The sequence below is a fragment of the Evansella sp. AB-P1 genome (assembly GCF_029688925.1).
In the GTDB taxonomy this organism is placed as follows: domain Bacteria; phylum Bacillota; class Bacilli; order Bacillales; family Salisediminibacteriaceae; genus Evansella.
Window position 1 is genome coordinate 115344 of sequence record NZ_JARUKY010000005.1, and the last position, 57671, is coordinate 173014.

Consider the following 57671-nt stretch of genomic DNA (forward strand, 5'->3'; position numbering starts at 1 on the left):
ATTGAAGTTTTGGTAAGCCTCAAAGTAAATATTAAGAGCTACCGATTCAGAGGATTTATATGGGCCACCACCAGTAAGGGAATAATTTAAATCAAATATTTTATACGTCATATTTATACTCCAAAATAAACATACGGTAATGGCTGGCATGATTAAAGGAAAAATAATTCGCTTTAGCATATACATACCACTAGCTCCATCCACACGAGCTGCTTCTATGTAATCCTTAGGGATATTAATTAAACCTGCTATGTATATAATCATCACATAACCAACCCCTTGCCAAACACTTACAATTACTATGCCCCAAAATGCAGTATTCGGAGTACTTAGCCAATACAATTGAAAGAAAGGAATATTTGTTAATTCACCAATGGCTGCAAACCCTTGCCTAAAAACAAACTGCCAAATAAATCCTAGTATTAGTCCCCCAAGGACATTCGGCAAAAAGAAAATCGTCCGCCATAAATTCCTTAACTTTAATGGTTGTACTAATAAATAAGCAAAAGTAAAACCTAATATATTTGTTAAAACAACGACGATAATGGATAATTTAGTTGAAAACCAAAATGAAGTAGAGAATTGAGGATCATTTGTAAAAATCCTTATAAAGTTTTCAAAACCAACAAAATTAATTTGACGGCTTATTCCATTCCAGTCTGTTAATGAATAATAAAAGCTTAAAAAGAAGGGTATGAGTATAATGCCTATATAAACTAATAGTGCAGGTCCCATAAAGATTACTAGATTCCATTTATCTCCTAGTATTTTTTTCAATGGAACGCCCCCTTCCGCCAATGTTATTTCTCAAGTATTTTTTTATTTGTACATCATATATGATATAAGAAATAACGACAAATTGCTTACAAAAAAACTTGGAATTTCGACACTCTTTTATGACCTTACCATAATTATTCCTATTTAACATGATTAATATTGAAAAAGAAATACAAAAAACTTAACCTTCTTTTTAAATAAACTTTTTCATAAAGAAGGTTAAGTAGAAACTGTATAAGCGTTATTTTTTCAAATAATAAATTATGGATTCATACGGTCTTAACGTCATATGTTGATAATTGGCTGGAGTCGGGATAGTTTGATAATAATATTTCAGAAGAGTATTCATTTATTTGGATATCATTTTGCAGCTGAAATAATACATCTTTTCCTCTAAAATTATTAACGACTAATAGTTTTCACTATCTATATCATCAAGCTATTCATGTATAAGGTCATAATCACCCTAAGTGATAATATTATATTTTTTTCTAAGTTCAATCAATTTCTTATCACCTACATACTCTAACAGCCGTTGTGCTTCATCTGTTAGTTACTCATGTTGAACCTCCTCAAATTGATTCATTACTTCATCTTTAAATAAACATCTTAAGTGACTTATTCTGCAGTTAGTATTTAGTAATTTATCGTTTTTATGAAATTGATTTTCTAACGTTATGATTCAAAGTAAAACAAAAAAGCCTTTATCGACTAACAAGCACGATAAAGACTTTTTCAATTAAGGGTTAAAAAGACGGTTTAAATAGTCATCCCAAAAGTCATCATACCAATTATTAAATGGATTTCTATCCCCTTCATCTACTTCTTCATTTCTTTTTCGCCTTTCCTCTAAATATTGCTCCTCTCTCTTTTGTCGTTCCTCTTTCTCCTTTTGTTTATTTTCTTCTTCCGTTATTTGTTTCTCTAATTCCTGTTGCTTCGACTCATCCACTGCAAGTTGAACCATTTCCATTGTAAAGCCACCACTCAAGGCTTCAGCATGGATAGAATTTGCGGAATTTCTCTGAAGATAATGAACCGCATAGTTATTATCTTCGTGACCTTCGAAAATTGCTGCAGAAAGTTTGTCTATTTCATCAAAGGTCGCATTCATCAATCTTCGCTGAAAAGCGCCATAGGCAAATACTGTTTCTATCGGATCAGTGAAATATAACTTTGAAAAATCCTCTGCCAAACTATCAGCAACACCAGGTGGATATATTCCTTCGAATAATGGCATCGATGCTTGTTCGATTTGACGCTGATAAATCGTATTTACTATAACCTCTTTCCCACCTACTATTTTTTTGTAGTTCCCATAAGAATGATTATTTTTGGAAGCCTTTAAAAAGGACGAAATTCTTTCTGATCCGTTCCGTGCAACTTGCAATTGATAGTATGCAAATAATAATGCATCCCCTTCAGCATCACCAGCTTTTAATGTAGCATTATTTAAAATGGCTTGTCCTGTATCTAATTCTGTTTGGGAGATAATTCTCTTTTCTATTAACATTTCTAATATTTCATTTTGCTTTCCTTCAATCTCGTGATGTGTTTCTTCAATTGACTTAATAGTTTCAGTCAGCTGATCGGTAAATTTTTTATCATATTCATCAGATCCACTGAAAAAGTTAATAATACGGTGAAAAAATCCACTTTCTTTTTCTTCATTCTGTCCCTTTTCAGCTTCCGAATAACGTATGACTTCCTCCAGATCAGTATCCAAATGAAGAATTAAATCTACTAAATCATTTGTATTCATTTGAACACCATTAATGATCAATTGATGTTCCAACATCGTGTTGTTCTTTGAATCATTGTCGTGTGAAAGATCATGAGAATTTTGTTGTGTAAATATTTCACCGTTACTCTTATCCACATTTTCAATTGAAAAATCACTAATCATATGCTTATCATTTTGTGCACCTGTACTTGCTGAGAAACCAATAGCTGAATAAGTCGTGTCTAATTCTCCAGCATAGTGAAGTGTTTGTTCACCATTTACAATGACATCAACGGAAACACTTGTAACTCTAATCTCTACGTCATGCCATTGATTGTCCCTTATAAAAGGAGTCTCTACGTATGTTAAATGATTTTCAACGGTATCCTTTATTAAAGCAATATGCTCTTTACCTGGATCATGACTGTTTCGATACGTATCAAATTCAATAGCATACCCCTGTCCATTTCCAAACCCTAATCCACCACCTCGTTCAGAGCTCGATTCTCTTTGCTTTAAAAACATAAAGGTAAAGCCGTCTGCACCTGTTCCTTCACCAATTTTAAAACGAAAGTTTACTTTAAAGGGAGGCTTTGTTTGCTGAGAATACCAAGCTCTTCCCCATTGCCAATTCTCGGAATCTGTTAAAATCAATGTTCCATCATCCAAAAGCTGAGGCATGTTATCCCCTTCTAAGTACCATGTAGGGGCTACTGTTGAAGTCTTAGAAGCCTGAACTTCTGGAAAAGGAGGTTCCTCAACTGTCAATTCGTTATTTGAAATAGGTTCTTCTAAGCTTGTATTGTTTTCAGAACATCCAACAACAATAAAAAGTAAAATGATAATGACAAAATATTTTATTATGTTCAACACGGAAATTACCTCTTTCTATTATTCTAATAAAAGATGAAAAAAATTCGCCTGCCCTATCGTATACGTATGTGAATGAAGGGCAGGTAAAACAATACGCTATATTTCTACAGCTTTTCTTCAAGATGTTTATCTTGGATCATGTTCATAAATCTTGGAAATATTTTTTCTTTATAAAAAAGCAAATTAAAAATATTATCTACTTCTCTTTTTGATAAAAAACATTTATGAGCTGCTGCATTCCTTTTTGTACTTATTCTCTCTATAGATTCTTTTAATTTTTTACGATCAATTTCATTGTCTATTGTATTTGGTTTAAAAATCATCTTCGTCAAGTGGATAAATGGTTTAGTTTCAACATTATTTAAAATAATTGGTATTGCACCTAGAGTCATTTTGTTTTTATTTGTATCTATTGATCGTTTATTGTACTTAGGATTTCTTTCCTTTTCCGTAATTTCCACTTTCCTTATATATCGATTTTCTTTTGTATAAAAGTCCACTATTGGACTGTATAACCAATGACTTAATTCCACTTCTAATGCTTTCACTGCACAAAGAAGCGCTGGGGAAAAGTCTACTTTTTCAATTGTATTAGCATCAACTTTATTTATATCATTGAACCTCTCATACACAAGAAGAGCTGTAACAAGAAATTTCTTTGATTCTTCTTTTAACAATAACCAATGAAAGCCAAACAATTGATTTAACTCTGCTGTAAATCTGTTTAAATCATTACCTTCCAAATCTAAGAGTTCAGATAGCTGAACAGTTTTTTCTACCATTTTATTTGTAGCTTTAGAAATTATCTTTTCAATTTTCTCAAAGTTTTCTTCATTATTCTCGTTCATTTGAATCTGAAACTGTTCTAACTCTTCTTTTAAAACTTCACGGGATTCTTTTATAGTTAATTCAATTTTTGGCAATATAAAATCACTTATTTGCTTAACAGTATCCACTACTTCTTCTACCTGATTGTTTAATTCACTGACTGTATCTTGCGTTTTTCTAGACTCTCCTTTTAATTCTTTTACACCTTGTTGAATATCACTAAATCCCATTGTAAGTGTTGTTATTTGCTCCTTAACTTCTTCTAACATCGACGAATCATCTTTTATATCCTCAATGGTATGATTAAGTATACTCACTTTAGCTATCTCATTGTTCAAGTCGTCAAATTTTTTGTTTAGTGGCTGTAAAAATAGAGAACGATCAATATAATTTTTAGCCATTGCATACTGTTGGTTATGAAAATATACAAAACTCATAGCATAGTAAACATCACTTAACGTCTTCATTTCAATAGTTTGGTTTTCTTCTACAGTTTCTCCTTGACGATGTTGAATTACTTTTGACTTATACTCATCCCAATTGGAATAAAATTTATCCAAATAGTTATGGGCCACATTTAATAAATTACCTAACGAACCTGTTTGCAAATAGCAAGTAATTAATTTTATTGCGGATTCTTGTTCTGTATAAAACACCTCTAAAGGATCTATGTCTTCATCAACGACTGCAAGGGATTGTTCATATTGTTCTACAGCAAAAGTGAGTAATTCTTTTCCTCTAGTACTATCCATTTGAGCATATATTGCTTGTACAAAGTAAATATCTCCTAGTTGACGAAATACAGATGATCTCGTGTTATCAAGTTTTAATGCACGACCAAAGTATTTCCCTGCAGCTGTATATTCCCCAAGAAGCTTATAGCATTCACCAAGATTTATATATAGATCTACTAAAAAGTCTTGTTTATCACTTTCTATTAAATACTTTTCCACATCCACGGGATCCAGAGAATAGTCTTCATAATTTTCACTTAGTTGCTTCATCATTTTTTCATTATCCCGTTCTTCAACCTCTAAGTTTTTAAATTGTGCATGTAGTTTAATATTTTTCCTTCTTAAATTTATATACTCTTCAGAAGAAGAAGTTCTAGCAACCTCCATATCTTGTTGACATTCACTTATGTTAGATTCTAAATCCACTCGCTTATAAAACAAGGATTTCTTTTTTTCTTTCAATACCTTTTCAACTTCTAACTCCATTTTTTTGAGTTCCAAATGCCTGTCAATTCTCTCCTGCTCTATGGTAGGTACATACGTTGAATCATATCGTTCTACTGCATTCTTAAAAGCTTCAATCCCCTTCTCTAATTCATGAATAGATTTATAAAGAACTCCTAATTTTAAGTATTCTTCAGAAGTATTCACTCCAAAAGAGAGGATATATTCAATTTCACCTACTGCAGCTTCATGTGGGGAAAACTCCGAAGCACTTATATATTTCCTATTCCCTCGATAATCATAGACATACTTTGGGCTATCAAACACGTACTCATAGCCTTCCTTTACTAATGCACCTTCACAATGAAGGCAATGATTATTAAAATCCTCCTCTGTAAATCCCTCACCCCACTTCACATTGTTATTGCAACAATATTGACAAATATCCCCTTTAAATATAGTGCAATACAATTCTTTTTCTCTATCATCACAAATCATACATGTGGCCATTCACACACACCTGCTTTCTAGTTAGTACGGCAGTGGATCATCTTCTTCATCATCTCGTAGGGTATATCTATTTTCCGATTTCTTTCTCTCTTGTGGTTCTTTCAGATAATTTAATACTTGACGAAAGCTTCCATACTTTGAAAACGTCAAGAGGTCCTCTATTGACAAATAAGCCTTTAAAATGACGTATGTTTCATCAAGAGGAAAACTAGGGTTAGGAAAGGTTTCTTCTATGGAATCATAGAACTTTTTTAAACCCTTTCCCTTTACAATAGTCACAACAGTGTTTTGCTCCCCATGAATATAACGAACGCCGTCTACAAGATCGCTATTCTCCAATAATACTATAAGTTCTGTTCGTAAGTCAGTATCCATTGTGCCCTCAATTTCAAAACCATCATAAAACCCATCTTCATTTTCATATGGTAATATATTGAAATTTTTCTCTTTTGAACCATTAATCTCTTCTATAATTTCTCCAGTTGATTTCTCCTTATTTTCCTTCAAAGGAAAAGGTGTTGTTGAAGCTTTTAAAAACTCTTTCAAACTACTAAAAGACTTCAAACGATGAACCCACGTCCATTCCACTTCTGATAATGGAAATACCTGTATAATCATATGTCCCATCTGTAACATGAAATCTGGTAATGTACCTAACATATTGAAATCTGTTACTTCTAGCTTTACTTCCTTTATTTCAAGCTCAAAATTATCTTCTTTAAACAATGTGAATGTCATCTTTTTTTGGTGATCTTCAAAATAGACAGAATGAATACGTTCACTATTTATTAAGTGCAAAGCTTCTTCATAAGGATTTTCTCCCTCACCAATGAATTGATACCCTTCAAAATATAATGGATCTAGCATTACTTTGAAAACACCAAAATCACGGCTAGTATCTTTATTTATTTCATCTATGATTTTTTCAATATCCATTTCATACGTCACTCCTATTGCAACAACAACTTCACTAGGCTAGTTGTTGTTGCAGTTCATTTTGTTCTTCTTGTTTTCGCTTTTCTTTAGGATAATTGTAAATAATGTCAAAATCCTTGGTCGTTAATGTTTCTTTTCGAAGTAAGCATTTCGTTGTAAGAACGACTTGCTCCCTAAGCTCCTTCTTAAGAAGTAAACAGACCTCCTTATAATAAGTGGCAAGGACTTCATTAATTGCATGGTAATCTCCTTCCCCTTCAATTGTACAAAGCTGATTTAACATACCGTACTTCGTCAGCATATTGTTCACAATCGTTGTGGCTACCTTTAAATCCTGCTCTGCACCGTTCGTAACAGAACCGTAAAATACTTCCTCAGCAGCTCTACCTGCGAGTAAAATTTTCACTTCACTTTCAAACTCTTCCTTTGTCATAAGAGAAGGCTCATGGTTATAGGATTTTACAACCTTTCCAAGAGAGTTTCCCTCTGGGAGAATCGTAATTTTTTGAATAATATCATGTGGCTTTAAATACTTCGTTACGACAGCATGTCCTGCTTCATGAACCGCTACAATCTTCCGTTCTTTTTCTGTAATTATTTTCTTATCTGTAATACCGTTTGAAATTTTATCTAAGGCTCTGATTAAATATTTTTGGGTTGCTTCTCTCTTATTATCTCTGGCAGCTAACAAAACAGCTTCATTTACAAGCTGTTCTAGTTGGGCAGGGGAAAATTGGTACGTTAGCTTACTAATAGCTGAAAGTTTGATATTGTTGGAAAAACGACGATTACCTTGTGTCGTTAAAAATTGAAGTATGTGAAGTCTTGTTTTTTCATTCGGTAAATCTACTTTTATTTTTTTCTCTAATCTTCCAGCACGAATCAAAGCAGGATCAAGATGGTCCATTTGATTCGTTGCTCCAAAAACAAAAATTTCTTCGTCGTTACGAAATCCTTGGAGTTCAACGAGTAGAGCATTGACCGTATTATCATATTCTCTGCTTTGGAAGGATCCAGATCTCGTATTTCCAATCGCATCAATTTCGTCAATAAAAATAATGCATGGTTGATTCTCTCTCGCAAGATTGAATAGCTCTCTTGCTCGATTTGCTCCTTGTCCTACAAACTGGTCAACAAAATCACTGCCACTCGTTGAAATGAAAGACATACCACATTCACCTGCTACTGCCTTTGCAAATAACGTTTTCCCTGTTCCAGGGGGACCATATAGTATCCCACCCTTTATCATATTTGCCCCAATAGCTTCATATTTCCTAGGATTACTTAATTGGTCAATTATTTCTACTAGCTCTTCCTTTACGTAGTCATATCCAGCTATATCCTGGAATGTCGTAGTCGATTGAGTTAATTCAAAAGAAGGGTTTACCTCATCTTCTCCCTTATTCTCATTCCTCTTTTCATTTTTAACTTTTCTATTTGCTTTCTTTTCTACTAAATAGGCTAAACCATATAAGGATAGAGTGATGGCGAGCAAAGATAAAAATAGCACGACTAAAAATTCAATGTTAAAAACCCTTATTGCAATGTCTTGTAATTTATTTAAAAAAGCTTCATTGTTTATCATCATAAAAAACACTCCTTTTTACGTTTAATTTTTGGCAAAGATAATATTTGCATTCACTCTTTCATTCAATGAGGGAATCTCTCTTTCTCTTATGTTTCTTTTCGATGTGTCCTTTAGTACATCAAAAAACTCTTCCTCTAATTTGAACGTGTACGTAATGGCAATAATTCCAAAGAGAAACTTTCTTTTTACAATTAATGTATTAGAACAAAATAGTACACTACTTTTCCATTCACTGATGATTAAATTCACTAATAGAACAATAAAAGCTACTAACAAACTGTACGGTAAAGAGGAATTAACAATTTCATATTCCTCCATAGCAGTGTGCAAAAGAAAATATGCAATAAACCCTCCATATACTAGAGCTATCTTTTGATTTGTTAATTTTAATTTCCCTTTATAAGTGGATTCTGTCAGCATTCAAAACCCTCCTCTTATATGTTCATTTGGAATATTTACTCTCTTTTTCAAAAATGGTGTGACTGATATACTAATACTATAATGTGAATGTTTAGCTTGAAATAGGGTAAAAGTATTCCGACTTTGAGGAGATTGGTCCATGGGAAAAGAAAATTTTAAAAAGCAGCAGGAAATTATAAGAATGCTTTTTGTAGATAGTGGAGTATATAGTCGTGAAAAATTTTCAAATATGCTAGGAATTTCCATTGATAGTTATGATAAAGCGAAGCTAGAACTTATAAAGATGATGGAACAGGAAGAGGAATTCGAGGACTGGTTTACTTTTAGAAATAAACATGGAAATCCGCAGTTAAAATACGACTACTATAAAATAACCGATAACTATTTAACACTTTTATACCGAACAAAATCTATAACTACAAATGAGTTACAACGATTTATTTTTCTATTAAAAATTCTTCATCAACAGATTCGGAATCAAGATAAAGATTACTTAGAAAGAAAAGAAATAAAAGAATTGTTTTTTACAAATTTACGAGATTCTAAAGGAAATCCTCTCGACATTGATAATAAAATATTAAAAAGTTACTTGGATTACCTAGTAGAAGTTGGTTATATTCAAGCTGTGAAGGTAGGACGATCCTTCAAATACTCTATAAATAACTCTTTATATGAGGCGTTAACTAAAGATGAATTAATTGATTTATATTATTTCGTTGATTATGTATCGAGTACAGAAGTACCTTCAGCACAAGGTTATTTACTACGTGACACGTTAAGAAACCATCTTATTCATTCTTGTAAAATTGAGGAACAAGCATTGGATGCATATATCTATAAATACAATTACTTTGGTAGAATCTTAGATGAATATATTGTGCTTAAGTTAATGAATGCCATCCAACATAAACAAATGGTTAAAATTAGTTATTATCCTGTTAAAATGAAACGGAAATATGCCAGCATACAGAATGAGGAAATATCATCTAAACAAGAAATAATTACTCCAATTAGGATTGTTTATGATTACCATTATTCAAGATGGTATTTAATTGCATACAAAGATGGTTCCGAAGATTTGATGAGATATCGAATAGACTTTCTTTTAGATGTTGAAGAAAAGAGGGCTGTGTCTTTAAATCAATTTGAAATGTTACAAGAACAGTGTGAAGAGGAATTAGACCATAGCTGGCTAGTAGAGCATAGAAACTTAGTTAAAGTAAAGGTGAGATTTTACTTTGATGCATTGAAAAACAACAATAACTTTATCAAGAAACGTGTTTTACAGCAAGGACAATGGGGTGTAATTTCTGAGGAAGATAAAGACTCTTTTGTTTTTGAAATTGAAGTTAACGGCACGAAGGAAATTAAACCTTGGATTCGAAGTTTCGGATCTAGTGCAGAAGTAATTGAACCAATTTATTTTCGAGAGGAATTTAAAAAAGAGTGGGAGGTTATTCAAAGCTATTATGAATCTTTTTAAAAAGGTACATAACTACGAATTCCAAAGGCTTTTAAAAGGAGAACTATCTTATACTGAATATGATAACCAAAGGTTAAAGATAGAAACTGGCCCATTTTTACCAACCAACGATGAGTTAAAATGGCTCCGTTATTTTTTAAATAAAGATGAAGGAACATATTTTCTTGGACAGACTAGTCATGAAAAATTAATTGATTTATTAAAATGTAAATCATGGACCGATTATGAGTCTTTCATTATCCAAAAGGGAAAACCAGAGGAGTATTATTCATGGAACAATGATCATAAACAGCTTAGAAAGCTGATCATTAATAAATGCATGATGGAACTATCGTATGAAACGAAGGATGGAGAACAACATTTTTGCGTAAGAGGCCTCCCCTATAAACTAGAGTTTAATGTAATAAAAAAAGAGTGGTACCTTCTTTGGATTAGGGAGATTGATCAACTTCAAAGAATCACACCACTTCATCAAATTTTAAAGGTTAGCGCTATTGAGACAGATACTATTGATCTTATACAGCTAGAAGAACAAATAATCAAAAGCATGACAAAGAAAAAACAGGTAAAAATTGAGATATCACCTAATTATAATCAGGAAATTCAGCGAATTTTTTATGCTTTTTCTTGTTTCGAAAAAGAAATTACTAGTAAAATTGACAAAGAACAAAATGTAGAAATCTTCCGTATACATCTCTCCTATTTTGAAGAAGAGGAAGCTTATGTTCTTTCTAAAATTAGGTTTTTAGGTCAACATATTAAAATTGTTTCACCAAAATCATTACAGGAAAAAATGTATGACACTGCTACAAAGGCATTAAATCGCTATGCATAAGGATATGGAGAAGTCACGAACTCTCCATATCCTTTTCTTAAATTGCAAAAGATCTTTCATTTGAACGAGGACGGGTTGCTCTGAACCATTGATAGCATAAAAAAATTACAATGACAATATCAACTGCATCTCCACCATAGTACATGATTATGCCTCCTATTTCTCCCTGTATAATTGGAACACCTAAAGGAGGATGTGCATAAATGTACTTAGATAAAATACCATGACCTGCTAATGCGAATATTAAAACGATGGCACGATAAATGTAATGAGTCCTTTTGTGTATTGGATCAATATATATAATAGAAATGGTAAACAAGTACCCAGCTATGAACACATGAAAATGCACTAATACATAGAGAACTGTATGTTGATGCATATAAGAGTAAAGCGAAGTAGTATAAAGTAGCCATAGCCCACCTACATTTAAAATGGATGCTACTACTGGATTGCATATAACAACAATAAATCTACTTTTTAACGCTTTAGATAAACGACGGGCTTGTGAAACAGGAATAGTTCGCATGAATAATGTCATTGGTGCTCCAAGTGCCATGACTAGCGGAGCTGCCATTCCAAATAACAGATGGACAAGCATGTGAATACTAAAATTCGTATGAGACCACTCTGCCACTGGTCCTATAATAGATACAACAACACAAGACGTACCGAATATCCATAAGATTATACGGTAAAATGGCCATTTTCTTAAACGGCGATTAGACACAATTACAGCAGTAATGTATGTAACTAAAAGTAAAAGAAATGGAATAGCTAAAATTAATTGTGGGACAATACCTATTTCATGATGATTAATGGAATGAATATGATTATTTAAATTCATGTTCATAAGCTCCAGCGTTCTCTCTATTTTGAGTAAACAATAATATTATGCCAATTAACACCATGATTAAAGCAATTACATTCCATATTAAATCGTATACGATGACATTTTCTACATAACGGATTTGATGGATTTTCATCAGTTTATGTTGGATTGTCCCATCATATAATTGAAAAAGCCCACCACCTAGTAATACTCCACCAAACCACTTCTTTATCCATAAACCATTCCTTCGACGAAGATCAGCAAACATAAATAATCCACCTATTGTTGCAAACCAACTAAATGCATGAAAAAAACCATCTGAAATTAATCCCATATCTGTAGTGGACTTATCATAGAAATGATGCCAACGTAACAGTTGATGAAAAACTGTTTCATCAATAAAAGCTACTAAGCCAATTCCAAATAAAATGCCAGACCAAGCATTCCGTCTCTTTAATTTCATTTGTACAGATTTATATTTTCTCCCAATATACATCATATCCTCCACATTCTAACTTGAACATAATTATCATTCCTAAAAAAATTACAAATTATGTATTTTTTATTCAGGGGGATGAACATGTTTTTATTTCTATGAGCAATAAGTTCCTTTCTATGAGCCTTTTCAGTCCTTCTATGATCTATTTCATCCTAGCTATGAGCCCACCCTCCATTTCTATGAGCAAATAACAAACATTCACATCTAAATGCTTACTAACATTTCAGACCTAAGTCTGAGTTGAAACCAATCTTTGGTTCGTTTTTATAAGAAGAAATATTGGATAAACTAAGATTAAGAAAATAACAGGAGGTAATTAATATGATCCTATCCTTATTAAGAATTAGAAAAAAAGGAAGTAAAGGGAACATTTATAATATTGAAAAAGCTGAACAAAGATTGCACCAACATAAAATGGATGTTCATAAACGTCAGCAAATAAGAATTCTATAAGTTTTACAGTTAAAGACAGTCCACCACGCCTCTTTCAAAATTAAAATTTCCATTCTCAATAACAAGAAAAAGAGGATGCCTTATGAGGAAAAACACTTTCCACTACAAGACACCCTCTCTTTTCTATACTAATCCTTTTCCCTTTTTATTTTCTTATCTGGTTTCGCTTTTTTCACCTCAGATACTTCCATCTCCTCAGAAAATTCAGTAGCAAAGTTTAGGCTTGGAACAACCCATACGGCCCCTTGTTTCTCCTTTGTTAATAAAGTTTGCGTTAAATAATGATGAAAGAACCATTCACCTATTGAAATACTCACAGCAGCAAAAAAAGCAACTATCCCATATACCATTACTGTCTCAATAAAAATAGATCCCAAAATGATGGTACCAAAATATGTTAAACCAAAGTCTCCAAAGGTTGCAGCTAAATGCCCGTATTTAGATAATATAAATAAATCTCCTATGACATAGGTTGTAATTGTAAGAAAAAATGAGACTATGAGGATATCCACTAATGATGTTCCACTATACATCGTAAAGATGACAAATAATATAGCTGAAACTAATATGTATTTTATAAGCAATGGGATTATATGTTTCACTTTAGCACTCCTCTTTTTTGCATTATTTCATTGTATCAAAAGTAATCCTGTTCTTTACTATTCAATATCTATCCTGTCCTCTTTTCTAGAGCAACATACTTTTCCAGTACACAAAAAACCTCGGAAGATTAGTCCGAGGTTTACGTTCCATAATATATTTCCAATGGCTACAAAAATGGATAGAACTACTATGCAAGAAAACACTTGCACCATGCAGGATGAAAATATTCTTTCTAAGGTATACTACCTACCCGCATTTCTGCATTTCGCCGTTTGCGGTAAGATAGGCGGCTTCTTTCTTATTTTCAGGGTAGTCCACCTATGTAAGAAAAAACTTTCACCATGGAGGATGTAAATGCTCATCAAGTTAGTTCATCCGTTACTGGTGAACGCTTTCCGTGGGGCACGGCCTCAACTTCCTACCACTTACTCAGTAAGTGCTAGGGGATTTTCAGCTCGTGCTGATCCCACAGGAGTCGTCACCCTTCACTCCTGAACGGTCTATTTTCAGGGTAGTCCGCCGATGCAAGTGAAGATTTGCACCATGGGAGATGAAAATATTTCTATCTAGCGGCTTCATTCTCACCGCATTTTCGTTTTTCCACCGTTTGTGGGAACAAAAGCGGCTTCCTTCATCCCGCATATTCGTTTTTCCACCGTTTGTGGGAACAAAAACGGCTACATTCATCCCGCATTTTTGTTTTTCCACCATTTGTGGGAACAATAGTGGCTTCATTCATCCCGCATTTTTGTTTTTCCATAATTTGCGGGAACAAAAGCGGCTTCCTTCATCCCGCATTTTTGTTTTTCCACCATTTGCGGGAACAAAAGCGGCTTCCTTCATCCCGCATTTTTGTTTTTCCATCATTTGCGGGAACAATAGTGGCTTCATTCATCCCACATTTTTGTTTTTCCATAATTTGCGGGAACAATATCGAGTCTTCTTTCGTATTTTCAGGGTAGTCACTTGGTAATTTAATAAGTTCCACTCTAATGGTACTGTAACATTTATTTTCCGATTTTATCTATTTTATTATATACAGACTTTGTTAGTAGAACATCATTTGCTAATACGCCAATTCCTGACACTTCAATTTCTATTCGATCTCCTTCTTGAAGGGTAAATTCATCAGGTGGAATAATACAAGTACCTGTAAGTAAAACTGTGCCATCGAAAATTTCATTATCTCTTATTAAAAATTCAATTAATTCTTCGTATTTTCTTTTTAATTGTGATGTACTTGCTTCTCCTTCAAACAATATATCTCCATTTCGATAAATACGGCAATTTATTCTCAAATTATAAGGATCATCCATTGTTTCTACTAATCTAACGGAAGGACCAAAGGAACAAGAGTTTTTCCATATCTTTGCTTGAGGTAAATACAAAGGATTTTCTCCTTCAATATCACGACTACTCATATCATTTCCTGCAGTAAAGCCAATGATCTCTCCTTCCCCGCTTAATACTAACCCTAATTCCGGTTCTGGAATTTGCCATTTTGAATCACTTCTAATACAAACAGGCTTTTTAGGAGGAACTGTTCTAGCACTTGTGGATTTTAAGAAAAGCTCTGGACGCACAGCATCGTACACTCGATCATAAACAGAAAGACTTCCTTCTTGTTTATTTTCCATTTCTAAATTTCGTGCGATTCTACTATTTTCGTATGTAACACCACATGCCCATACCTCAGGAGCATCTACTGGTGTTAGTAATTCCAAGGTTTCATAGTGATAGATAGGTGACCGATCTTTAAAATTGAGTTCAGTAATAAATTCAGAAAGTGATTGCTTCTTTTCGGTTGCTAATTTATGAAGAGCAATTAGATCGTTTATTCTTTCCTCAATTAAACTAGAAATCTCATAAACTTTATTTTTTTCACAAACACCTAAGGTAACTTCCTTACGATCATTAAAAAAACGAATAATATTCAATCCACTCACTCCTTCACTGTTTGATTTTCAGAAGCTTCCATAATAAGACCTTTACGAATCAGTTCCACAATTCGATCTGTATCATAAACACTTCCTTTCCACGTTCCTCCACTTGCTGCTTGTAAAGCTGCCCACAGACGCGTGTCGTCTGGAAGGTCTGGATTAGGTCCTAATTGCGGGTTTGGTGTACGATTGTTTAATACATTTGCACCTTCCGTTGGAGAAAACTCACGATCCTCTTCACCGACAAAGTGAACGGAAGCATGAAGTTTTTTACAATCAATTATCACCTCTACTGTATCTCCATCTCTTAGCTTCCCAATTGGACCTCCGGCTAGTGCTTCGGGTCCTACATGTCCAATACATGCCCCTGTTGACACACCTGAAAAACGGGCATCTGTAATTAACGTAACGTATTTTCCAAAAGACAAATGCTTTAGGGCAGAGGTAAGCTGATATGTTTCCTCCATTCCCGTCCCAGAAGGACCACAGCCAATTAATGCCATAACATCGCCTGCAACAATTTTATCTGTTTTAATTGCTTGAATAGCCGATTTTTCCGAAGTAAAAACCTTTACTTTTCCCTTGTGACGATACACGCCTTTATCATCTAACATTGTGGAATCAATGGAGGTAGATTTTACAACTGCTCCTTCTGGTGCTATATTTCCCGTTGGAAATGTTATTGTTGCTGTCATTCCATATGCTTTTGCTTTTTCAGGATCCATAATGACATTATCAGGATCTATTCCATCCTTTTCTATTAATTGCTGTCTTACAAGTTTACGTCTATCTGAATTTTCCCACCAATTTAGAACATCTTTCAATTGCATTCCACTAATGGTCATGACACTTTCGTCTAACAGATTTAAATTTCTTAAATGAAGCATGACTTCTGGCACACCACCAGCTAAAAATACACGGACAGTTGGGTGATCTATTGGACCATTTGGTAATGCACTAACTAAACGAGGAACCTTTCGATTAATTTCAATCCAATCTGACACATCTGGTATAGAACAACCTGCAGCATGAGCAATGGCAGGAATATGTAATAATAAGTTTGTTGATCCACCAAAAGCAGCATGAACAACCATTGCGTTACGAATCGCTGCATCAGTCAAAATATCCTTCATTTTTAACCCGTTAGAAGCTGCTGCTAAAACGGCACGTGCTGATTGACGACTCATTTCTTCCCAAACCAATTGTCCTGATGGAGATAATGCAGAATGAGGTAATGACATTCCTAATGCTTCAGAAACAACCTGCGCACTTGCTGCAGTACCTAAAAACTGACAACCACCACCTGGTGTTGCACATGCTCGACATCCAAGCTCTGCTGCTTCCTTCAATGATATTTCCTTCTTCGAATAACGAGCACCGATCGTTTGAATTTTCCCTGCATCCTCTCCGTTCTCAGGGGGTAATGTCACTCCACCAGGAATAACAATACCTGGTAAATCATGCATGGATGCAACTGCCATCATCATTGCAGGTAACCCTTTATCACAAGTAGCTACTCCTATGACTGCTTCTCTATTTGGTAAGGATCTAATTAATCGACGATATACCATTGCAGCATCATTTCGATACGGAAGGGAATCAAACATCCCCTTTGTACCTTGTGTTCTTCCATCACAAGGGTCACTAACAAAACCAGCAAAAGGAATATTTCCTAATCGATTAATTTCTTCTGCTGCACCTTTCATGAGATTACTAATCTCCCAATGCCCAGTATGGTAACCAAGAGCTAAAGGCTTGTCATTCTCATCTTTAATTCCTCCTTGAGTCCCAAGGATTAATATTTGCTTACCTAAAAGCTTAGATGGATCCCAGCCCATTCCAACATTTTGAGATAATCCAAACAAGTCACCACTAGGAGAATGCAATAGCATGTCTGATGTTAATGGTAGTTCTCCTGTGGGACCTGGAGCACATGTTTCAATCTCTTTAAGCATCTCTGTATTAGTCCCCATAATCGAATCAAAATTATTTGTCATTTTACGTCCCCTCCAGCTTTATATGATCAATGACACACCGAAGATTGATAGCGGATACATCTTTTCCACTTCTTAAAAATACTCCGGATACCTTTCTCTTAATTCATCCTTTTCAATAATGACTAACTTTAAATGCTGTTCCATCGTTTTTTCTGCCAAATCTGGTTTGTTTTCTGAAACATATTGAACTATGTCTTTATGTTGGTGAATGACCTTCTCCCAATTAGATACAGTTGCTAAACTTAACACTCTTAGTCTATCAAAATGACTGTTCATTTGTTTAATTATGTTATTCGTTCGATTTTTCTTACAAATTTCAAATAAGATTGTATGAAATTGTCCATCTAATTCAAAGAGTTGCTGAAAATTACCTTTTTCATAGGAAAATTCTTGCATCTTAATGTTACTTTCCAGTTGAAATAGCTGATCTGTATTTATCTTAGAGCAAGCCTCTCGAACAATTGCCTTCTCAATATGCTCTCGAACGAATCGTCCTTCTTCTACAAGCTGTAAATCAATTTTTGTAACGATCGTTCCACTTTGAGGAATAATTCGGAGAAGTTCCTCCTGAGCTAGTGTTAAAAAAGCTTCTCGAACTGGGGTACGACTCACCTCAAGTTTATCCGAAGTTTCCTTCTCTGACATTTTTGTACCTGGAGTTAATTCACAATTAATAATCTGAGACTTGATACGTTGATATACAAATTCCCTGGTTGAACCGTTTATTTCAATGTTTTTCATACAGAAAATAGCTCCTTAATTTAAAAGATATTGTTTGTTCACTCAGTATAACTAGTATGGTAATTATACTAAGTAAAGACTGAATATTTCAACTACAATTTAAAAATAAATTATTTTCTTCTCATTTGTTTCTGTTAAAGAATAAAGAACTTGTTTAAACTTACACTTTGACTTATTTAGAAATAGTCATATAAATTAGCTGATAATCCAATAAAATAGTTATTGTAGTTCCAAAAACTTCATGCTATATTCAATATAAATCATTAGATATATAACAAGAGATCTACAAAATCTAAATAAAAGCACTTTCACAAAAAATGACTATACTTAGGAGGAACCGTTATGAATAATGATAAAGTCGTCATTATTACCGGAGCTAACTCTGGAATTGGAAAAGAGGCTACGAGGAAATTTGCACAAGAGGGTTACACTGTAGTGATGGCTTGTCGTAATATGGAGATTAGTAAACTAGTTCAACAAGAACTAATGCAGGAAACCAATAATGAACAGATTAAATTGATGAATGTAGATATGAGTTCCTTTCAATCTATTCAACAATTTTGTTTACAATTTAAAATGCTATATAATAAGTTAGACATTCTTATTCACAATGCTGCTTATTTTAATCACGGTGAAAAATATCGCTTAAGTACTAATAACATAGAATTAACCTTTGCGACCAATGTTTTTGGACCATTCCTCATGACGACTCTACTAAAAGACCACCTTAAGCAGTCTACTGACCCTAGGATTTTACATGCTTCTAGTAATATAGTGAAACATTTTTTTGATTCGAAAAAGAAAATAGAATTTGATAAGATCGTAGGGAATAAGATTGATAAAAAAAATCATAGTGTATACAAAATGTACTGCCAATCTAAAATGGCGTTAGTTTTACTCACCTTTAAAATGGCAGAGGAATATAAAGCTGATGGTATCTCTATCCATGCATTACAAATAAATGGTGCAAAAATGTCTAAGGCTACACTTAACAAGGTAACGTTAAAATGGAGAACGATTGCATACGTTCAAAACGTATTCTTTCCTCCTCCTAAAAAAATGGCCGATTTATATTATCACATATGTACTTTAAATGAATCTAAAATGACAACTGGGCAACTCTTTAATGATAAAGGGGAGTCTATGATACCAGCACCAAAGAACCCTACATTTATTGATGAAGTAAAACAATTTTCAGGATCAACTTATTATCCTCACTATGCAGCAAGCAAGGAAAATCAAGAAAAAATATGGGATTTATGTGCTGAAATAACCAAAGACTATAGGGCGAAAGAAATTCTCTGTTAAAAACGCTTTGCAACGAAAAACATGTGTTACAACTAATACAAAGTACACAATTTCTTTAACAAAACCCAAATTACATAAGTCGCATTAGAAGAGAAGTAGTAAAACCCTAAATTTTTTCTTTCTCTGGATATATTTTCAACCGAAGCAACCTTTTGTTTATTTTATAAAAAATCCTACAATACCATATTAGACTAAAAGCGAACTTGCTTTTAGTCTTTTTCCTTATAAAGACTCCTTCCATGTCAGAGAATGTCAGAATCGATTGTAATGATAATAATATCACACGAAGAAAGGATGAATTTTATGAAAAAATATAAAGTATTTGTTTACGGAACATTGCGCAAAAATGAATCCAATCACCGATTACTTAACAATACAAGATGTATTTCAGAGCAATGCTGGACAAATGGAGTCCTATTTGACACTGGTTTTGGCTATCCAGCTATGATTTATGATCATATAGGAAAAGTGCATGGAGAATTGTATGAAGTAACAGCCGAGGTGCTACAGCACTTAGATAATCTTGAAGGGTATTATGGAAAAAATAAAAATAACCTTTATGAACGAGCTATGAAACCAATCTATACGGACGCTGGACCTACAGAAGCATATTTGTATGTTTATTCAAGAAACCCAGCAACAGGAAATGAAAATATCTATTATTTCAATGATTGGAAGCTTCATCATCTTATTAATAATAAGAATATACTCTATTTTGCATACGGTTCTTGTATGGATAATAAACGATTTATAGAGGCTGGTATAGCATCACAGTTTTCCAATATAAAAGGACCTGGTATTGCTAAAAACTATTCATTAGCATTCACACGAAAAGCACGTGATGGTGGAAGAGCTGATATTATTGAAGCTTCTAACGGTGTTGTGGAAGGAATCGTTTATGAAATTAATGTAGAAAACACATTAGACTATTTGTATAGCCGAGAAGGGGTATACGGTAACATTTATCGACCTGGATGTATCGATGTAGAAATCAATGGGATCCTACATCAGAATGTTTTAACCTTTTTTGTTATTCACAAAGAACAATATGAAGTTGCCCCTCCAGAACATTATGCTAGAGAAATTTTACGAGGAGCAAAAAGTCGTGTAAGTAACGATTATTTTGAACGTCTACAAGAAGATTTACTGAAGAAATTCAATATATTTATTTCTATAAAGTAAGAGGCTATAATGGGATGGGAACGTTTACTGAACAAATAATTTTCAACAAAACAGACTCCACTTTTATGGTCAGCAGAGTTCTTTTTTCTAATCTTCTGTTAAATTTTTATCAATTTGAGTTAAGACACGGAGAAACGTATCCATCTCTTCCTTTGGTACATCCTTTGATATATCCTCTATGGTTTTTTGTGCTTGTTCAATTAAGCCTACTTGCAGCTTTTTCCCCATAGGTGTTAAAAAAATTAAATTCGTTCTCTTATCTACTGGATGTGGCATTCTTATAACCAAGTTCCTTTTTTCCATATTGTTAATTAGTCTAGAAATACTGGGTTGATCCTTTCCTGTAAGATGAGATAGCTTGTATTGCGTTAATCCATCCTCTTCCCACAGACGAATCATTATGGACCATTGCTCATGGGTGACTGGATAGTTTTTTTCCTTAAAATTTTTATTTAATCGGTTAATTACCAATCGTGCTGTAGCTGTTATACGATAACCAACTGACTCTGCTAATACGTATTCCCTATAGTCCATTTCTCTCTCCTGTTCAAATATTTTTATGTTCAAATTATATAATTTTTATTACAATTAACTGGTATAATTATACCATACTTATGCATAAGAGTTGTAATAGCTTTTATGACATTTGAACTAACTCTTTTTTTATATAATGTTATCTATAAAACTATAATCGAATTTTTTTTTATCTGAAACTGTTCACTGAATGATTTAATACTAGCCATTCGAGGTGATTTTATGATGATATATAAAACAAAAAGAGATAAAACTATATCATTTTCTTATTTATTTATTTTTTCTATTTTTATAGGAACAACGATTCCGCTATTCATTTATGAAGAAATGACAATATTTGTTTTGATATATACGGCTTTCGTATTGGTAATCACCTTACTATTAGCATGGAATATTCTTGACATAAAATATGAGTTCTTATCAGAATGTTTACTTGTAAAAGGCGGTTTCTTTAGAAGTAAAATTTATTATTCTGAAATCACAAAAATTTCTACAACGACAAATCCGTGGTATGGCTATCGAATAATGGGAGCATCTAAAGGAATTGAGATTTTTTATAATTCCGCACTCATGGGCAGTGTGAAAATTTCTCCAAAAGAAGAGGAACATTTTGTAGAGGAGTTAAAAAAAAGAACTAATCTCCCGTAACTCGTTTCAATCGTTATAGGAGATTAGCATGCATAATAACATACTTACGTTTTCTTCACTGGCTTACGATTAATCCAAGCCACAATAGTCGCTAAGAGAAAGAATAGAAGCATCACGATTAAAATCTCTTTATAACTTCCAAACCAATCAAAAGCAATTCCAAATGGTAGTGGTCCAAAAGAGGATGCTACGACAGTAGAAGTAAAACCAACCCCTCTGATACTACCTAAGTGAGCTCTACCAAAGTATTGCGGTATAATAAGAGCAATACACAGCGTACCAAAACCACCTGCAATCCCTCGTAAAATCCCAAATAGAAGAGCCATCCAATAAGAGTCTGCAAGAATTAGTATAGCAACTCCCATTCCCTCTAATAGAAAGGTGAGAGCAAACAATTTATACAAAGGAACCCTTTCAAGAAGAAATCCAGCATAAAAGCTAATTGGGAAGGCTATCAATGCCATAAGACTCAAAATAAAAGCAGATTCCTCTCTTGCTAAACCACTTTGACCTAATATAGATACAATATGAAAGGTCATGCCTGTATTAGCCATGGCAGGAACAGCAATACAAAAAAGTACTCCCCATAATACTGGACTTTTTAATGCTTCATTTAAAGTCCAGCTTTCCTCCAGTACTACATCCTGTTTCTCATTTGTACCCTTATGATCCTGTTCTCCCCTTTCGTTTGAATAAGTGCTACCTTTTTTATTTTTGGAAGTAATAGGAGAATTCCCATCTGGAACGAGACCAAATTCCTCTGGACGGTTTCTTATAATTAACAACGCTAGTGGCACAAAGCTGAAAAGTAAAATAAGACCCCAAATTTGCCAAGCACCACTCCATCCAAAATGATTAATCAACCAAACATTAACAAGTGGAAGGGCTGCAGAGCTTAAGAAACCACCTACTTCCATGAAAGAAAAGGCACGACCCCTTTTTTTTACAAACCATTGAGGAATTAAAGTATTTGGAACTAATTCCATTAATCCTTGACCAAAAAATCGGATCAGAAAAAAACCAATTAGAAGCATAAAAGGTCCAATAACCATACTATTAAAAAAACAAGCTACTGCTAACATTGTTCCAGCAAAAACAGACATCCATCTTTGCCCTTTTCGATCAATCATTCGTCCCATAAAAATCATTAATAAACCAGAGATAAGTGTTGCAGCGGAGTACAGTGTAGAAATTAGGGACCTACTCCAACCAAATTCCTCCACATATACATCAATAAAGATCGAAACTGAGTAGGTTTGTCCTGGACCTGACAAAAATACTGCCCAAGCACCCATCATCACAATAATCCAACCATAAAAAAATGGTGTTCTATGTATGAAACTATGTAGTGTATCCTTTTTCATTCAAACCTCCAAAACTATAATGTTAACAATCTATTTACCTAAGTAAGCTTGGAATAAATACATGTATTTCTTAACTCCCTCCCATCTGCTGACAGCTCTTCGTTTTTTAGAATGACATCTAGATTAAAACCAATCTTTTCAGCAATGGAACGACTTTTCTTATTTTTTTCATCACAAATAATCTCCAGTCGCTTGGCATTTAATTCATCAAAGGCAAAATCAGCAATACGATGGGCAGCTTCTGTCATATAGCCTTTACCACTATGTCTCGTGTCGATCCAATAACCAATTTCAAACTTTGGGATTCGCCAATCAATATAATGTAAACCAGAAGAACCGATAAACTCCCCATTATCTTTATGAAAAACAAGTAACCTTAAATCTTCTCGAAGAATAAATTTAGCATGTGCTTCCCGAATATTTACTTCTATTTCTTCCTCCGTTTGTTCTGATTGTGCAAATGGCATCCAGGCTTTTAATTCTTTCATAGACGCTTGTATTGCAGCATGAACGACCTTCCCATCTCCCGGTTTTGGCATACGGAGAAGTAATCGATCCGAATAGATTTCTGTTGGAATATCTAACAGTATTGGTTTCAAAACCTTCACCTCACTTGAGTAAAATATATGTCTTGTATTTTAGCATGAGTTATATCTTATGTCCTTACCTAAATTACGTACCTTAGTTATTTTCACTGTATCAATTAACAATAACCACCTTTCCACATTAGAAACTTACAAAAGGACATTATGTGAACAAAATTTTTCAGTGATTTATATCACATTGAAAATACATCCTCAACTTTATTATTGAGATATGGAATTATCTGAAAAATTAATCTTTAATAAGGGGAAAGGATGGTATGAATGAAAGTGAAAAAGTCGGTTATTCTTTCTGTCTTGATTAGTATGTTATTGTTATTTACTGTTGCCTGTACGAATGATGAAGAAGTTGGATCTAATAACTTGGATGAATCTGAAGATACGTCCTTAGCTGAAGAGGAAAATGGTGAATTCGAGGTTATTCAACCTCATGTTGGTTTAAATCAAGAACCTGTTCCTGTGAAAATGGAACGAATAGGTGAAAATGAAGTCAATATCGAGATGACATCACAAATCACTGACATTGAAATTGATGAAGGACTGATTTACAAAGCGTGGACCTTTAACGGCGAAGCACCTGGTCCTGTAGTTGTGGTAAATGAGGGAGATATTATTAATTTCACATTGAAAAATTTAGATCCAGCTATTCCCCATTCTATGGACTTCCATGCTGTTCATGCAAGCCCCAAAAGAGATTTTGCTGATGTCATGCCTAATGAGGAAGGTACCTTTACGTACCAAGCAAATTACCCAGGTGTCTTTATGTATCACTGTGGTACACCTTCCGTATTAGCCCATATTGCAAATGGTATGCATGGAGTAATTATCGTTATGCCAAAAGATGGATATCCAACAGATGATGAAATTGATAGTGAGTTTGTCTTAATTCAAAATGAATGGTACAAATATAATGACTTAGATGATATGAAAAATGGTGTCCCAAGTCAAGTCGTATTTTCCACAAAAGCTTTAAATGAAGGGGACCTTAATACAAATGGAACGACGTATGACTTAAAAGAAACACCACTCCAAGCAAAAGTTGGAGAAAAAATTCGAATGTACATTAATAATGTAGGTCCGAACGAAATTAGCTCCTTCCACGTAGTTGGAACTGTTTTAGACGATGTATATGTTGATGGGAACCCTTATAATCACATGAAAGGTCTACAAACGATTATTTTACCAGCAAGTGGTGGTGCTGTCGTTGAATTTACAGTAAAAGAGCCTGGGCTGTATCCTATAGTTACGCATCAATTTAACCATGTAGAAAAAGGTGCCTTAGCATATCTTGAAGTGACGGAGTAGTTCATTAAAAATAGTGCAAGTCGTCATGCAGTAGATTCTTTCATGGTGAAGTACTTTGCTTTCTTATAATTTAAAAAAATGAAAACTACGGAAAATCACCTCCAGTAGTTTTCATTTTTTTAAATAAATTTATGATTTTTATGTTCATTTTATAATTTTAATCACTAACTGATTCGTAATGTTGTAGTTTCATCATGGAAATAATACCCAATATAGGTCCTATACTTAATATAGAAAATACTAGCTGCCAACCTATTACGCTTTCTAACAAAGGAATAATGTTAATCGAAATTATTGTTATCATGAAGCCTACACACATTTGAAATGTTAATGCTGTTCCTAAATATTCGATGTCAGCAAATTCAGAAACAGCTGCGGAAAACTGCGCCGAATCTGAAATAACAAATATCCCCCAAATAATAGCTACTAACAAGGTTATCCAAATAGCATGACTATATGTAAAGCCAATCAAAATAGCACAACATGCACTCATAAACATAGATATAATTGTTAAACGGGACCTGCCTATTTTATCGGCTATGTATCCACCTATTACGCATCCAATTCCCCCAGCAATTCCAATGGAAATAAAAGAAGCTAACGGAATAAACCAAGGACTTATCTCTGTTGAATAGCTTGTAAAACTTCCGTAAAAAAATACAGGTAACCATGTCCACATTGCATAAAGCTCCCACATATGCCCGAAGTACCCATAGTTAGCTAGCATTACTTTTTTATTACGTATCACCTTCCTTAATAACAAAAAGGAAAAAGGAGTTTTATCTGATTTCATTGGTGGATCCTCTACGAACCATTTCATTACTGCAGCAGACAAGAAAGCGAGAACGGAGCTAATAATGATGACAAATTTCCAATTTACATCAGTAAAGAAAACTAATATAAAATGAGGTAATGATGATCCTAAAGTAAGTGCAGCAATTAATATTCCAATTGCAAGACCTCTATTTTTTGGAAACCATTGTGAAAGTAGTTTAACTGCAGTAGGATAGACTCCTGCTAATGTTAGACCTGTCAGTATACGTAAAAATATTCCAAGATAAGCACTTCCAACAAATATAAGCATTAAATTAAAAATGGCCCCTAGAAAGGCCGAAGCTGCAAAAATGTTACGTGTATTATAACGATCAGCAATGCCTAAATATGAACTAACAAAAGCCCCTATTACAAAACCAATAGGTATTGTTGCGGTTACCCATGCCTCCGTATTGTTATTTAAACTCCAAACATGTTTAAGCTCTGGCACAATAACAGTTGCACTAAACCATAGGCTTAGTGCAAACAATTGTGCAATGGAGATCCATAAGAGAGCTATCCATTTATTTCTTTTCAAAAAAATCACACCTTATCTACACCAATATAAACTTGAATACTAATTTCAATATTTCCTGCACATAATTTCATTTAAATCATTTAAGTAAAAGTTTCATAAAAGTTTCAAATGAAAATGAGTATGTAAAGGACACGATGTTGGTATCCTAACCGAGTACTAAATTTTATTTAATCAGGAGGAGATCATCTATGCAACAACAAAACCAACAGCAGCAAGGAATGCAACAGGTACAACAAGCAATTCAACAAGCTCAGCAAGCTGTGCAACAAGCTACACAACAAGCGAATCCACAGGCGATTCAGCAGGCCCAACAACAACTACAACAAGCACAACAGCAATTACAGCAAGCTCAAAATAGTGCTCAACCTGCTCAACAACAGCAGTTCCAGCAAGTTCAACAACAGCTTCAGCAAGCAAATCAACAACTTCAACAGGCACAGCAAAACAACCAACAAAATCAACAACAATAATAATACGAAAGCACCCATTTATGGAATCATCATTATGGGTGCTTTCTCTCTTACTTTTATAGAACTAATGGGATTTTGTTGGAAATGTAAAGTCTCTTGTCTCAAATTGAAACCCAGCATGAACCAATTGTTTAAATTCATCTACATTAACTTCTAGTTTGTTACGACTGAATAAGCCAACACTTTTATTTCTAATCAATTTTTCAATTTGATTTCGTTTTATACCAGCTTCTGTCCATTTTTTAATTGCTGTATTTTGTAGCTTATGAATGGGAAATGAAGTTCTTTCCAATGCTTCTAAAATATCGTTTTCTGTCATCCTTGTATAACGATCCGTTACAAACATCCCATTATTGAATTCATATTCAGAAATTTTCCTATCTAATGCTACTAACATTTTCATATTCATGATCTGCTCAGCTATATCGTCAGCTTTTTCTTCTAAATCTTCTATCTTTTCTTCTTCCGTATCTTCTTCTAATAAAGCAATTTCTTCTTCTATATTCACTTGTTCTAGTAATAATGATTCTATTTTCTCTACCTTTGAAGTTAGGTCACATTCAAAAAATGTCATCATTTGTTCCTCTTCTAATAATTCATCTAAAGATATTCCCGTTGTGTCTACATCAAACAGTTTTTTTTGTATGAATATCGTTTCATCAAATTTTTCTCTAAATGAAACATAGGCACTACATACATGATTCGTATTTGGTGTTAATGGAACTTTTTTTTGGTTAATTATAATTTCACCATTCATTTTATAAAAAGACTCAAGGTTCATTTCATGTAATTCAGTCTCATCTAACCCCGTTTCCACTACAATTCTAAATAAGACATATTCCTTAAAGATGTTACGAAATTGTATGTAGGAACCTGTCTTTGAAAGTGCAGAAAGGGGCGGCACTTCGTGTAATGATAATTGAGAAGACAACTCCATAAGTTTATTAAATAACTCTTTCTCTGTCCGATATAAGTCCTCTTCTTCATCTATCAAGAGGAACTTTTCATTTTCATTTGTTACAGGAATCTTTAGTTTTTCCTTGTCTAATGGTATCCTTTTATATTGGGAAAATGCTACAATTCCATCTAAAACTTCTTTGATATATAGCGAATCCTTCTCTTTCGATTGTAACTCATCAATGTAACGGTTAATCTGATCTTCATTAAAGAACGTGCCATTTTCTCCACCAATTTCTTTTAGAAAATGAATAAACCGTTCTAAATGGTACTTCCAAGATCGATCCCCATCATTGTCTTCTTTTAGCAACATTATATGAGTAAATTCTTCAATTTCAGATTCCATATCAAGGTTTGCAAAAACCATCTGTACCATCCCTTCCTGTCCATCTGATACTTTTCGTTTCACTTATCTATGTACTATACTAAAGGTTATTTTTATAAAAAACTAGTAAACATTCTAATGAATTAAATTCAATTATGATAAAAGATTGCTTTTCCCTCTGGAGTCACCGCATTCCACTCCTGAACCGTTTCTATTTTCAGGGTAGACCTCTCATGCAAGTGGAGATTTGCACCATGGAGGATGAAAATGATTTTAATCCAATTGGAATGAGTGGAACGACTGAGGAGGCTTGGCCAGATCGTCTCGGTAAAGGAGACACTGTGACTGCGAACGGAGTGAAGTCAGAACAGATGTCGCACTTATACCCTTGTGGTGAAAGCGAAGTGGGAAGGAACGAATGATTAACCTGACCTTTATTTGCTAATACCATTAAGTTTGATAACAGTGATTTTCAGGGTTGTCAAAGTAAAATACATTGAAGACACCTTCTTTAATATCATAAGAAAGGTGTCTTTTTTTACGATTTTAACTCTTCTCAAACATTGCTTCTTGATTACTACCACCAGGAGGAACGATAGGAAAAACATTTTCCTCTTCTTTTACATTGAATTCCATTACTGTTGGTTCTAAAGTAGCAAAAGCTTCACTAATTACTCCCATTGCATCTTCGTACGTACTAGCATTGTAGCTTTTAATTCCGTAAGCTTCTCCTAAACTACAAAAGTTTGGCGATGAAATTTTAACTTGTGAATAACGACGGTTATAAAAAAGCTCTTGCCACTGTCGAACCATCCCTAAATAACCGTTATTCATTATAACAAGCTTGATAGGAAGATCATATTTGGAACATGTTAATAATTCTTGAATATTCATTTGTATACCACCATCACCGGAAATACATATAACAGGTCTACTTTTATCTGAAGCAGCAGCGCCAATAGCAGCAGGTAAACCGTACCCCATCGTCCCTAATCCTCCAGATGTTAGTAATGATCTAGATTGTTTAAACGTATAGTTATGTGCCGTCCAAATTTGATGCTGTCCAACATCAGTAACCACGATTGCTTCACCATCTGTAGCTGTACTTAATAATTGAATCACATCCTGTGGCTTTAAAGTGCTAGATGATCTATTATATTGTGGTGAATCTTTTAACCAAGTTAACGTTTTATTTACCCATACATTGTCAATTTCTTTATTCCAATTTTCATTCATAAAATATAGAAATTCCTTTATATCTCCTACAACTGGATAATCAACGGGTATTATTTTGTTTATTTCTGCAGCATCTATTTCCACATGGATTTTCTTGGATTGTGGAGAAAAAGCGTTAATTCTTCCTGTTACGCGATCACTAAATCTAACTCCGAGGACTAAGAGTAAATCAGCTTGATGAATGGCTTTATTTGCTGCTACTGTTCCATGCATACCAACCATTCCTAGATGTAGGGGATCGTCTGAAGGATACGCACTTAAACCCATTAACGTACTTGTAACAGGTATATTTGTTTTATTTACAAATTCCTTTAAATATTTAGTTGCACCTGAAGAAATAACACCTCCACCAATGAGTAGTACTGGCTTTTTTGCTGACGTTATTTCATTGAAGGAATGGGTGAGAATGCTATCAGGTATCGTGATATTATTTAACTTTTTATGGATAATGCTATTGTTTATAAGAGTTGTTGCACCTATTTTTTCTATCATTTTATCTTTAGGTAGTACGATAATAATAGGACCTGGTCTTCCAGCTTTAGCAAGATAAAATGCATCTTTCACCATTTGTGGGATTTCTGATATATTCCTCACAAGAAAACTATGCTTTGCTACAGAGGTTGTCATGCCATTAATATCTACCTCCTGAAAGCTATCCTTTCCTAACTCTGAAGTAGCCACCTGTGCAGTAATAACTACTAACGGAACAGAATCCATGTATGCTGTTGCTAATCCTGTAATAGCATTTGTCAGACCTGGTCCAGCAGGAATAATAGCCACTCCTGGTCTTCCAGTAACTCTTGCAAAGCCATCTGCAGCATGAACTGTTGCCTGTTCATGTAACGTATGTATTATTTCAGTATTTGCTTGACTTTTATAAATCTCATCAAAAAGTGGTATTAAAGAATAGGAGGGTTGCCCCATAAAAATTGTCCGTTCTTCCTGACTTATAGCCTCCAATAAAAGTTCAGACCCAGAAAGTATAGTTTCCGATTCAGTTGTAATCAACCTTTTCACCTTCTCATATTAAAATATTTCTTAATATTTTAACTTTTCTAAAGGATTATTTCTGTGATATGAATCACGTTTTTAATACAAAGGGGCATAATAAATGATGTGTATATGTGATTTAAGTCACCAAGTTGATAATGATTATCATTTACAATACTATTAAGTCATAATTATAAAATTTAGGGAGTTGAATTGAAAATGGAAAAGAAAAGTATAAAAGAATATATTAATTATAATGAAAAGCAATTCGCTAAACGTATTATTTTTAAAGATGAAGTGAATACAGCCTTTACTTTAAATTTTTTACCAGGACAGTCATTACCAGCACATAAACACCCTGGTGCCACCGTCTACATTTATGTCATGGATGGAATCGGTGAATTTTCTATTGATGGAGAAAAGGTTCCAGTAAAAAAAGACGATGTTCTTTTCTCAGAAGGTCACGAAGAAATGGCATTTTTTAATAGTAGCTCTGAAAATGTCAATCTTTATGTTATTCTAAGCAAGATTCCTGATGAAAGATATGCTAAAGATATTTAACAATATCAATTAATTGTATAAAAAGAAAAAAGCAATCGTAAACCCGATTGCTTTTTTTAATATCAAACGTATATATTAGTCAAACAGTGGACTAACGGCCTTATTATTTTGAATTCTTAGAAGCCCCTCTGCTAGTAATGGCCCAATAGATAGGCATGTAATTCTACTGTCTCTTTTTTCTTCACGCTGATAGATCGAATTTGTAATGACTACTTCTTTAATATCTGATTCTTGAATACGACTAACAGCTGGGTCTGAAAGAACTCCGTGTGAACAGCATGCATAAACTTCCTTTGCACCAAATTCCAAAAGAGCCTTTGATCCTGATGAAATTGTTCGTGCAGTATCAATCATGTCGTCAATAATTATTGCTGTTTTCCCCTTTACATCACCAATAATATTAATATCATTAACATTAGAATTCCCTTGTCGTTGCTTATCAATAAAAGCAATTGGTGCATTAAAATAATTTGCTAACTTTCTAGCACGAATAACTCCCGCATTTTCTGGTGCCACAACAATCACATCTTCAATGTCTTTTTGTAAAAAATACTTTGCTATAATTGGTATCCCTAAAAATTGGTCTACTGGAATATTAAAAAAGCCTTGAATTTGAGAAGCATGTAAATCAACAGAAACAACTCTTGTTGCTCCAGCAGTTTGTATTAAATTTGCAATGAGCTTAGCCGTTATTGGTTCACGTGAACGGGCTTTACGATCTTGACGAGAGTATCCATAATAAGGGATTACCACATTAATAGACTTTGCAGAAGCCCGTTTCATGGCATCAATCATAATTAATAATTCCATAAGATAATCGTTTCCAGGGTCAGATGTTGATTGTATTAAGTAAACATCATAGCCTCTTATACTTTCCTCTATATTAATTTGAATTTCTCCATCACTAAATCGATTAATCGTACTTTTTCCCATTTCAATACCTAAATGATCTACAATCTCATTTGCTAAGGGTGCATTAGAATTCAATGTAAAAACCTTCATGTTATTTCTATTCACTTTTATCAATACTCCTTTTATCAATATATATGTATTACATCCACTTAGATTGTTATATGGCTTTCATCTATTAATGTTATCATAATCATTTAAAATTAATAGACATAAACAAACAAAAAATACTATTTTTTTAAAACAATGAAGAGACACCATTAGATTAAAAATGGTGTCTAAATAATCTAATTTATTAATTAACTTTAACCTAGGAACATACAATAATTTGTCGACTAAACTTTCCCTTTTTAACTATACATCGATCTTCGATAGTAAACCCTGCTTTATCTATTATTTCATCCATATATTCTACAGAAATAAGGACTAACTTCATTGAAAAATTGCGAGCACTTTTTAACATTTCTAGCTTCTCATTTTCAGTAATTACAGAACAAATATTGTAAGGCATATCAATAATTGTCGAGTCATACCTTCCTCGCACCTCTCGAATATCCTTTAATTTCACTTCACATTTAAATCCAAAATATTTGATATTTTCTCTTGTTTTATCTAGTACAAGAGGGTTATTATCACTACCACAAATATTAATGCCCATGGATAATGCCTCAATAAGAACCGTCCCTATGCCGCAGCAAGGGTCTATTACTTTTTTTCCAACTGGATTTGGAGCAGCGATGTTTGCTACCGTTCTGGCTACACGGGTGCTTAATGCAGTGGAATAGCTATTTGGCTTCCATTGATGTTGATGCCAAATAGCTTCACTCTCCATATATTCTCCAAATACCCATCGACCATTTACATACATAATGCCAAATAAAACAACAGGATTTTTTAAGTCAGGATTTCCATCAATTTTCAATCCAATTTCCCTTTCAATGTTACGTCTATCGTGAAAGCTGACCTTTTCATTTCTTGACAAATCAGGATTTTTCACGAAAACAACTTTAAATGTACGTACATCTAATGGGAATCCTTGTATTTTTTTTAGTAAATCATCATAATGATAATCTTCATATAAAATGTCTAACCTTTCTTTAATGAACGGACTACGATTTGGGTGAATGGAGATGGCACTTTCTAGTACTTGCTTTTCCGAGTGATTTCCAAAGAAAGATCGCATTTCTAATAAACAAAGAGGCTTCTCTTCGTCCGTATATGAATAGATATATATATAATTTTTAGTCATATTTCCACTTGTAGTCAAAAGCAAACCCAACCTTATAACATATTCTAATATTTTATCAAGCTCGGTGGTTTCTCACCTGTTAAACCCTTTACCATATTCTCTGCTGCAAGCTCTGCCATGGCAAACCTCGTTTCATAGGTTGCAGAACCTATGTGTGGGAATGTAACGACGTGGGGCATTTTTAATAAAGGGTTTTCCTTATCAACTGGCTCTTTTTGGTAAACATCTAGACCAGCACCCCAAATTGTTTTCTTCTCCAATGCCCGAATCAACGCTTCTTCATCAACCGTTTTCCCACGGGATCCATTAATGAAGATAGCTGTTTTCTTCATTAGTCTTAATTCTTTCTCCCCTATAAGATGCTCCGTTTCAGCAGATAATGGTGTCATTAAGCAAACAAAATCAGATTGCTGCAATAAATCCTCTAAGCTACAATACGTCGCTTCATATGCTTGCTCTGCTTCCTCATTTCTGCTTCGATTATTGTAAAGAATGTCCATTCCAAAACCTAAGTGTGCACGTTTAGCTATGGCACTCCCAATTCTCCCCATACCAATAATACCAAGTTTTTTGTGATGTACATCTAGACCAAATAGTTCTTCTCCAATAAGTTCATTCCATTGACCACTTTTAACAAGTTGATCTAGCTCCGTCATTCTTCTAGCTGTCGTTAAAATAAGGCCAAATATTGTGTCAGCTGTTGTTTCTGTTAATACGTCTGGAGTATTAGTTGCTATAATATTCCTTTTCTTTATGGCAGCTAAATCCATATTATTATATCCAACAGAAATATTACTAACGACTTTAAGATTTGGCGCATGATTAAGGAGTTCTTCATTAATTGGCAACCCTGACCCCATTAACCCTTGGGTGTCAGCTAGTTCATTTATAAACTGCGAATGGTTAGTATCATTTAATTGTTCAAAATAAACGATGTCACATGTCTTTTCCATTTTCTTGCGTATTTCTAGTGGAACTGGTTTGTAAATTACTACTTTAGATTTCATATTATGTATGTCTCCTATCTTTTAATAATGTAGACTTTCAAGCAAGTGAAGATTTACACCATGGAGGATGGAAATACTCATCAGGAAGTTCATCCGTTTCTTGCGGACCAATTACACCTAAGGGCAGCCACGTCCTGTGGGCAACGACGTAATGTCGCCCTTCAGAACTAAACTGTTTTTATATCAAGGAAGTCTTGTTATACAAAATAACTCGTCATGACCGAGTAATTCAGATTTCACTGAGTGGCCTGAAGCACATTCTAATACATGATTGTAAATTCTATTTCCTACAACCTCTATGTTTGCAACATCTTGCACTTCATTACCATTTGTAAAGAGATCAATATTTTCTTTTAAACGACCTAGGTTCTCTTTATTACCAGATATTTTCATTACTGGAGTTCCTGGGAACCCTGTAGGGGTACCTCTTCCAGAACTAAATAAAACCATTTGTGCACCTGCAGCCACTAATGAAGTTGCCACCTCTCCCTCATGGCCATAGGAATCTAATAATAATAAGCCTGATTTTTCCGGAGGTGCTTTATAAGTAATTATTTCTTTAATACCTGTAGTACCAGCTTTTTTTAGTGCATTAACTGCTTCATTTTTATTATTAGAAACTGTAGAAGTAACACTATTGCTTATATCACCCCTATTACCTATTTCTTTAAACCTCGTTTTCCTCTCATCCAAAAGCTTTTCTACTCTTCTTTTTAAATTCTCCCCAGAAACCCTGTTTACTACTTCATTCTTTCCATCTATTAATTGTTGTATTTGACTTAATATAACAGAGCCTTCTTTTCCTACAAGAAGATCTGAGAAGTATCCGATTGCATCATTTGTAAATGCATCAGACGGATGAGAAACTTCATCACTAATTAACCCAACTGTTAATTTACTTATGGATACCGTTTCTCTTTGCTGTTGTGATGCTATTTGCTGCATTTGTCTAGCATACTTAACACCTTGTTGAATCGTTTTTAAGGAATCACCTTCGTCTTGAATCACTACTGTCTCTAACATCTTTTCCGTAGGCGCAATTCCATCAGCTAATTCATATGGAGAAAAGCGTTCACATCCTAAACCAACTACTACAACACCTGCAAAGTTGGGATTTTTCCCAATTTCAATTAGTGTTCTTGCAGTTATTTCTAAATCCTCCCCAACTTGACTACAACCAACAGGGTGCTTTAAATAAACTGAACCTGGTACTTGGTAAGCAATTCGTTCAGCCACTTTTCCTGAGCAAAAAACAGAAGGGATTATTGCAATTTGATTTCTTACACCAACAGTACCGTTTTTCCTTACGTATCCTTGAAATGTATCTTTCACTGCCTTCACTCCATTCATATAAAACAAAGGTGTGTTTCTAAATAGGTAATCTAGTAATGCAAAATTGTTCATCATGTCCTAAAATTTCTGCCTTTACTAGCTTTCCAGATGCAACTGCTAGTATTTCGTGATAGATTTCCTCTCCAGCTTCACGAAGTGTTTTTTCTCCTGAAATTACTGCTCCAGGATTTAGGTCAATGTTTTCCTTCATTTTTTCAAAGGTTGTAGGATTACCAGTTATTTTAAGAACTGGAACACCTGGGAATCCTGTAGGGGTACCTCTTCCTGTTGGAAATATGACAATTTGAGCTCCAGCTGCAACCTGTCCTGTTGTAACTTCCCCATCATGACCAGGGGAATCTAACAAAAATAACCCCTTTTCTTTAGGTTCTTCTCCATAAGAGACAACCCCACTAAAAGGAGCATTCCCTGATTTTTTCATACTCCCTAACGATTTTTCTACTACACTAGATAACCCACCATCATAGTTCCCCTTAGAAATAAGGTGTGTTCTATTTTTATTGCTAGAATGAGAGGTTTGATATTGGAGCCTTCTCTCCATTCGATAGATTGTTTCTTTTATTTCATTTGCTACGGTATCGTTGATTGCCCTTCTAGCTAATATATCTTCCGTTCCTAACAATTCCGTTAATTCACTTAGAAGAGAAGATCCTCCTTGCTCCACTATCATGTCAGAGGCAATTCCTAGTGCTGGATTAGCTATCAACCCCGACGTTGTGTCAGAACCACCACAATTTAAGCCTATCATTAATTCTTTTACACTAACCTTTTCTCTTTGTTGCTGTGATGCAATTTGCTGCATCTCACGGGCATAATTAGTACCTTTTTGGATAGCTGTGAGAGAATCTTCTTCATTTAAAATCACAACAGTTTCTATCATTTTTCTACTAGTTCTAATTCCCTCTGCAAGATCAAACGCAGAAAAGGCTTCGTCACCATGCCCTACCACAACAACACCTGCATAGTTAGGATTCTTCCCAATTTGAATAAGTGTTTTTGCTGCCAAGTTTAGATCTTCTCCTTCATGAGAACCAATAGGATGTCGAAAATACATAGTACCTGGCACTTGATATGAAATTCGTTCTGCTACTTTATTCGCAGAATAAATGGTAGGAATAATTGCTATATGATTTCGAATTCCTACGTTTCCATCATTTCTACGAAATCCGAGAAAAGTGTCTACCATATTTATTTCATCCCCCTTTCACAATACATATTGTGACTATGTACCCAAGCACCTTTTTCAACAGCTGTGCTCATCTTGCCAATTTCCTCACCGTACTTAAATACCGGGTCATCTTTCTTGATGGATGTAAGTGCAAACTTATGACCAAAAGGGATGTGATCCAATACTTTCATTGTAATCTCTTTCTCCTCTAGGCGAACAATACACGTCTCACCTGCGTCAATATCTACAAGAGCAATTCCAACGTTATCCTTTCCATCAATTACAAGGGCTGTTTTTCCTTGACCAATAACATAATTATTTTCTCTACCCATTATTAATTGCCTCCACGATTTACTGGTTGAACGAGTTGCAGCAATTCATTATTTGGTCCATAGAAGAAAATGATTTTTGATCCATCAATTGATTTATTCGGTTCATCCGACTGAAAAGTTATTCCTAGATTTTTATAGTAGGCAATGGCTTCTTCCATGTTTTCTACTGTAAAAGCTAGATGATTGACGATTCCGGATGCAGAATATTCCTTTCCAGGATTTAAATCTCTAACAAGTTCAATTTCAAATCCAGGTTGGTTTTTGTGTGATAGAAAGGTTAACTCTCTAACTGCCGTTTCTCCTCTATCTCTTACTTCAAACCCAAATTTCTCCGTATAAAATGCAATTGACTCATCCATATTCGTTGCCATTAGAGCTACATGCTCCACTTTCTTTATCATTACTCCCCACTCCTTTAGTTTAAAATGATTACTGTTATAAAAATAAACCGCTTACAAATAATATGTAATAAATTCTACTTACTTATTAAAATAGAAAACACTAAATATCAATTGGTTAAATATATAGTTTTATAGAAATGAAAACGTTGTTATTTTAATAAAATTGTATGTCTTGTAGGTATATTTGTCAATTATTGCTCAAATTTTCTGAATCTCTTTTCTTAGTTTGAGTTAATTTGACAAACCTTGAATTTGAAAACAAAATTATTACTATAATTACTGCTAAATATAAGCAAATACAATAAATAAAAAGTAGTTTTTTAGTACATAATCAGTAGTTCTATTGTACTATTTTCACAGTAATTATCTTTCTTTTATAGGATTTAACTATATAATATAAATAACTACTATTATGAATAATATGAAAATCTCTTATTTTATTGTACCTACCTGTGGAAAAGCCATCCGTAATATAGAAAAACTATTCATTCGTTACACCCCACGTCCTGTGGGCAACATTAAAATCCACCTATCCTGGCTTGGACATCGTTACAGCATCACGTGGAGTTCACTTATTACAATTGGAATAGTAATTGATTTCCATTCACCACGTGCATTTTTTGCGTGATAGACTCAGTTCATATAGGTTGTTAATTTGAGGGAATTCCATTTAGTTTTACAAATCGTTACAATAAATTATAAATTACTACTTTTTTTCACAAAATTTACAGTAAATATTTTTATCTTTTTTGAAAATTATGGTATATTTAAAATTAAGTTCATTAGATAATGAATACAAGGATGTGTTTCAATGCTAGAATCAACGAATAATCCAAATTATACTGATGACATATTCCGTTCAACAGTTGATATTGAGCATATTATAAGAGAATTCGAACCTAATTCCTATTTAGCAAGAGTTTCTCTAGAATATGCTGTTAGTAACAGTAAAACGGAATTACTAGAATATCTCATCGAAAAACTATCATCTAGTGAAAATGAGGTAAGTAATGAGTGGGCTGAAATATATTTGATCGATAATCTCGTTTGTAAAAATGAATTAGATCTAACAGAATCTATAAATAAGTTAACGTATATTCAATGTCAATCACCAGAAATGTCTGCCTTAAGAAAAATCTTTCAATTGTACAATTACTATGACTTGAAAGCCTTTCAAATGATTGAAATATTAAGCGAATTAATTAAAAATGAAATAATCTCTTTAGAAGACGGTTATATGAAGGATTCCTTACAGTCAAGACTTGATTTAGCTATGCAAAGCGTTTACTTACATTTAAATCAAGTGGAAAAATCAAGGACCTTTGGCTTGAACTTAAAAGTAAATGCTTCAACACCAATTATGCAAGCTATTGCTTACAAAAATTTAGCTTTGTCTTATTTGTTTGATAATTATGATGAAGCAATCAGCCAATTTAATGAAGCTTTAAAGGTATTAGAAGAAATACAAAACCATGATGAAATATACCACGTGCAACGATTAATGAATTTTGTACATACGTATTGGGGACATCCAGAAAAAACTAAGTGGTTAAAATTAGATAATCTAGATGAAAAACAAGGATATGCTTATTCATTAATTAAAAACAATGAACTAGAATTGGCAAAAAAAACTTTAGAAGAGACAGAATTTCAACTAGAAGACGATTTTCATTATGGATATCATTTTTATTATTTAGGACTAATTACTGATGAAGATAAGTATTTTTACCAATCTGTAAGGTATTTTAGTAAATCTGGAGATTATTTTTTTCGACAGCTTCCGTTACAGCAATTACAAGAAAAGGGTGTTAACACTGTGCTGCTCTCAGCACTAAGTGTATAACTATAAACTTGTATAAAAGGAGGGGTGAGAATGAAAAAGCTTCTAGTTGCTTTATTAATTGCATCTGCAATTGTCGTTACTGTACCAGTAGCAAGTGACGTTGTAGATGAAATAGTGGATGCGCAAGTGGAGGAAGTTGCTTCAGCTGATGCAAGTTTTAGAGTGCGTAGTCTTCCAGTAGATCCTGGTACTAGTCTTTAAGATTTATATTTACTTAGAATGTATGTAATACTAAAAATTCATTATATAAATTCGAATTTTTAGAGTAGGAGGACACAATAACCTTCTACTTTTTTTGTATGTCAAATTTTTATATATTATATAATTGCAATTACATAATTTTTATTCAAAAATGATGGTATACTCAAATGTATATATTTATTACATATCTTTACGGATAAAAAGGAGTTATACATAATGAAAGAAAAAGCTTCAAATTGGAATTTGAAAACGTTACTAGAGATATTTTTCATTTCTACAAGGCTTGGTCTTACTTCTTTCGGTGGTCCTATCGCTCATTTAGGTTACTTTCATCAGGAGTATGTCCGTAGAAGAAAGTGGATGGATGAAAAAAGCTATGCTGACTTAGTAGCATTATGTCAATTTTTACCTGGACCAGCTAGCAGTCAGGTTGGAATTGGAATAGGTATTGTACGAGGAGGAATTCTTGGGGGGATTATCTCCTTTATAGGCTTTACCCTTCCCTCCGTTATTGCACTAATTATCTTTGCCATTCTTCTTAAAGAATTTGATGTAGGAAATGCAGGGTGGATCCATGGGTTAAAAATAGTAGCTGTAGTGGTTGTAGCCCACGCTATTTTGGGTATGGTAAAAAATTTAACTCCAGACTTAAAAAGGAAAACAATTGCTCTTTTTGCTTTAGTAGGGACTCTTTTATGGCAAACAGCATTTACGCAGGTTGGTGTCATTGTCTTCGCTGGACTTATTGGCTATTTTCTATACATGCAACAGGAAGAACAAAAGGAAGCAAGTGTTCATTTTCCAATTTCAAAAGGATTTGCAACAGTATGCCTTGTATTATTTTTTAGTTTACTCATTGCCTTGCCATTATTAAGAGAAGTGACTTCCATTAACTGGATCGCCATGTTCGATAGCTTTTATCGTTCAGGCTCACTTGTTTTTGGAGGAGGGCATGTGGTTTTACCCTTGTTGGAACGAGAATTTGTTCCAACTGGCTGGGTCAGCGAAGAAGCCTTTTTAGCTGGTTATGGTGCAGCTCAAGCAGTACCTGGACCGTTATTTACATTCGCAGCTTATTTAGGAACAGTGATTAATGGTTGGCAAGGGGGATTATTAGCAACTGCTGCAATTTTTCTACCTGCTTTCCTTCTAATATTAGGTACACTACCTTTTTGGGATGCATTACGGCGCAATCGTAAAATAAGAGGAGCCCTAATGGGAGTTAATGCAGCAGTTGTTGGTATTTTAATATCGGCGTTTTATCAACCAATCTGGACAAACTCTATATTAGCTCCAATTGACTTTGCTTTTGCAGCTATTTTATTTAGTATGCTCGTCTATTGGAAGCTTCCACCTTGGGTTATTGTTTTAACAGGAGCCATCGGTGGTGCCTTCATCCTACCAATTTTTTAGGGTCTACCCTGAAAATAGATACGGTTCAGAAGTGGATGGGGACGACTCCCAGTGGGATCAGCACGTGTCCGAAAATCCCCAAGCACTTACCGAGTAAGTGCTTGGGAGTTGAGGCCGTGCCCCACGGAAAGCTGTCACCAGTAACGGATGAGCCCACTTAATGAGTATTTTCATGCGCCATGGTGCAAATTTACACTTGCATAGGCGGTCTACCCTAAAAATAGACTGGTTCAGCAGTGAAGGGCGACGACTCCAGTGGGATCAGCACGTGTCCGAAAATCCCCTAGCACTTACCGAGTAAGTGCTAGGAAGTTGAGGCCGTGCCCCACGCAGCCAGGACGACAGGATTACACCGTTGCCCACAGAACGTGGGCAACGGTGTAATTGGCCTGCCAGAAACGCATGAACCTCCTTGATGAATATATTCATCCCTCAAGGTGCAAATTTCACTTCGGTTGCATGTGCGGGTCTACTCTGAAAATAGAACCATTCAGAAGTGGAAGATAACGACCTGAGGGAATTATGATACGGTTACAAGCTCATTTGGCGTAACATAATACAGTTGTGCTGAACTTACTGCTTCCCCAGTTAGTCTTTCCCACACCTTCGTGTATAAGGTTATTTGTGTTGTATAATATTCTGTCAAATCAGAGAGCAACGATCTATCTTTTGGTCGATCTGTTTTAAAATCGACGATTCTCCACATTCCATTTATTTTAAAGACTAGATCAATTATGCCTGTAAGTTGTATAGGGACCGAAGACTGTTCTCTACTTTGTAGCATTTTATAAATTGCGGGATCTTCCTCCTCCGTTATTTGTATAGAGAAAGGTACCTCAACTAATGTCACATCACCATTCTGCAGCTCATCCCATAGTGAAGAATCCATAAACTGGTTCATAACACCTCTAACTTCTTCGAGTCTTTCTATTGACACATTATTTTTCTGAAGGGATTTTTTTAGAAATTCATCTGTTAAATCTCCTCTTCCATTAATTAAAGCTTCAAACACTTCATGGATAACTAATCCCCAAGCTAGGCCACCACCTTCATCACGTTCAATCCCCAACGTATACAATTCTTCTTTTTCATCACTTGGATTTGTCTTAAAGTAAGATGGTTCAGTACTTTTTCCTAGCCAGTTATCAAGATTGGCTGTTTCAACTCCATATGTTTCACCCATCAGTGTTTCTTTATTCTTAGCTTGTTCCGTTACTACCATTTCTTGATTTAACAAAATGTCCTCTATGTCATCAATTCCAGCGTCTAACAAATCCCAAGGGTTTTTATTTCTTTTCCCTTCACAGGCACTGATTACTAGACCTTTTTCTGCTCTCGTAGCTGCTACGTAAATAATTCGTATTTCCTCTTGTAATAGATAGGCTTCTTCTTCGCTTCGGTATGTCTCCCATTCTCTAGGTTGTCCGATTGTCTTCGCTGTACGCCCAACTTGTTTTGTAAAACGAAAATAACCCTTAGACACTCCCTCTACCCGTTTAATATGAGTAGAAATTTTATCACTAATGTCAGGCTTTTTCCCTGGATGAGCTAAAATTACAACTGGCGCTTCTAATCCTTTCGCTTTATGAACATTTAATATTCGAACAGCATTTGCATCTTCTTCTATATTTACTACCTTTGTTTTCAATTGTATCCGTGACAATAAAAAACGAACTGCTTGCTCATAGGAGGTATTTCCACGATTCTCTTCCTTTCGTAATGCCTCCATAAGCTGTAAAAATTGAATATATTCTCTTTTTCCATACCCTCTTGCTACTAAAAGTGGATAAAAGCCTACGTCCTCTACTATTTTCTCGATAGCAACAACTGGTGAATAAGAGGAAACCCATTTCCTATATTTCCGAAGCTTCAAAAATGCCTCTTCCACAGGATGACAAGTTCCCTTCGTGAAGGCTTCAGGTGTAGATGAATAAATGGAAAAACCACCGTTATTTTTTTTCCATTGGAATAAGGCTTCATCACTAATGCCAAACCACACACTCCTAAGCACTGCGACAGTTGCAACATTGTCTGTAGTATCTACAAATACATTTAAAAGGTGGAATAACTCTTGAAACTCTCTTGTTTCACCAATGATCGTTTCTCCACTGACACTTATAGGAATACCAGCATCCTCCAATGTTCGTCCGTATTCATCAATGCCGTCGTTGTACCTTGTTATTACCATAAAGTCCTTCGGTTTATATCCAATCTTCAATAACGTTTGAATATATAATGTTATATTTTCCGCATCCTTTTTAATGATCATATCTTGATTTTTGGTAAAGTCTGAAGGAACGACTAATCTCTTAATTGGTATCCTTTTCAAATTACTATCCTTATGAAAGGAATGTAACGGTCGGTAAGCTGCTTGATACGTCGTTTCTTTTTCAGGAAGATATTGATTAAATATAATATTCAAGCGTGTTGTAATAGAATCAACTGTTCTAAAATTCATTGTTAGCTGTAGCACTTCTCCACCGTGCTCCACCATTAATGCCTTTACCATATTATAAATATCGATATCAGCTCGACGAAAACGGTAAATTCCTTGCTTTGGATCTCCTACAACAAACAGAGATCCTGGTCGTGGTTTACAGTTTGTCCATTCCAATTCATTAACGTCTTCACCTGTTAAATAAAACATCATTTCTGCTTGAATAGGGTCCGTATCCTGAAACTCATCTACCAATAAACAACGGTATTTATTTTGAAAATAGGAACGAACCTCATTATTATTTTTCAAAAGATTAGTAGCACTAATTAATAAATCTTGAAAATTTAACAACGAACGTTTTCTTTTTATTTTTTCATATTCAAATAAAGCACCTTTTAAAAATTGAACGATAATGGGATGACAATATTCACGCCATTCCAGTAACACTGGTTCAATTCGATCCTGGTAAAACTTTTCAAACTGGGCTTTATATTCTTTGCTATCTTCTTTGGTTGTCCATTTATATTGCGTAATGTTAAAAGCAGATTTTTTATCAAAGAGCTCAAATACTTCAATTCTTAATGAATCATTCTTTTTCCTAAATTGATCCATTCTTAAAGCCTCTAGAATGGCTTTTTGTAAGCCATCAGGTCCTTTTGGGATTTCTTCTGGGATACAACGTTTAGCTTCCTTTAATAAAGTAATCAAAGCTTCATAGGTATGATGAAGCTCTGGTTTATTTATTGGTTCTGAGACCCATGAAACATCTGGATATTGCTTTAGAAGTTGAAAACGATCAAGTAATGTATTTTCCTTTACCCCTGTTTGCCGAACGCCTTGGAGGATTGTAGGATTATCTTCTTGGAGGTTAAGTAAGTAATGATGCCATGCCTCCTCAGCCACAAGATTATCTTCATCATCCTCTATCTCTTTAAAGGTAACATCGATCCCCGCTTCAACTGGTCGTTCTCTTAGAAGACGTGCACAGAAAGCATGAACAGTTCCTAAAAAGCATTGCTCCATATTTTGAATGGCTTCTTCTAGCCTCCTCTGATTATTAACACTTTTTTCCATATTCCATTTTCTTTCAAGTTCATTTTGAAATCGAGTTTTTAACTCATCTGCAGCCTTACGAGTAAATGTAATAGCTACAATTTCGTTAATTTTGCATGTACCAGTGTATATTAAATTTACCATCCTATCGACCAAGCTTGTGGTTTTCCCTGATCCAGCACCTGCTTCAACGAGGAAATTTTTATTTAGCTCTTCTAGTATTTTATCTCGTGCATGTTGATCAACAATCTTTTCAGTCATATGCCCGCACCCCCTTGAAGCTTCTTACACCAGTAGCGTTTACATCTTGATGCTTCAATTCAATCATCTCATCACCATAATCGGAACGTTTACATATAGATTTAAAGTCACAAAATTTACAATCACTTTTATCGTCTGTCAACGTAAAATGGCCGTGTTGAATAATCGTTAACAGCTTTTCCAATATATCTAAGCCATTCGTTCTAGTAGCTTCCCCTTGAGCACGTTCAAATGTTTTCCCTACACCTTTTTTCGTAGGGAAAAGATAGGAGCTTTTAGAAACCTCTCCGTTCATTAAGGATAAATGATTTTCAATGGCTAAAGTATAAAGAAGATGTTGTAGTTGCCTACCACCCTTATAAAAGTCATTTTCACTGTACCCCCACGTACTACCCGTTTTATAATCAATAATTTGATACGACTGGTCATGGAGCTTATCTACTCGGTCTATTTTTCCTGCTACATAAAAATCACCTGATGGCAAAGATATTTTTGCAGGTGGAATTCCGTTTATACCAAAGGTGTACTCAAAATACTTAGGTTCACTAAAATGACTAGTCTCTTCTTCTATTTTTAAAAAGGATTCACATGACTCAAGAATTTCTTCTTTTTCCTGGATTTCAACCTTCTTATTTGGAGGTGGCACTGTTAACTTTACTCTTTCTAGACATGAACTTGCTATTTCATAAATAAGCTTTAAATGACTTTTTACAGATGGTTTCTCACTCCGTTCCTGTATCGTTTCATAAAAAACTTCATAAATTTCATGCAATAGGCTCCCCCTTGTTGCTGGGTCTAACCAATAACTCGGATCAAATTCTACATCTTCAATTGGCTTCAGCTTTAATATTTCCTGTAAAAAATACGTATAAGGACAAGAAGCTAGCATTTCTAGCTTTCCAGCAGTAATCGTTCTGTTTGGGTTTTCCCGAGGATCATATTCGGAAGTATCGCTTTCAATTTTCCCATCAAATATAGAGAAGGTAGTATTGTTTCTCCACATCTCTCCCTCTAAACCAGCAACTACATTACCGAAAAGAGACATTAGAGATTCGTCTATCACTTTTGGATTAGGAGATAAGAGCTTTTGTGTCCACCAATCTTTGTTCCCTATAATAGGTCCATTCTCCACAGTTGGTAACGCCTGTTTTAAATCCTTAAAATTCGCTTCTCTATTCCCTGACTGAAGTCTATAGCATTGCAAAAACAAATGAGCTGGACTAATGTTTCGGTTTTCATTTACATCAAACTGACAATAGCTCAATGTTATTTCTCCTTGAGATGAAGCTAGCAATTGAAGCATCTCATATTGTTTTCTTCTAGCCTCTTCCTCCATTAAAGGTAAAGTATTACCTAGACTCTTTCTTTCTATATCTAGCAGTAATGGATCTTCTCTATTCCCTCCTGGAAAACGACTATTATCCAGTCCTACAATAAATGAATAGGATCGATTAACATATATTCCTTTTTCATAAGAAGAAAAATGAAGGTGCCCTTGTTTCGGACGTGAAGCTCCTACAGTTGTTTCTAATAACAATTCCTCTAATGTTCTAACTCCTTCATCAATCGTTACTTCCTCAGCTGCATAAGGTATAAGTCTTTCTATTTTATTCAACATACTTTCCTTGGCGGCTTGATCGTACGATGATGTGACATTACTATGCTCGTTGATTACTTGTTTCATAGCAAATAATAGCTTTTCATAGCTAAAAGTATTGGAGGTGTTTGAAAATGGAATGGTGGAAAACATTCTTTTATACCAGTCTAAAAGCCATAGAATATTTAAACGTAATTCCTGGAAATAACGTACTTTTTGATCATTTGTTTCATTTACGATTCTCTCTTCTATTTTTTCTACCTGATTTTTTAGTAGTGATATATAGCGTTTTTCTCCCCAACCAATCTTCGCGTCACGAAGGATCGTCATCCATCTCATGCTAGAAGGTCCGTCATCTCCTATTTTTAATAACCCTTCATGAAGTATTCGATTAAAACTAGAAACACTGTAGAACTCTTTTAACCAGCGAAGAAAGCCTAGTAATAGCTTCCCTGGCTTTGTAAACCGAATTGAAATACCTTCACTGAAGGTTACAGGGATATTTAATGATTCAGCCAAATGAAACATCGTCGTAACATATGGACTCTTATTACTGTAATAAATAGTACATTCATCTAAAGATAATTGCCTTTCCTTCATTCGTCCAATCACTTCTTTTAATTCTTGTTCTTCTGTTTTTGAGGCAAACAAATCAAGGTTGGTTGAGTTTCCATTGAACTTATCTAAATGATATATGAAACTTAACGGTGTTTCTAAACCTGTATTTATGGTCGATAAACTTGTTTGTTGAGGTATAGTCACTCCATAAACAGGAGCTAACGGTAAATGGATATGATTTTTGGGTAAATACTTCTCTAAAAAAATATTTTGCATGTATGTAAGGGGGAGGTTATTTTGTAGTAAATAAATTGCACCTGTCCTATACGACTTTTTTACTGCTTCATTATATAAGTAATAATCATCTCTTAAATGATAATCAACTAATGATTGTTCGTATCCTTTGAGAATTTCTATAAGGTCTTGTCCTTTATTAGGAGTAACAAATATCTTTTCATCTAACGTAATTGACGTATGCCCTGAGAGTCTAATTTCTTGGATCATCTTATACATGTTGTAACTAAGTGTAGGCGTTACCTCTAGTTCATGAAAATATTGAAGCTTTCCATCTTCCTTTAATGATTTTAGGATAAAATGAATGAGATGAGTACCGATTGTTCTGTCAATATATTCCTCATGCTTCGTCATAGATTGTAAAGCTAAATCACGAACTGTTTTTATTTTAAGATTTACAAGAGAATAACCTTTTTTTGTGTAGTGGAATGTAATCTGCTCTCCAATAGAATAAGAATCCACAACTAAGACCTTTTCTTTCAACGGATTCAACTCACATATTTCATAGAGTTTTTCTATCATTGATTCCATCGAAAAACCTCCTTCAATTGCTTTGTGGGAAAAACTTCATGCAAATTATTTATAGGAATATTTTAACACAATTTCCTCAAAATCCATGAAAGTCTTCATCAATATTTTTACTTAACATAAGTTTTGTATAAGAAAAAGCTTCACTTTATAAACTCCTTGCTATAAAGTGAAGCTTCCAATTTATATTTTATCTTATCCAATTACTGACTATACTCGTTAACTCACAGCCTCGGTTTTCTTATCCACAATTACTTTCTCCTCTTTATTCTGCTTCTTTCTTTTTCCAATTCCTTTCAATCCTCCACCTAATGCTGTAACTAATCGATAGACAGATGGAATGAGCAGTAAGGTAATGAAAGTTGCAAACAGTAAGCCCGAAATAATCACTGTTGCCATTGGCGCTTGATAATTCCCAGCAGCTCCAGTAGCAATTGCTAAAGGCAGCATCCCACCTGCTGTCGTAAGTGTAGTCATAAAAATCGGTCTAATTCGATTTTTACCTGCTTCAACAAGTGCTGCTTGAACAGTGTAGCCCTCTAGACGAAGCTTGTTTGTACGATCAATTAGCAAAATGGCATTATTTAATACAATACCTATAAGCATCACAATCCCCATAGCCGATAATGCACTTAATTCTCTTTGGGTTAGAAATAAACCAATAATTACTCCTACAATGGTCATCGGTATTACTGACATAACCACAACTGGATGAATTAAATTGTTAAACTGGACAGCCATAACTAAATATACTAAGAAAATTGCAATAGCCATCACTAAAAGCATTTCTAGCATTAATTCTTGCTGCTGTTCTAAGTCACCTGCAAGAGAGACACTATAATCTACTGGTGCATCGAAATCAGAAATAAGTGTTTGAACATCACGATTAATGGAACCTAAATCTCTTCCCTCTATATCAGCAGAAAGTGAAATATATCTTTCTCCATTTAAATGATTGATTTCATTCGGTGTATGGATACTTTTTAATTCTATAAATTGGGACAGCTCTTCTTCTCCACTAGGTGTAGTAACAGTTAAGTCTAAAAGATCCTGTTTTTGTTCGATTGGTTCATCCCAACTAACGACCATCGGAACTGTTTCCCCATCCGATCTTATCTCACCTATAGGAAAATGTAAGAAAGCTTGCTCAATCACCTGTTTTAGTTGAATTTCATGAAGACCAGCATCCTCCATTGCGTCTCTTTTCAACTCAACCTCCTCTTCTATAGAGAATCGTTCAATAGAGTTAGTAACACCTACTATCCCTTCTATATCTTTTAGTTCTAACATCAAATCATTGGCAATCGTTTCTAATGTATCGAAGCTATCACCAGTAATAGTTAGCTGTACTGGATAACCACCACCACCATCAAGTGCATTGAAAACACTGTTGATTGGATAATCATCCTCTAATTCGCGTAATGAACGGAAAAGCTCTTCATTTATCTCTCGTTGCTCTCTTGTTATTTCATCCTCTTTCGTCATATTCACAATGGCAAATAACAAATTTCCATTATCCACAACATAATGATCCTCAATATCATCGATCGTTGAAATAGTGTCATTCAATCTTGTAACAATTGTATTCTTTTCCTCGATTGATAAACCTGGCTCTACAGTAATTCCTATTTCTGCATACCGATTAAACATGTCAGGCATAACTGTCATTGGTATTTTATTTATTAGAAACAACGAACTTACTAGCATGATAAAAAAGGTGAAGATAACCGCTAAGCTGTGTCGCTTTTTCGTCACTACCCAGGAAATGATACGTCCATATAATTGTAATAGCTTCCCTTCCTGTTGAACTGCTTTTGAATTTTTTAGCTTCAAGAACTTTTCAGATAAAGAAGGTATTAGTGTAAAAGATACAACAACAGAACTAATTAATGTAATGGCAACAACTGCCGATAGAACAATAACAAATTGACCTAATTCACCACCGACTAAACCAATTGGTAAAAAGACAACAATTGTCGTTAGCATGGAGGCAAAAACAGCTGTTGCTACCTCTTTTGTCCCTTCAAGGACTGCTTCCAAATTTTTATACCCTTGTTCTTTCTTTCGATAAATAGATTCTAGTATGACAATTGAGGAATCTACCATCATACCAATTCCTAAACCTAGACCAATGAGTGTTAATATATTTACACTATAATCAAGAACCCACATAACTAAGAAAGTAAGTAAAATAGATGTTGGTATAGCTAAAGTAACGATAAAGGTGGCACGAATGTTACGTAAAAATAGGAGTAAAATTCCTATAGCTATAATAGCACCTATCAAAATATTGTTCGTTACCCCATCTATAGATTCTTGCACATAATCTGCTTGAGATACAATTTCATTTACTTGAAAGCCATTTACTAATTTCTCATCATTTATTTGTTGGAGTTCAGATCGGATTGCTTTTGCCATATCTATTTGGGTTACATCAGATACACGACCTATTTGAAGAAAAATAAAGTCCTGTGATCCATTTTTCCAAACAAAATTAGTGTTTGCTTGGGGGGAAATAGAAACATCTGCAATTTCAGATAATGCTATATAGCCTTCATTAGATGGGATAGTTATATTCTTCACAGCATCTACATTACTTACATTTGTATTCCATCGAAGAGATGGAGTATCTACTTCACCTTGAAAGGATCCTACTGTTGCCTCATTGTTCGATTGTTGAATAACTGTTATTACATCTGTAATATTTAATCCTTTACTAAACAACTTGTCACGATTAAATGAAATAGATAGTTCTTTTTCTTCAACTCCTTCTAAAGCCACTTCTCGTACTTCTGGTAAATCTTCTAATCTTGGTTTAAGAATCGTTTTAGCAAAGTCCGTCATTTCCTCCATCGATCCGCCAGAAACATCCATAAAAAACTCAAAATCCTGTGATGTTCCATATTGCCCAACTAACACATTGTCAATGTGTGTCATATTAGAGGTAGCCGTATTAACCACAGTTTGAATTTCTTTTATTAGTTCATCGCCTCGTCCTTGCTCAAATAGTATTTGTAACGAACTTCTCCCAATTGCGGAAGAAGAATATACATCTTCCACACCATCAACTGCTAGAACCTGTCTTTCTACTACATTCGTAATATTTCTTTCTACTTCAATCGCTGACATATCTCCAGAAATAATAGAAACATAGCCCCCATCAAATTCAAGAGCTGGCAATAGCTCCTTATCTAGCTTTGCCATTGAATAGCTCCCTAACATTATAATGAATACAACGATTAGACCAATTAAAATCTTTCTTTGAACAATGAATTTAAGTACGTTCATTCCCTCTCCTTCTTTCTGTATAAAAAATGAAATGTTGTGATTCTAACTATTGTCACCAAATGGATAATTAATACATTTTTATTATAATGCTCCATGAAATATTTACCACTTGGCTTAAGAAGTAACTTTTCTAAGACTTAAGATGTAAATTTTTCTCAGTCTAACGTACATTTTGAAAAGTGCTTTAAACGGCTTCTATAGGACTGCAATTCTCCTTTCCACTGTTTGCAGGATCATTGACTGGCTCCCTTGTTACCGCAAATATCCTTTTCACTGTTTGCGGGATTATTGGCCGCTTTCTTCTTACCACATATTTACCCCCTTATTTTTCCAGGTATAAAATAAGAAAGTGATGACGTCTTTTCTCCTACAAACCTCTCAATGGTGATAGTTTTTAAACTTACTTACAGAAAAAACCATATCCTCTTTTAGAGAATATGGCTAAGTTTTATATAATTCAAGTTGGGTTGCTTCTAGAAAAGCTTTATTTACTTTCAACAATCCTTTTTTCCTGGTCAACCTCATCCTTTTCCTTAATACCACGACCATAGAATGATCCGAATCCGAGTAATGCTGCTTGAATAACAAATATAGCACCTAATCCAACTATACTTGTTACCCCTGCATAGAATAATGGCATGACAATTTGAGATAACCTATTTCCAGCAAGACGAAGTCCTAGTACTTCTCCTGTTCTCCCTGCTGGAGCTAAGTTATACGTTAAAATGATAGTTACTGGTTGTGATATACCGATGGAAGCTCCAATAACAAATGACAAAATGATCATAAATGCAAAATAAGGTAGAAATGGAATGAAGCTAAATGCAATGGCGCTACAAAGCATAAAGAAGCATATGACTGGAACCCTTCCATATTTACCAACTAAGTACGGCATACATATTCTTACTAGTACACCTGCAAAGGATAGTGTCCCTAAAACCAAGCCGATTTCTGATAAACTTAACCCTTGAGATTGGGCATATAATGGAAAGTAAACATTGAATACATCAAGTGCAGCTAAGCTTAACATACTTATAAACATGGCCCTCGTTAAGCCTGGAATAACGAAAATTTCCTTTAATCCTTCAAATCCCTTCTGAGTATCTTCAACCTTCTTTTTTGGTTCATTGGTTAAAAACGAACTGAAAACAAAAGGGAGAATGGGAAAAAATGCTAACACTAAGAATGAATACTGGAAACCAATATGTTCGGTAGAAAAGCCTCCAATGAGTGGTCCGAGCATAAGTCCAATGGAAATACATAAACTAAACGACCCTATTGCTTTATCTCGTTTATTTTTTGGTACAGACTTTGCAACACCATTTTGAAGGGCTACAATGGCTAATAATTGTGATCCACCTAATAATAGTTGAGAAACATAGAGCATTTGTAGCATTGGAAAAAAGAACGGTATCGTTAAAGCAATCCCTAATCCGAGAGAACCAACCATTAATGGTATCTTCTCACCAAACTGATCTACAAATTTCCCTGCAAAAATTGCCAGTACTAATGGAACAATAGAGAAGCAAGCTGTTATTAATCCAATTTCAATCATCGATGCCCCTAGATCATCTGCAAACAATGATGTCATAGGTCGAACGGCAGCAATTGAAAGTCCAATAAAGGGTGCTGAGATTAAATATATGATAGTTTTTTTCATTGTTTATCCCCTAACTTTAACCACCAATTAACAAAATATTTTTTCTTAATTGGATTTAAATAAACAATTAGACTTCTTCCAAAAGGTGTTCAGGATGTTTTTTTAATTTTTAACATGACTCCTTTACTAATTTGTTTATCATCAAGCCACGCTGCAAGTAATGGGAGGCTAAAGAACACTGCATATAATCGAATAAACTGTAGCATAATGACCGCCGATTGATCTAAGTCTAGAAAAATAGCAGTAGATGACATTTCGGCTGCACCTGCAGGAGTCCAGCCCAATACAGAACTCCAAAAATCTACTCCAGTTAGAATTGAAAAAATACCCCCGGTACCAATGCTTAAACCAACTAAAAGCATTAAATAGGTTAATCCTAGTAAACCAACTCTCCGTAAGGTTTTAAACGTATTAGGATCAAACTTCAATCCAATTGATGTCCCAATAAACACCTGACCTATTCCAGTTAAAAGGATTGGTACAGGTAAATCTGTTCCCATACTCCATACAAGGGCTAAAAAAGTTGCATAAAATAAAGTTCCTGCTTGAATCGGTAGCATTCTACTAATGGCGATAGCGGAAACTAGTAAAACGGCGATTGGAATAAGAACGCTACTAGAATCCACTAAATCTAAAAAGATAGAAGGTTTTGCTGAACTAACTAATCCAGCACCAGCAAGTAACGGCATTAAAATAACAAATATGGCAATTCTTGCTGTATGAAAGGATGCAACAACAGCCGCATCTGCTCCATGACGATCAGCTAAAGCTAATACTTCAGAAGCCCCACCAGGTAATAAGGAATAATACGCTGTTTTTTTATCTAATCCAGAAGTCTTATAAAACAAATGGCACAAAATTAGACTTCCACCAATAATCAATACTAGACCTAACAATAAATAAAATCCAAATGCTCTAATTGTTTCCCATAGTATTGTTAAGTCAAGCATGGCTCCGAGAGTTAATCCAATCATGGCTAAACCGATGGCAAAAAAATTATTATTTACTTTTCTAGGGCCAATAAATAAACTATATGCCATACTAGCTACCATTGAACCAATTAGCCACCCAGCCGGAATATTCAAAATATAAAATATATAACCTATGAGTAGCATGAATGGCCAAAAACCCCACTTTGTAATCCATTCAAATACTCTTTTTTTCGTTGCTTCCTCCATTTAACTTCTTACGCTTTCTGCCAATATTGAACGAAAGAAAAGAAATTTAATGGATCGAACAGTTCCCATAATATGGGATGGGGTTCCGTTAGACATTCGATCGATTATATTATTATAAGATTCACATTCTATAAATCGACCAATCATGTTTTCACCTTCTAAGCTATTATTTTTAATTACATTATCAATCTTCAATAAAATACCAACGTTGTTATTTATCGGCATGTGCAATTCTCTTATGCCTTTTTTCTCCCTTTTAACAACATTCCTTCTCCCTGGAAACTTACTACTGTTTCATCTTCTATTAAAATATGAAAGTGCTCTTTTACTTTTAGTGAAGCTTGCACGATATTTCCCTCTATTGTAGCTTTGTTTACCTTTGATAATTGAATAAGCTCACACCAGTTAGAAAATTGAAATGTTTTATCGAAAGTGATTAACTGTTCTACTGACAATGAAGCACTCTCTACCATGTTCACCCATTCAGACTTTTTCCAAGCTCGAAAATGACTTGGATCCCTCAGCTTTTCTATTTTATTATAAAATGAATCATATTCGTCTATTTCAGGTGAGACATTATCAATGAGTAACAAACACCCACCTCGTTTTAAAACACGTTCTGTTTCCTTCACAAATGATGTTACGTTAGAAAAATGGTGGGGAGCAATACGACAAGTAACAATATCAAAATGTTCATCAGAAAATGGTAACTGTTCTGCATCTCCTTGAACAAACGAAACGTTCGTATGGCCATTACCTTGAACAAACTTTTTCGCCGCAGCTAAAATTTCTGTCGTTAAATCTAGAGCAACGACTTCATGGACTAGTGGAGCAAAAGCATTTGCAACGTGACCTCCTCCAGTAGCAATATCAAGCATTTTTCCTTTATTTTCATCTATTCCTAATTGTACCATTAGTGATAAGTCTTTACCTTTCGCATGACCAACACTTTTCACATAACTATCAGCATGACGACCAAACTGCTTTTGTACCTGTTTTTTATTATCCAAAAGCTTCCCTCCTACACTTGTTTACTAAATTACCCAATGGTCATTAAAAGAATTGTTATTGTTACCATACTTAAAATAGTTGTTACTAATACCGTACTAGAAACTAATTCTGGTTTTGCATCAAATTCTGTTGCATACATCGTTGCCACAACTGCGGACGGCATTGCTGATACTAATATTAATACCTTTGCTAATAATGGATCGAATGGAAATAGCAACGTTATGAAAAACGCAATGATTGGAGAAACTACCAATCTTACAATGACACTGTAGGAAATACTGCCCCATTCAAGCTCTTTTATTTTTATAAAGGCAAGTTGCATACCTAACATGAGCATGACGGAAGGAACAGCTGCAGAAGCTAGTATATCAATAATAATATACATTTGTTCAGGTACAGGTATATTAGCGAAATTTAAAAGAAGAACCACTATTGTTGCATAAATCATTGGTACTTGAAAAACCTTTTTCACCGCAATTTTTAAGGGGAAATTCCCTCTAGCAGCATAATAAAGACCAAAAGTGTGCATTGATATTGAATGAAGTACGAAAAAGGAGATGGCATATTCAAAACCGGGCATGCCATAGGCTAGTAAAATAATTGGTGCCCCATAATTCCCTACATTCATAAATGCTGTATTCAATATATAAGCGCTTTCATAAGATTGGGGTAACTTTTTAATTTTACAATATAGTTTATTAATTATGATGAGAATAGAGAATAGGATTAAATAAAAAACGACCATGTAAACATACTGCATATCAAAAGTTGTTTCATAGAATGTTGTGAAAATTAATGCAGGGATAAATACATACATCGTTACAGTTGATATGGCACTTAAATTCATTCTTTTTTTTCTTTGTAAAACGTAGCCAATAAGAAATACAACCACAATAGGTAAAATTACTTGAACAAATACAATAGTAAACACCTCTCATTCATGATGTCTACATGCACTCCACTCATTCTTTTACTTCTCGTCCTTTAATGTGATTCAACATTTTCTTCTTCTTTTACTTTTGTTCCAAATGCTCCTATTAATAAGAAAAGTCCACTTGTTAAAAAGATTGGAATTAACCCAGCAAAACTACCGATAGCACCAAATACAAAAGGAGCAAAAAACTGTGAACCTCTATTTAGTGTCAAGCGAATGCCTAATATTTCCCCATGTCTTGCTTTCTTGCTAAAGTTAAGTGCGTAAACTAAACTTAATGGCTGCCCTAATCCTAAACCAGCTCCCATTAATCCTGATAGAATAAGAAGAATTGGTAACCAACTGACAAATGGAATGAATATAAAAGAAATTCCACTTAAAATTAACATAACCGTCAGTACGATACTTCGACCAAAAGTATTGACTAACCAGTATTGACTTAGTCTAATAACAACTGCCATACCAGCTGAAGCAGAGAGAACAAACCCTATTTCCGTTGGAGTTAGTCCAATACTATTACCATATACAGGGAAATAAGCTACAAACAAATCTTTTGAATAGAGCACTAATCCACTAGAAATTAATGCATTACGAAGGTTTTTTTCTTTTAATAGAGCAACGGAGGACAAAAATTTAACGTTTTTAACAGTTTTTGACGCTTCCCCACTTTTCCAGGCTGCTTTTTTCAAGCATATACCGCAAGTGACCCCTATGAAGATCAAGCATGCTGCTACAGCAAATGTTACTTGGAACCCAAAGTGTTCAAAAGTAAAACCTCCGATTAACGGTCCAAAAAAATTACCGATAGCCCCCATAAGCGTGAACCACATGATCGTTTTATCTCGATTACCTGGCAAGTTTCCTACCGTTTTTTGATAAGCTACAATCATACAAACTTGACAAAACCCTAGTAATAATTGAGAAATAAACAAACTAGTTATTGATGGCATGACCACTGGAATAAGAATGGCCAAGAACATTCCACTACTTCCTAAAAAGGCCATCTTCCTTGTTCCGAATCGATCTGTCCATTTACCAATAGTTAAAGCAAAAAGCATCGGAAATAATGCATAAGAAGAAACTAATAATCCTATCAACCAAGGTGACGCCCCCTGCATGTCAGCAAAAAGGGAAACAATGGGACGAGTAGTGTGTAGTGCAGTAGAGTAAAGAACCATAGAAAGTAATATAATGATAAATGCCATATAATCACCACTTTAATATATTCGATACTCGAAAGGAAAAATCCTTGTTCCGACAAATATATTTACAAAAAACTTATTAATTATGGGTTAATATAGCCTTTATCTACTAAATAAATTAACACTTTGTCAACTGAGTCTTCAATTCTTTGCTGATCAGATTCTATTACTATTTCTGGGTTTTCAGGTACCTCATATGGTGCTGATATACCTGTGAATTCTTTTATCTCTCCTTTTCTAGCTTTTTCATACAATCCCTTTGTATCCCGTCTTTCACACTCATCTACAGTACACTTAACATAAATTTCTATAAATTCATCCTTATCTACCATTTCCCTTACAATTTGACGATCATCCTTATATGGTGAAATAAATGCGGCCAAAGTAAATATACCAGCATCAACAAATAGTTTACTAACTTCTCCTATTCTACGAATGTTTTCTTTTCGATCTTCTTGACTAAAACCTAAATTGTTATTTAATCCATGTCGGATATTATCTCCGTCCAAAACATACGAAAGAATATTCCGTTGAAATAATTCCTTTTCTACTTCACAAGCCAAAGTAGACTTACCAGAACCTGACAATCCTGTAAACCATAAGATACAACTTGAATGTTTGTTTAAGCTCCTGCGGTCATCCTTCGTAACTTTGGAATGGTGCCATACAATATGTTGATTTTTTTTCATTTTTCATCCCACCTACAGTTAGTTAAAAACCCTAAATCCATGTATGATATACGATCGTT

General features: G+C 34.4%; 52 protein-coding genes (2 of these 52 cut by a window edge). 13 read left to right on the forward strand and 39 right to left on the reverse strand.

Going from position 1 to position 57671, the window contains the following annotated elements:
• From QA612_RS06590 to QA612_RS06615, 6 genes are all read right to left on the reverse strand, one after another.
• A protein-coding gene (locus QA612_RS06590; protein WP_278283102.1) for a carbohydrate ABC transporter permease crosses the window boundary here: on the reverse strand, positions 1-735 show its 5' portion. The gene continues 102 nt to the left of window position 1, outside the view; 735 of the gene's 837 nt are visible here — the first part of the coding sequence; its start codon is at positions 733-735; its stop codon lies off the left edge, out of view.
• A gap of 781 nt (positions 736-1516) precedes the next feature.
• Positions 1517-3373 (reverse strand): L-type lectin family protein, encoded by a 1857-nt coding sequence (locus QA612_RS06595; RefSeq protein WP_278282985.1) that lies wholly within the window; start codon positions 3371-3373, stop codon positions 1517-1519.
• Positions 3374-3477: 104 nt separating this feature from the next.
• A complete protein-coding gene (locus QA612_RS06600; RefSeq protein WP_278282986.1) occupies positions 3478-5889 on the reverse strand; it encodes a tetratricopeptide repeat protein in 2412 nt (803 codons plus the stop codon).
• Between the two features lie 21 nt (positions 5890-5910).
• On the reverse strand, positions 5911-6825 hold the full coding sequence (locus QA612_RS06605) for a hypothetical protein (protein ID WP_278282987.1): 915 nt from the start codon (positions 6823-6825) through the stop codon (positions 5911-5913).
• Between the two features lie 34 nt (positions 6826-6859).
• Positions 6860-8413 carry an AAA family ATPase gene (locus tag QA612_RS06610; protein ID WP_278282988.1) on the reverse strand — a complete coding sequence of 518 codons (1554 nt, stop codon included), beginning with the start codon at positions 8411-8413 and terminating at the stop codon, positions 6860-6862.
• 21 nt (positions 8414-8434) lie between these two features.
• The gene (locus tag QA612_RS06615) at positions 8435-8833 is read right to left on the reverse strand and encodes a hypothetical protein (protein ID WP_278282989.1); all 399 of its coding nucleotides are present in this window, start codon (positions 8831-8833) and stop codon (positions 8435-8437) included.
• A 139-nt stretch (positions 8834-8972) separates the two neighbouring features.
• Here QA612_RS06615 and QA612_RS06620 point away from each other — a divergent pair, with 139 nt between their 5' ends.
• Positions 8973-10316: a WYL domain-containing protein gene (locus QA612_RS06620; protein ID WP_278282990.1), complete on the forward strand. Its 1344-nt coding sequence runs from the start codon at positions 8973-8975 to the stop codon at positions 10314-10316.
• Entirely contained in the window at positions 10303-11151 is an 849-nt protein-coding gene (locus QA612_RS06625) for a WYL domain-containing protein (protein WP_278282991.1), read from the forward strand. Before QA612_RS06620 ends, QA612_RS06625 begins: the two co-directional genes overlap by 14 nt.
• 37 nt (positions 11152-11188) lie before the next feature.
• Here QA612_RS06625 and QA612_RS06630 read toward each other — a convergent pair whose 3' ends face one another.
• A complete protein-coding gene (locus QA612_RS06630; RefSeq protein WP_278282992.1) occupies positions 11189-11995 on the reverse strand; it encodes a cytochrome c oxidase assembly protein in 807 nt (268 codons plus the stop codon).
• On the reverse strand, positions 11982-12479 hold the full coding sequence (locus QA612_RS06635) for a DUF2243 domain-containing protein (protein ID WP_481804414.1): 498 nt from the start codon (positions 12477-12479) through the stop codon (positions 11982-11984). Before QA612_RS06635 ends, QA612_RS06630 begins: the two co-directional genes overlap by 14 nt.
• A gap of 321 nt (positions 12480-12800) precedes the next feature.
• On the opposite strand from QA612_RS06635, the gene QA612_RS06640 reads away from it, so the two are divergent.
• A complete protein-coding gene (locus QA612_RS06640) occupies positions 12801-12932 on the forward strand; it encodes a hypothetical protein (RefSeq protein WP_278282994.1) in 132 nt (43 codons plus the stop codon).
• Between the two features lie 128 nt (positions 12933-13060).
• On the opposite strand, the gene QA612_RS06645 is transcribed toward QA612_RS06640, so the two are convergent.
• The 6 genes from QA612_RS06645 to QA612_RS06670 form a co-directional block, all read right to left on the reverse strand.
• Complete coding sequence (locus tag QA612_RS06645; protein WP_278282995.1) at positions 13061-13534, reverse strand: YndM family protein; 474 nt, start codon at positions 13532-13534, stop codon at positions 13061-13063.
• Between the two features lie 451 nt (positions 13535-13985).
• On the reverse strand, positions 13986-14270 hold the full coding sequence (locus QA612_RS06650; protein ID WP_278282996.1) for a hypothetical protein: 285 nt from the start codon (positions 14268-14270) through the stop codon (positions 13986-13988).
• Positions 14271-14426, reverse strand: coding sequence for a hypothetical protein (locus QA612_RS06655; RefSeq protein ID WP_278282997.1), 156 nt, complete (start codon positions 14424-14426; stop codon positions 14271-14273). It lies immediately after the preceding gene.
• 116 nt (positions 14427-14542) lie between these two features.
• Entirely contained in the window at positions 14543-15472 is a 930-nt protein-coding gene (locus QA612_RS06660) for a fumarylacetoacetate hydrolase family protein (protein WP_278282998.1), read from the reverse strand.
• Positions 15473-15477: 5 nt separating this feature from the next.
• Entirely contained in the window at positions 15478-17472 is a 1995-nt protein-coding gene (locus QA612_RS06665; protein ID WP_278282999.1) for a YjhG/YagF family D-xylonate dehydratase, read from the reverse strand.
• 72 nt (positions 17473-17544) lie between these two features.
• Entirely contained in the window at positions 17545-18213 is a 669-nt protein-coding gene (locus QA612_RS06670) for a GntR family transcriptional regulator (RefSeq protein WP_278283000.1), read from the reverse strand.
• 342 nt (positions 18214-18555) lie between these two features.
• On the opposite strand from QA612_RS06670, the gene QA612_RS06675 reads away from it, so the two are divergent.
• Together QA612_RS06675 and QA612_RS06680 are read left to right on the forward strand one after the other, a co-directional pair.
• On the forward strand, positions 18556-19521 hold the full coding sequence (locus QA612_RS06675; protein WP_278283001.1) for an SDR family NAD(P)-dependent oxidoreductase: 966 nt from the start codon (positions 18556-18558) through the stop codon (positions 19519-19521).
• A 303-nt stretch (positions 19522-19824) separates the two neighbouring features.
• The gene (locus QA612_RS06680) at positions 19825-20703 is read left to right on the forward strand and encodes a gamma-glutamylcyclotransferase family protein (RefSeq protein WP_278283002.1); all 879 of its coding nucleotides are present in this window, start codon (positions 19825-19827) and stop codon (positions 20701-20703) included.
• 87 nt (positions 20704-20790) lie between these two features.
• Here QA612_RS06680 and QA612_RS06685 read toward each other — a convergent pair whose 3' ends face one another.
• The gene (locus QA612_RS06685; protein ID WP_278283003.1) at positions 20791-21237 is read right to left on the reverse strand and encodes a MarR family winged helix-turn-helix transcriptional regulator; all 447 of its coding nucleotides are present in this window, start codon (positions 21235-21237) and stop codon (positions 20791-20793) included.
• A gap of 225 nt (positions 21238-21462) precedes the next feature.
• Here QA612_RS06685 and QA612_RS06690 point away from each other — a divergent pair, with 225 nt between their 5' ends.
• Entirely contained in the window at positions 21463-21885 is a 423-nt protein-coding gene (locus tag QA612_RS06690) for a PH domain-containing protein (RefSeq protein WP_278283004.1), read from the forward strand.
• Between the two features lie 44 nt (positions 21886-21929).
• Here QA612_RS06690 and QA612_RS06695 read toward each other — a convergent pair whose 3' ends face one another.
• On the reverse strand, positions 21930-23249 hold the full coding sequence (locus QA612_RS06695; protein ID WP_278283005.1) for an MFS transporter: 1320 nt from the start codon (positions 23247-23249) through the stop codon (positions 21930-21932).
• 38 nt (positions 23250-23287) lie between these two features.
• The gene (locus tag QA612_RS06700; protein WP_278283006.1) at positions 23288-23848 is read right to left on the reverse strand and encodes a GNAT family N-acetyltransferase; all 561 of its coding nucleotides are present in this window, start codon (positions 23846-23848) and stop codon (positions 23288-23290) included.
• Positions 23849-24115: 267 nt separating this feature from the next.
• Between QA612_RS06700 and QA612_RS06705 the strand changes: the two genes are divergently transcribed.
• A complete protein-coding gene (locus QA612_RS06705; RefSeq protein ID WP_278283007.1) occupies positions 24116-25156 on the forward strand; it encodes a multicopper oxidase domain-containing protein in 1041 nt (346 codons plus the stop codon).
• Between the two features lie 157 nt (positions 25157-25313).
• Here the strand turns inward: QA612_RS06705 and QA612_RS06710 are convergent, their stop codons facing one another.
• On the reverse strand, positions 25314-26516 hold the full coding sequence (locus QA612_RS06710; RefSeq protein WP_481804415.1) for an MFS transporter: 1203 nt from the start codon (positions 26514-26516) through the stop codon (positions 25314-25316).
• 179 nt (positions 26517-26695) lie between these two features.
• On the opposite strand from QA612_RS06710, the gene QA612_RS06715 reads away from it, so the two are divergent.
• Complete coding sequence (locus QA612_RS06715; protein ID WP_278283009.1) at positions 26696-26977, forward strand: DUF2564 family protein; 282 nt, start codon at positions 26696-26698, stop codon at positions 26975-26977.
• 64 nt (positions 26978-27041) lie between these two features.
• Here QA612_RS06715 and QA612_RS06720 read toward each other — a convergent pair whose 3' ends face one another.
• Complete coding sequence (locus QA612_RS06720; RefSeq protein ID WP_278283010.1) at positions 27042-28343, reverse strand: hypothetical protein; 1302 nt, start codon at positions 28341-28343, stop codon at positions 27042-27044.
• Positions 28344-28513: 170 nt separating this feature from the next.
• Here QA612_RS06720 and QA612_RS06725 point away from each other — a divergent pair, with 170 nt between their 5' ends.
• Positions 28514-28681 carry a hypothetical protein gene (locus QA612_RS06725; protein WP_278283011.1) on the forward strand — a complete coding sequence of 56 codons (168 nt, stop codon included), beginning with the start codon at positions 28514-28516 and terminating at the stop codon, positions 28679-28681.
• Between the two features lie 124 nt (positions 28682-28805).
• Here the strand turns inward: QA612_RS06725 and ilvB are convergent, their stop codons facing one another.
• Entirely contained in the window at positions 28806-30512 is a 1707-nt protein-coding gene (ilvB, locus tag QA612_RS06730) for a biosynthetic-type acetolactate synthase large subunit (protein WP_278283012.1), read from the reverse strand.
• Between the two features lie 192 nt (positions 30513-30704).
• Between ilvB and QA612_RS06735 the strand changes: the two genes are divergently transcribed.
• Positions 30705-31046, forward strand: coding sequence for a cupin domain-containing protein (locus QA612_RS06735; RefSeq protein WP_278283013.1), 342 nt, complete (start codon positions 30705-30707; stop codon positions 31044-31046).
• A 75-nt stretch (positions 31047-31121) separates the two neighbouring features.
• Here the strand turns inward: QA612_RS06735 and QA612_RS06740 are convergent, their stop codons facing one another.
• The 7 genes from QA612_RS06740 to QA612_RS06770 all read right to left on the reverse strand — a co-directional run bounded on the left by QA612_RS06740 (position 31122) and on the right by QA612_RS06770 (position 37465).
• Positions 31122-32072 (reverse strand): ribose-phosphate diphosphokinase, encoded by a 951-nt coding sequence (locus QA612_RS06740; protein WP_481804416.1) that lies wholly within the window; start codon positions 32070-32072, stop codon positions 31122-31124.
• 193 nt (positions 32073-32265) lie between these two features.
• Positions 32266-33204 (reverse strand): TRM11 family SAM-dependent methyltransferase, encoded by a 939-nt coding sequence (locus QA612_RS06745; protein ID WP_278283014.1) that lies wholly within the window; start codon positions 33202-33204, stop codon positions 32266-32268.
• A 44-nt stretch (positions 33205-33248) separates the two neighbouring features.
• Positions 33249-34211, reverse strand: coding sequence for a 2-hydroxyacid dehydrogenase (locus QA612_RS06750; RefSeq protein ID WP_278283015.1), 963 nt, complete (start codon positions 34209-34211; stop codon positions 33249-33251).
• 183 nt (positions 34212-34394) lie between these two features.
• A complete protein-coding gene (locus QA612_RS06755) occupies positions 34395-35543 on the reverse strand; it encodes a UxaA family hydrolase (RefSeq protein WP_278283016.1) in 1149 nt (382 codons plus the stop codon).
• A 37-nt stretch (positions 35544-35580) separates the two neighbouring features.
• Entirely contained in the window at positions 35581-36750 is a 1170-nt protein-coding gene (locus QA612_RS06760; RefSeq protein ID WP_278283017.1) for a UxaA family hydrolase, read from the reverse strand.
• Between the two features lie 2 nt (positions 36751-36752).
• Positions 36753-37064, reverse strand: coding sequence for a UxaA family hydrolase (locus QA612_RS06765; protein WP_278283018.1), 312 nt, complete (start codon positions 37062-37064; stop codon positions 36753-36755).
• Between the two features lie 2 nt (positions 37065-37066).
• Positions 37067-37465: a VOC family protein gene (locus QA612_RS06770; RefSeq protein WP_278283019.1), complete on the reverse strand. Its 399-nt coding sequence runs from the start codon at positions 37463-37465 to the stop codon at positions 37067-37069.
• Positions 37466-38276: 811 nt separating this feature from the next.
• On the opposite strand from QA612_RS06770, the gene QA612_RS06775 reads away from it, so the two are divergent.
• The 3 genes from QA612_RS06775 to chrA all read left to right on the forward strand — a co-directional run bounded on the left by QA612_RS06775 (position 38277) and on the right by chrA (position 40922).
• Entirely contained in the window at positions 38277-39308 is a 1032-nt protein-coding gene (locus QA612_RS06775; RefSeq protein ID WP_278283020.1) for an AimR family lysis-lysogeny pheromone receptor, read from the forward strand.
• A 30-nt stretch (positions 39309-39338) separates the two neighbouring features.
• Positions 39339-39509, forward strand: a complete 171-nt coding sequence (locus QA612_RS06780; RefSeq protein WP_278283021.1) for a hypothetical protein — start codon at positions 39339-39341, stop codon at positions 39507-39509.
• A 216-nt stretch (positions 39510-39725) separates the two neighbouring features.
• Positions 39726-40922 (forward strand): chromate efflux transporter, encoded by a 1197-nt coding sequence (chrA, locus tag QA612_RS06785; protein ID WP_278283022.1) that lies wholly within the window; start codon positions 39726-39728, stop codon positions 40920-40922.
• A 520-nt stretch (positions 40923-41442) separates the two neighbouring features.
• Here the strand turns inward: chrA and QA612_RS06790 are convergent.
• From QA612_RS06790 to QA612_RS06845, 12 genes are all read right to left on the reverse strand, one after another.
• A complete protein-coding gene (locus QA612_RS06790) occupies positions 41443-44673 on the reverse strand; it encodes a UvrD-helicase domain-containing protein (RefSeq protein ID WP_278283023.1) in 3231 nt (1076 codons plus the stop codon).
• On the reverse strand, positions 44666-47653 hold the full coding sequence (locus QA612_RS06795; protein ID WP_278283024.1) for a PD-(D/E)XK nuclease family protein: 2988 nt from the start codon (positions 47651-47653) through the stop codon (positions 44666-44668). Before QA612_RS06795 ends, QA612_RS06790 begins: the two co-directional genes overlap by 8 nt.
• 216 nt (positions 47654-47869) lie before the next feature.
• Positions 47870-50938 carry an efflux RND transporter permease subunit gene (locus tag QA612_RS06800; protein ID WP_278283025.1) on the reverse strand — a complete coding sequence of 1023 codons (3069 nt, stop codon included), beginning with the start codon at positions 50936-50938 and terminating at the stop codon, positions 47870-47872.
• 184 nt (positions 50939-51122) lie between these two features.
• Positions 51123-51248, reverse strand: coding sequence for a hypothetical protein (locus QA612_RS06805; RefSeq protein WP_278283026.1), 126 nt, complete (start codon positions 51246-51248; stop codon positions 51123-51125).
• Between the two features lie 174 nt (positions 51249-51422).
• On the reverse strand, positions 51423-52598 hold the full coding sequence (locus tag QA612_RS06810; protein ID WP_278283027.1) for an MFS transporter: 1176 nt from the start codon (positions 52596-52598) through the stop codon (positions 51423-51425).
• 89 nt (positions 52599-52687) lie between these two features.
• The gene (locus QA612_RS06815) at positions 52688-53776 is read right to left on the reverse strand and encodes an AbrB family transcriptional regulator (protein ID WP_278283028.1); all 1089 of its coding nucleotides are present in this window, start codon (positions 53774-53776) and stop codon (positions 52688-52690) included.
• Complete coding sequence (locus tag QA612_RS06820; protein WP_278283029.1) at positions 53777-54001, reverse strand: hypothetical protein; 225 nt, start codon at positions 53999-54001, stop codon at positions 53777-53779.
• A gap of 11 nt (positions 54002-54012) precedes the next feature.
• On the reverse strand, positions 54013-54786 hold the full coding sequence (locus tag QA612_RS06825) for a class I SAM-dependent methyltransferase (protein WP_278283030.1): 774 nt from the start codon (positions 54784-54786) through the stop codon (positions 54013-54015).
• A 29-nt stretch (positions 54787-54815) separates the two neighbouring features.
• Positions 54816-55718, reverse strand: a complete 903-nt coding sequence (locus tag QA612_RS06830; protein WP_278283031.1) for an AEC family transporter — start codon at positions 55716-55718, stop codon at positions 54816-54818.
• Positions 55719-55771: 53 nt separating this feature from the next.
• On the reverse strand, positions 55772-56926 hold the full coding sequence (locus QA612_RS06835; protein ID WP_278283032.1) for an MFS transporter: 1155 nt from the start codon (positions 56924-56926) through the stop codon (positions 55772-55774).
• A gap of 80 nt (positions 56927-57006) precedes the next feature.
• On the reverse strand, positions 57007-57612 hold the full coding sequence (cysC, locus tag QA612_RS06840; protein ID WP_278283033.1) for an adenylyl-sulfate kinase: 606 nt from the start codon (positions 57610-57612) through the stop codon (positions 57007-57009).
• A 31-nt stretch (positions 57613-57643) separates the two neighbouring features.
• Positions 57644-57671 carry the 3' end of an SLC13 family permease gene (locus tag QA612_RS06845; protein ID WP_278283034.1) on the reverse strand. 1745 nt of this gene lie beyond the right edge of the window, so only the last 28 of its 1773 coding nucleotides appear in the window; its start codon lies beyond the right edge, outside the window — the gene reads right to left on this strand; it ends in the stop codon at positions 57644-57646.

Bases quoted from the DNA above. Each gene is read 5' to 3' on its own strand.
- QA612_RS06600 (WP_278282986.1), bottom strand. From the start codon at position 5,889: ATGGCCACATGTATGATTTGTGATGATAGAGAAAAAGAATTGTATTGC.
- QA612_RS06605 (WP_278282987.1), bottom strand. From the start codon at position 6,825: ATGGATATTGAAAAAATCATAGATGAAATAAATAAAGATACTAGCCGT.
- QA612_RS06610 (WP_278282988.1), bottom strand. From the start codon at position 8,413: ATGATGATAAACAATGAAGCTTTTTTAAATAAATTACAAGACATTGCA.
- QA612_RS06615 (WP_278282989.1), bottom strand. From the start codon at position 8,833: ATGCTGACAGAATCCACTTATAAAGGGAAATTAAAATTAACAAATCAA.
- QA612_RS06620 (WP_278282990.1), top strand. From the start codon at position 8,973: ATGGGAAAAGAAAATTTTAAAAAGCAGCAGGAAATTATAAGAATGCTT.
- QA612_RS06625 (WP_278282991.1), top strand. From the start codon at position 10,303: ATGAATCTTTTTAAAAAGGTACATAACTACGAATTCCAAAGGCTTTTA.
- QA612_RS06630 (WP_278282992.1), bottom strand. From the start codon at position 11,995: ATGAATTTAAATAATCATATTCATTCCATTAATCATCATGAAATAGGT.
- QA612_RS06635 (WP_481804414.1), bottom strand. From the start codon at position 12,479: ATGATGTATATTGGGAGAAAATATAAATCTGTACAAATGAAATTAAAG.
- QA612_RS06640 (WP_278282994.1), top strand. From the start codon at position 12,801: ATGATCCTATCCTTATTAAGAATTAGAAAAAAAGGAAGTAAAGGGAAC.
- QA612_RS06650 (WP_278282996.1), bottom strand. From the start codon at position 14,270: ATGAAGCCACTATTGTTCCCACAAATGGTGGAAAAACAAAAATGCGGG.
- QA612_RS06655 (WP_278282997.1), bottom strand. From the start codon at position 14,426: ATGAAGCCACTATTGTTCCCGCAAATGATGGAAAAACAAAAATGCGGG.
- QA612_RS06665 (WP_278282999.1), bottom strand. From the start codon at position 17,472: ATGACAAATAATTTTGATTCGATTATGGGGACTAATACAGAGATGCTT.
- QA612_RS06670 (WP_278283000.1), bottom strand. From the start codon at position 18,213: ATGAAAAACATTGAAATAAACGGTTCAACCAGGGAATTTGTATATCAA.
- QA612_RS06675 (WP_278283001.1), top strand. From the start codon at position 18,556: ATGAATAATGATAAAGTCGTCATTATTACCGGAGCTAACTCTGGAATT.
- QA612_RS06680 (WP_278283002.1), top strand. From the start codon at position 19,825: ATGAAAAAATATAAAGTATTTGTTTACGGAACATTGCGCAAAAATGAA.
- QA612_RS06685 (WP_278283003.1), bottom strand. From the start codon at position 21,237: ATGGACTATAGGGAATACGTATTAGCAGAGTCAGTTGGTTATCGTATA.
- QA612_RS06690 (WP_278283004.1), top strand. From the start codon at position 21,463: ATGATATATAAAACAAAAAGAGATAAAACTATATCATTTTCTTATTTA.
- QA612_RS06695 (WP_278283005.1), bottom strand. From the start codon at position 23,249: ATGAAAAAGGATACACTACATAGTTTCATACATAGAACACCATTTTTT.
- QA612_RS06705 (WP_278283007.1), top strand. From the start codon at position 24,116: ATGAAAGTGAAAAAGTCGGTTATTCTTTCTGTCTTGATTAGTATGTTA.
- QA612_RS06715 (WP_278283009.1), top strand. From the start codon at position 26,696: ATGCAACAACAAAACCAACAGCAGCAAGGAATGCAACAGGTACAACAA.
- QA612_RS06725 (WP_278283011.1), top strand. From the start codon at position 28,514: ATGGAGGATGAAAATGATTTTAATCCAATTGGAATGAGTGGAACGACT.
- QA612_RS06735 (WP_278283013.1), top strand. From the start codon at position 30,705: ATGGAAAAGAAAAGTATAAAAGAATATATTAATTATAATGAAAAGCAA.
- QA612_RS06745 (WP_278283014.1), bottom strand. From the start codon at position 33,204: ATGACTAAAAATTATATATATATCTATTCATATACGGACGAAGAGAAG.
- QA612_RS06750 (WP_278283015.1), bottom strand. From the start codon at position 34,211: ATGAAATCTAAAGTAGTAATTTACAAACCAGTTCCACTAGAAATACGC.
- QA612_RS06760 (WP_278283017.1), bottom strand. From the start codon at position 36,750: ATGGTAGACACTTTTCTCGGATTTCGTAGAAATGATGGAAACGTAGGA.
- QA612_RS06765 (WP_278283018.1), bottom strand. From the start codon at position 37,064: ATGGGTAGAGAAAATAATTATGTTATTGGTCAAGGAAAAACAGCCCTT.
- QA612_RS06770 (WP_278283019.1), bottom strand. From the start codon at position 37,465: ATGATAAAGAAAGTGGAGCATGTAGCTCTAATGGCAACGAATATGGAT.
- QA612_RS06775 (WP_278283020.1), top strand. From the start codon at position 38,277: ATGCTAGAATCAACGAATAATCCAAATTATACTGATGACATATTCCGT.
- QA612_RS06780 (WP_278283021.1), top strand. From the start codon at position 39,339: ATGAAAAAGCTTCTAGTTGCTTTATTAATTGCATCTGCAATTGTCGTT.
- chrA (WP_278283022.1), top strand. From the start codon at position 39,726: ATGAAAGAAAAAGCTTCAAATTGGAATTTGAAAACGTTACTAGAGATA.
- QA612_RS06790 (WP_278283023.1), bottom strand. From the start codon at position 44,673: ATGACTGAAAAGATTGTTGATCAACATGCACGAGATAAAATACTAGAA.
- QA612_RS06795 (WP_278283024.1), bottom strand. From the start codon at position 47,653: ATGGAATCAATGATAGAAAAACTCTATGAAATATGTGAGTTGAATCCG.
- QA612_RS06800 (WP_278283025.1), bottom strand. From the start codon at position 50,938: ATGAACGTACTTAAATTCATTGTTCAAAGAAAGATTTTAATTGGTCTA.
- QA612_RS06810 (WP_278283027.1), bottom strand. From the start codon at position 52,598: ATGAAAAAAACTATCATATATTTAATCTCAGCACCCTTTATTGGACTT.
- QA612_RS06815 (WP_278283028.1), bottom strand. From the start codon at position 53,776: ATGGAGGAAGCAACGAAAAAAAGAGTATTTGAATGGATTACAAAGTGG.
- QA612_RS06820 (WP_278283029.1), bottom strand. From the start codon at position 54,001: ATGCCGATAAATAACAACGTTGGTATTTTATTGAAGATTGATAATGTA.
- QA612_RS06835 (WP_278283032.1), bottom strand. From the start codon at position 56,926: ATGGCATTTATCATTATATTACTTTCTATGGTTCTTTACTCTACTGCA.
- cysC (WP_278283033.1), bottom strand. From the start codon at position 57,612: ATGAAAAAAAATCAACATATTGTATGGCACCATTCCAAAGTTACGAAG.